The 57,671-nt window shown below is 34.9% G+C and carries 54 protein-coding genes (2 of these 54 running past the window's edge); 32 read left to right on the forward strand and 22 right to left on the reverse strand.

Going from position 1 to position 57,671, the window contains the following annotated elements:
• Both ISP73_02355 and ISP73_02360 read right to left on the reverse strand, forming a co-directional pair.
• Nucleotides 1-136 carry the 5' portion of a hypothetical protein gene (locus tag ISP73_02355; GenBank protein MBL6657427.1) on the reverse strand. 1,076 nt of this gene lie to the left of the window's left edge, so only the first 136 of its 1,212 coding nucleotides appear in the window; the start codon lies at nt 134-136; its stop codon lies off the left edge, out of view.
• Between the two features lie 137 nt (nt 137-273).
• Complete coding sequence (locus ISP73_02360) at nt 274-981, reverse strand: hypothetical protein (GenBank protein MBL6657428.1); 708 nt, start codon at nt 979-981, stop codon at nt 274-276.
• Nucleotides 982-1,052: 71 nt separating this feature from the next.
• Here ISP73_02360 and ISP73_02365 point away from each other — a divergent pair, with 71 nt between their 5' ends.
• Both ISP73_02365 and ISP73_02370 read left to right on the forward strand, forming a co-directional pair.
• Entirely contained in the window at nt 1,053-1,727 is a 675-nt protein-coding gene (locus ISP73_02365) for a response regulator transcription factor (protein ID MBL6657429.1), read from the forward strand.
• A complete protein-coding gene (locus tag ISP73_02370; protein MBL6657430.1) occupies nt 1,727-2,758 on the forward strand; it encodes a sensor histidine kinase in 1,032 nt (343 codons plus the stop codon). Before ISP73_02365 ends, ISP73_02370 begins: the two co-directional genes overlap by 1 nt.
• A gap of 12 nt (nt 2,759-2,770) precedes the next feature.
• Here ISP73_02370 and ISP73_02375 read toward each other — a convergent pair whose 3' ends face one another.
• On the reverse strand, nt 2,771-3,097 hold the full coding sequence (locus ISP73_02375) for a hypothetical protein (GenBank protein ID MBL6657431.1): 327 nt from the start codon (nt 3,095-3,097) through the stop codon (nt 2,771-2,773).
• A gap of 18 nt (nt 3,098-3,115) precedes the next feature.
• Nucleotides 3,116-4,165 carry a glycosyltransferase gene (locus ISP73_02380; GenBank protein ID MBL6657432.1) on the reverse strand — a complete coding sequence of 350 codons (1,050 nt, stop codon included), beginning with the start codon at nt 4,163-4,165 and terminating at the stop codon, nt 3,116-3,118.
• Nucleotides 4,166-4,215: 50 nt separating this feature from the next.
• Here ISP73_02380 and trmB point away from each other — a divergent pair, with 50 nt between their 5' ends.
• The 6 genes from trmB to ISP73_02410 are packed head-to-tail and all read left to right on the forward strand — an operon-like array spanning nt 4,216 to nt 9,480.
• Nucleotides 4,216-4,881 (forward strand): tRNA (guanosine(46)-N7)-methyltransferase TrmB, encoded by a 666-nt coding sequence (gene trmB, locus ISP73_02385; protein ID MBL6657433.1) that lies wholly within the window; start codon nt 4,216-4,218, stop codon nt 4,879-4,881.
• A 14-nt stretch (nt 4,882-4,895) separates the two neighbouring features.
• Nucleotides 4,896-5,222, forward strand: a complete 327-nt coding sequence (locus tag ISP73_02390; GenBank protein ID MBL6657434.1) for an MGMT family protein — start codon at nt 4,896-4,898, stop codon at nt 5,220-5,222.
• Nucleotides 5,223-5,265: 43 nt separating this feature from the next.
• Nucleotides 5,266-6,390 carry an Mrp/NBP35 family ATP-binding protein gene (locus tag ISP73_02395; GenBank protein MBL6657435.1) on the forward strand — a complete coding sequence of 375 codons (1,125 nt, stop codon included), beginning with the start codon at nt 5,266-5,268 and terminating at the stop codon, nt 6,388-6,390.
• A 1-nt stretch (nt 6,391) separates the two neighbouring features.
• Nucleotides 6,392-6,652, forward strand: a complete 261-nt coding sequence (locus ISP73_02400; GenBank protein MBL6657436.1) for a NifU family protein — start codon at nt 6,392-6,394, stop codon at nt 6,650-6,652.
• A 1-nt stretch (nt 6,653) separates the two neighbouring features.
• Nucleotides 6,654-8,489, forward strand: coding sequence for a 2-oxoacid:acceptor oxidoreductase subunit alpha (locus ISP73_02405; GenBank protein ID MBL6657437.1), 1,836 nt, complete (start codon nt 6,654-6,656; stop codon nt 8,487-8,489).
• Nucleotides 8,479-9,480: a 2-oxoacid:ferredoxin oxidoreductase subunit beta gene (locus tag ISP73_02410; GenBank protein ID MBL6657438.1), complete on the forward strand. Its 1,002-nt coding sequence runs from the start codon at nt 8,479-8,481 to the stop codon at nt 9,478-9,480. The genes ISP73_02405 and ISP73_02410 overlap by 11 nt, the downstream gene beginning before the upstream one ends.
• On the opposite strand, the gene ISP73_02415 is transcribed toward ISP73_02410, so the two are convergent.
• Nucleotides 9,477-12,023 (reverse strand): carboxypeptidase-like regulatory domain-containing protein, encoded by a 2,547-nt coding sequence (locus ISP73_02415; GenBank protein ID MBL6657439.1) that lies wholly within the window; start codon nt 12,021-12,023, stop codon nt 9,477-9,479. The genes ISP73_02410 and ISP73_02415 overlap by 4 nt on opposite strands.
• 34 nt (nt 12,024-12,057) lie before the next feature.
• Nucleotides 12,058-12,837, reverse strand: a complete 780-nt coding sequence (gene nadE / locus ISP73_02420) for an NAD(+) synthase (GenBank protein ID MBL6657440.1) — start codon at nt 12,835-12,837, stop codon at nt 12,058-12,060.
• A gap of 35 nt (nt 12,838-12,872) precedes the next feature.
• Between nadE and ISP73_02425 the strand changes: the two genes are divergently transcribed.
• Together ISP73_02425 and gldC are read left to right on the forward strand one after the other, a co-directional pair.
• Nucleotides 12,873-13,847 (forward strand): hypothetical protein, encoded by a 975-nt coding sequence (locus ISP73_02425; protein ID MBL6657441.1) that lies wholly within the window; start codon nt 12,873-12,875, stop codon nt 13,845-13,847.
• On the forward strand, nt 13,844-14,170 hold the full coding sequence (gene gldC / locus ISP73_02430) for a gliding motility protein GldC (GenBank protein MBL6657442.1): 327 nt from the start codon (nt 13,844-13,846) through the stop codon (nt 14,168-14,170). The genes ISP73_02425 and gldC overlap by 4 nt, the downstream gene beginning before the upstream one ends.
• On the opposite strand, the gene ISP73_02435 is transcribed toward gldC, so the two are convergent.
• A complete protein-coding gene (locus ISP73_02435) occupies nt 14,159-14,758 on the reverse strand; it encodes a YihA family ribosome biogenesis GTP-binding protein (GenBank protein ID MBL6657443.1) in 600 nt (199 codons plus the stop codon). The two genes, gldC and ISP73_02435, sit on opposite strands and share 12 nt — an antisense overlap.
• A gap of 3 nt (nt 14,759-14,761) precedes the next feature.
• Entirely contained in the window at nt 14,762-15,535 is a 774-nt protein-coding gene (locus ISP73_02440) for an alpha/beta hydrolase (protein MBL6657444.1), read from the reverse strand.
• A 164-nt stretch (nt 15,536-15,699) separates the two neighbouring features.
• Here ISP73_02440 and mraZ point away from each other — a divergent pair, with 164 nt between their 5' ends.
• From mraZ to ISP73_02510, 14 genes are read left to right on the forward strand one after another with little or no spacing between them, the layout of a single operon-like run.
• Nucleotides 15,700-16,161 carry a division/cell wall cluster transcriptional repressor MraZ gene (gene mraZ, locus ISP73_02445; protein MBL6657445.1) on the forward strand — a complete coding sequence of 154 codons (462 nt, stop codon included), beginning with the start codon at nt 15,700-15,702 and terminating at the stop codon, nt 16,159-16,161.
• On the forward strand, nt 16,161-17,060 hold the full coding sequence (gene rsmH, locus ISP73_02450; GenBank protein MBL6657446.1) for a 16S rRNA (cytosine(1402)-N(4))-methyltransferase RsmH: 900 nt from the start codon (nt 16,161-16,163) through the stop codon (nt 17,058-17,060). The genes mraZ and rsmH overlap by 1 nt, the downstream gene beginning before the upstream one ends.
• Nucleotides 17,057-17,401, forward strand: coding sequence for a hypothetical protein (locus tag ISP73_02455; protein ID MBL6657447.1), 345 nt, complete (start codon nt 17,057-17,059; stop codon nt 17,399-17,401). Before rsmH ends, ISP73_02455 begins: the two co-directional genes overlap by 4 nt.
• On the forward strand, nt 17,401-19,485 hold the full coding sequence (locus tag ISP73_02460; GenBank protein ID MBL6657448.1) for a transpeptidase family protein: 2,085 nt from the start codon (nt 17,401-17,403) through the stop codon (nt 19,483-19,485). The genes ISP73_02455 and ISP73_02460 overlap by 1 nt, the downstream gene beginning before the upstream one ends.
• Nucleotides 19,482-20,942: a UDP-N-acetylmuramoyl-L-alanyl-D-glutamate--2,6-diaminopimelate ligase gene (locus tag ISP73_02465; GenBank protein MBL6657449.1), complete on the forward strand. Its 1,461-nt coding sequence runs from the start codon at nt 19,482-19,484 to the stop codon at nt 20,940-20,942. Before ISP73_02460 ends, ISP73_02465 begins: the two co-directional genes overlap by 4 nt.
• Nucleotides 20,942-22,156, forward strand: a complete 1,215-nt coding sequence (locus ISP73_02470; protein MBL6657450.1) for a phospho-N-acetylmuramoyl-pentapeptide-transferase — start codon at nt 20,942-20,944, stop codon at nt 22,154-22,156. The genes ISP73_02465 and ISP73_02470 overlap by 1 nt, the downstream gene beginning before the upstream one ends.
• On the forward strand, nt 22,156-23,481 hold the full coding sequence (gene murD / locus ISP73_02475) for a UDP-N-acetylmuramoyl-L-alanine--D-glutamate ligase (GenBank protein ID MBL6657451.1): 1,326 nt from the start codon (nt 22,156-22,158) through the stop codon (nt 23,479-23,481). The genes ISP73_02470 and murD overlap by 1 nt, the downstream gene beginning before the upstream one ends.
• The gene (locus ISP73_02480) at nt 23,482-24,648 is read left to right on the forward strand and encodes an FtsW/RodA/SpoVE family cell cycle protein (GenBank protein MBL6657452.1); all 1,167 of its coding nucleotides are present in this window, start codon (nt 23,482-23,484) and stop codon (nt 24,646-24,648) included.
• Nucleotides 24,638-25,732: an undecaprenyldiphospho-muramoylpentapeptide beta-N-acetylglucosaminyltransferase gene (murG, locus tag ISP73_02485; GenBank protein ID MBL6657453.1), complete on the forward strand. Its 1,095-nt coding sequence runs from the start codon at nt 24,638-24,640 to the stop codon at nt 25,730-25,732. Before ISP73_02480 ends, murG begins: the two co-directional genes overlap by 11 nt.
• Nucleotides 25,733-27,136 (forward strand): UDP-N-acetylmuramate--L-alanine ligase, encoded by a 1,404-nt coding sequence (locus ISP73_02490; protein MBL6657454.1) that lies wholly within the window; start codon nt 25,733-25,735, stop codon nt 27,134-27,136.
• On the forward strand, nt 27,123-27,848 hold the full coding sequence (locus ISP73_02495) for a hypothetical protein (protein MBL6657455.1): 726 nt from the start codon (nt 27,123-27,125) through the stop codon (nt 27,846-27,848). Before ISP73_02490 ends, ISP73_02495 begins: the two co-directional genes overlap by 14 nt.
• 2 nt (nt 27,849-27,850) lie before the next feature.
• On the forward strand, nt 27,851-29,119 hold the full coding sequence (ftsA, locus tag ISP73_02500) for a cell division protein FtsA (protein MBL6657456.1): 1,269 nt from the start codon (nt 27,851-27,853) through the stop codon (nt 29,117-29,119).
• Between the two features lie 32 nt (nt 29,120-29,151).
• On the forward strand, nt 29,152-30,792 hold the full coding sequence (gene ftsZ, locus ISP73_02505) for a cell division protein FtsZ (protein ID MBL6657457.1): 1,641 nt from the start codon (nt 29,152-29,154) through the stop codon (nt 30,790-30,792).
• A gap of 2 nt (nt 30,793-30,794) precedes the next feature.
• Nucleotides 30,795-31,229 (forward strand): GatB/YqeY domain-containing protein, encoded by a 435-nt coding sequence (locus tag ISP73_02510; protein ID MBL6657458.1) that lies wholly within the window; start codon nt 30,795-30,797, stop codon nt 31,227-31,229.
• A gap of 56 nt (nt 31,230-31,285) precedes the next feature.
• Here ISP73_02510 and ISP73_02515 read toward each other — a convergent pair whose 3' ends face one another.
• From ISP73_02515 to mutY, 4 genes are all read right to left on the reverse strand, one after another.
• Complete coding sequence (locus ISP73_02515; GenBank protein MBL6657459.1) at nt 31,286-31,837, reverse strand: gliding motility lipoprotein GldD; 552 nt, start codon at nt 31,835-31,837, stop codon at nt 31,286-31,288.
• Nucleotides 31,830-33,077, reverse strand: coding sequence for a gliding motility-associated protein GldE (gene gldE / locus ISP73_02520; protein MBL6657460.1), 1,248 nt, complete (start codon nt 33,075-33,077; stop codon nt 31,830-31,832). The genes ISP73_02515 and gldE overlap by 8 nt, the downstream gene beginning before the upstream one ends.
• Before the next feature lie 85 nt (nt 33,078-33,162).
• Nucleotides 33,163-33,585 carry a single-stranded DNA-binding protein gene (gene ssb, locus ISP73_02525; GenBank protein MBL6657461.1) on the reverse strand — a complete coding sequence of 141 codons (423 nt, stop codon included), beginning with the start codon at nt 33,583-33,585 and terminating at the stop codon, nt 33,163-33,165.
• 57 nt (nt 33,586-33,642) lie between these two features.
• Entirely contained in the window at nt 33,643-34,677 is a 1,035-nt protein-coding gene (gene mutY / locus ISP73_02530) for an A/G-specific adenine glycosylase (protein MBL6657462.1), read from the reverse strand.
• Between the two features lie 114 nt (nt 34,678-34,791).
• Between mutY and ISP73_02535 the strand changes: the two genes are divergently transcribed.
• Nucleotides 34,792-35,079: an integration host factor subunit beta gene (locus tag ISP73_02535; protein ID MBL6657463.1), complete on the forward strand. Its 288-nt coding sequence runs from the start codon at nt 34,792-34,794 to the stop codon at nt 35,077-35,079.
• A gap of 214 nt (nt 35,080-35,293) precedes the next feature.
• Nucleotides 35,294-36,841, forward strand: a complete 1,548-nt coding sequence (locus ISP73_02540) for an Rne/Rng family ribonuclease (protein ID MBL6657464.1) — start codon at nt 35,294-35,296, stop codon at nt 36,839-36,841.
• Here ISP73_02540 and ISP73_02545 read toward each other — a convergent pair.
• Nucleotides 36,838-38,118, reverse strand: coding sequence for an MFS transporter (locus ISP73_02545; GenBank protein ID MBL6657465.1), 1,281 nt, complete (start codon nt 38,116-38,118; stop codon nt 36,838-36,840). The two genes, ISP73_02540 and ISP73_02545, sit on opposite strands and share 4 nt — an antisense overlap.
• A gap of 28 nt (nt 38,119-38,146) precedes the next feature.
• Here ISP73_02545 and ISP73_02550 point away from each other — a divergent pair, with 28 nt between their 5' ends.
• From ISP73_02550 to fumC, 4 genes are all read left to right on the forward strand, one after another.
• Nucleotides 38,147-38,611, forward strand: a complete 465-nt coding sequence (locus ISP73_02550; GenBank protein ID MBL6657466.1) for a RecX family transcriptional regulator — start codon at nt 38,147-38,149, stop codon at nt 38,609-38,611.
• A gap of 19 nt (nt 38,612-38,630) precedes the next feature.
• On the forward strand, nt 38,631-39,719 hold the full coding sequence (gene prfB / locus ISP73_02555) for a peptide chain release factor 2 (GenBank protein ID MBL6657467.1): 1,089 nt from the start codon (nt 38,631-38,633) through the stop codon (nt 39,717-39,719).
• Between the two features lie 5 nt (nt 39,720-39,724).
• Nucleotides 39,725-40,069 carry an arsenate reductase (glutaredoxin) gene (arsC, locus tag ISP73_02560; protein MBL6657468.1) on the forward strand — a complete coding sequence of 115 codons (345 nt, stop codon included), beginning with the start codon at nt 39,725-39,727 and terminating at the stop codon, nt 40,067-40,069.
• A gap of 209 nt (nt 40,070-40,278) precedes the next feature.
• On the forward strand, nt 40,279-41,676 hold the full coding sequence (fumC, locus tag ISP73_02565) for a class II fumarate hydratase (protein ID MBL6657469.1): 1,398 nt from the start codon (nt 40,279-40,281) through the stop codon (nt 41,674-41,676).
• 1 nt (nt 41,677) lies between these two features.
• On the opposite strand, the gene ISP73_02570 is transcribed toward fumC, so the two are convergent.
• The 4 genes from ISP73_02570 to ISP73_02585 are packed head-to-tail and all read right to left on the reverse strand — an operon-like array spanning nt 41,678 to nt 45,718.
• The gene (locus ISP73_02570; GenBank protein MBL6657470.1) at nt 41,678-42,766 is read right to left on the reverse strand and encodes a mannose-1-phosphate guanylyltransferase; all 1,089 of its coding nucleotides are present in this window, start codon (nt 42,764-42,766) and stop codon (nt 41,678-41,680) included.
• Between the two features lie 34 nt (nt 42,767-42,800).
• Entirely contained in the window at nt 42,801-43,376 is a 576-nt protein-coding gene (locus tag ISP73_02575; GenBank protein ID MBL6657471.1) for a SprT-like domain-containing protein, read from the reverse strand.
• Complete coding sequence (gene feoB, locus ISP73_02580; protein ID MBL6657472.1) at nt 43,376-45,469, reverse strand: ferrous iron transport protein B; 2,094 nt, start codon at nt 45,467-45,469, stop codon at nt 43,376-43,378. Before feoB ends, ISP73_02575 begins: the two co-directional genes overlap by 1 nt.
• A gap of 21 nt (nt 45,470-45,490) precedes the next feature.
• On the reverse strand, nt 45,491-45,718 hold the full coding sequence (locus ISP73_02585; protein ID MBL6657473.1) for a ferrous iron transport protein A: 228 nt from the start codon (nt 45,716-45,718) through the stop codon (nt 45,491-45,493).
• A 258-nt stretch (nt 45,719-45,976) separates the two neighbouring features.
• Between ISP73_02585 and ISP73_02590 the strand changes: the two genes are divergently transcribed.
• Together ISP73_02590 and ISP73_02595 are read left to right on the forward strand one after the other, a co-directional pair.
• Nucleotides 45,977-46,720, forward strand: coding sequence for an ABC transporter permease (locus ISP73_02590; protein ID MBL6657474.1), 744 nt, complete (start codon nt 45,977-45,979; stop codon nt 46,718-46,720).
• Nucleotides 46,717-47,463, forward strand: coding sequence for an ATP-binding cassette domain-containing protein (locus tag ISP73_02595; protein ID MBL6657475.1), 747 nt, complete (start codon nt 46,717-46,719; stop codon nt 47,461-47,463). The genes ISP73_02590 and ISP73_02595 overlap by 4 nt, the downstream gene beginning before the upstream one ends.
• Before the next feature lie 50 nt (nt 47,464-47,513).
• Here ISP73_02595 and ISP73_02600 read toward each other — a convergent pair whose 3' ends face one another.
• The 5 genes from ISP73_02600 to gcvP form a co-directional block, all read right to left on the reverse strand.
• Entirely contained in the window at nt 47,514-49,367 is a 1,854-nt protein-coding gene (locus tag ISP73_02600) for a T9SS type A sorting domain-containing protein (GenBank protein ID MBL6657476.1), read from the reverse strand.
• 67 nt (nt 49,368-49,434) lie between these two features.
• Nucleotides 49,435-51,333: a T9SS type A sorting domain-containing protein gene (locus ISP73_02605; protein ID MBL6657477.1), complete on the reverse strand. Its 1,899-nt coding sequence runs from the start codon at nt 51,331-51,333 to the stop codon at nt 49,435-49,437.
• Nucleotides 51,334-51,433: 100 nt separating this feature from the next.
• Nucleotides 51,434-53,314 (reverse strand): T9SS type A sorting domain-containing protein, encoded by a 1,881-nt coding sequence (locus ISP73_02610; GenBank protein ID MBL6657478.1) that lies wholly within the window; start codon nt 53,312-53,314, stop codon nt 51,434-51,436.
• A 69-nt stretch (nt 53,315-53,383) separates the two neighbouring features.
• Nucleotides 53,384-55,255: a T9SS type A sorting domain-containing protein gene (locus ISP73_02615; GenBank protein ID MBL6657479.1), complete on the reverse strand. Its 1,872-nt coding sequence runs from the start codon at nt 55,253-55,255 to the stop codon at nt 53,384-53,386.
• A 100-nt stretch (nt 55,256-55,355) separates the two neighbouring features.
• Nucleotides 55,356-57,671: the 3' portion of an aminomethyl-transferring glycine dehydrogenase gene (gcvP, locus tag ISP73_02620; protein ID MBL6657480.1), read on the reverse strand. Its footprint extends 567 nt past the window's final position; 2,316 of the gene's 2,883 nt are visible here — the last part of the coding sequence; its start codon lies beyond the right edge, outside the window — the gene reads right to left on this strand; its stop codon occupies nt 55,356-55,358.

Raw genomic sequence — 57,671 nt, forward strand, 5'->3', positions numbered from 1 at the left:
TTGTATTTTCTGTAATTACACCAGAGTATGTAGTTGTTACAGTAGGCTCTGGTGGAGTTGTACTATCGCTTCCTCCGCATGCAACTAAGACAGATAGAGCAAGAATTGATAAAAAGTTTAAATAGTTCTTTTTCATTTTTTTTTGATTAGGTTAAAAATTTTTATGCAAACAAATACATTTTAAATTAACATAGCGTTTACTGAATATTATATAAAAAACAACTATACATTAAGTGAATGTTAAAATAAATTGTTAGCAGCCAAAAGATTTAACTATTCAATAATAAATGATCTTGATGAAGGGTTGAATGGAGTTTTTATTATTTCACCATTGGCGTCCAAAAGCTCAAGTTTAACTGATATTTCACCTTTTTCTAATCCATTAATTAAATATGGACGCCATTCATATAAAATAAACTCTTGATTTTGAATTGTTGCTCTAACTTTATTGCCATTTTTTGAAATACTAGTATTCACTAGATAAAAGTCTAATAAAATCTCTTTTGAATCTTCTAATTTATAGATTCCCTTAGGTCTACTGTAAAACAGAAATTCATTATTTAAGTCGTATTGATCTCCAGTTTGGGTTAAAATAAATGCATTTTCATTTTTAACAGACTCGTGATATGATCTTGATAAAAAAGCAAGAATTACATTATTGTTTGAGTCTAATTTATGTTCAAAACTTGCTGAATACTTAGCAAAATATGGATCGTTATTTAATATCAGGTGAATATGTTGACCTTTTTTAGAATTAGCTAATTTAAATGCATTTTCATTATCTGTCTGAATTCCTAATCCAAAATTTTGAATATCAAAATTAAAACTATAATTGTTATCCTCTTTTTTTGTTAATTCTATTAAATTTAATTTAGCTTCTTCTAATCTGTCTGATTTTTCAAGTTTTGTTAATGATATTTGAGATTGATTTGAGCATGATATCAACAAAAAGAATATGTAAAAATATTTTATAACCTTCATTTTTTTTTGTAAAATTAATTATTTAGATGTAATATCTTTATATTTATTATAAATTTGAAAATTATTTATATATGAAACCAAAAGTTTTAGTTGTTGATGATGAAGATGATATTCTTGAATTTATTAGCTATAATCTTGTCAAAGAAGGATTTGAGGTTAAATTGGCAAACAACGGAATTGAAGCTATTGAAATAGCAAAAAAGTTCCTTCCAGACTTAATTATCTTAGATGTTATGATGCCAGACATGGATGGCATTACTACATGTCATAGAATTAAATCTATTAAAGATCTTTCTGAAACAATTATTACTTTTCTTTCTGCCAGATCAGAAGACTACACTCAAATAGCTGGACTTGATTCCGGAGCGGACGACTATATTACAAAGCCAATTCGACCCCGCCTATTAATAAGTCGTGTAAATGCTTTGCTAAGAAGAAAATCAGAATTTAATAATCAAAATCAAATAGTTAATATTGGAGACCTTTCTTTAGACTCTGAAAAATTTATTTTAAAATACAAAAATAATCTAGTTGACATTACAAAAAAAGAGTTTGCACTTTATGAATTACTTCTGTCAAAGCCCGGGAAGGTTTTTAAAAGACAAGAAATATTAGAAAAAGTATGGGGTAATGATATAATAATTGGAGATAGAACGATTGATGTTCACATAAGAAAAATTAGATCCAAAACTAATCCAAATTATATTAAAACAATTAAAGGGGTAGGGTATAAATTTGAATGCTAATGATAAAATTTAATAATCCAAAAACAATTTCATTTTATTCATCACTTTTATTAGCGATTTTAACATCATTACTATTTTTATTAATTACTTACGCTAGAGGAAATTTCGACCTTACGAATCCTATAATAATTTTTTTATTGGTTTTAGGTTTATGCTACTTTACTAATAATTTAATATTAACCAATTTCATAAGTGAAAAAGTAAAAGTCATATATAAAACCATTCTTAGTCAAAAAGGAATTTCTGAAAAAATTGAGACAGATTTAGAAAAAGTAAATAATGATGTTTTTATTTTTTTGAATCGTAATAAATCTGAATTAGATGAATTAAAAAAAATGGAAACCTTCAGAAGAGAATTCATTGGAAATATATCTCATGAACTAAAAACTCCTGTTTTTAATATGCAGGGTTTTATCCATACTCTTATAGATGGCGCTATATATGATGATAATGTAAATATTAAATATCTAGATCGTGCTTCAAAGTCAATAGATAGAATGATAACTATGCTAAATGATTTAGATGTAATCACAAGTATTGAGTCTAATAATTATAGCATTGATTTTTCTGATTGGAACCTTAATTTATTAATTGAAGAAATAATTGGACAACTCGAGATTAAAACCAAATCAAAAAATATTTCAATTAGCTTAGATTATGAAAATAAGTCGCAAACACTAGTTCACGCTGATAGAGACTTAATTCATCATGTAATTACAAATTTACTCGTCAACTCAATTAATTATGGTAATCTTAATGGCAAAACAGAAGTTAGATTGTTTGATATGGGAGATAGTATCTTAATTGAAGTTGCTGATAACGGTATTGGTATTTCTCAAAAACATTTACCACGCTTATTCGAGCGTTTTTACAGAGTTGATAAATCGAGATCAAGGAAAGATGGTGGAAGTGGATTGGGGTTATCTATAGTAAAACATATTATAGAAAGTCATGGACAAACAATAAACGTGAGAAGTACAGAAGGTGTTGGGACAACATTTGGCTTTACTCTAAAAAAAAGTGAAATATAAATAAGTTTAAAATTATTTATCCATTTGATCGTCTCTAGGAACTTTTATTTCAATTTTTGCTTTAGGATGTCTTTGTGACATAAACTGTGCAATTTTTTTAGTCATTTCATCATACACTGCAGAATATTGTATTAAACTAACCTCTAAAATAAAATTTCCAGCAGAGTATTCGTATTCCATTGGACCCATTTTAGCAACAGCATTGTTGTTATAAAAAACTTCGTTAGCTTTAACCGTAAATTTTTCATATTCATCAGTAGGCAGGTATGTAAAAGAATTACATGAGGCAACCAATAGTACAATAACAAGCAGACTTAAATATTTGTAAAAATGTTTCATTCTGCTAATTTAGAAATATTATTTAAAGATATCAAAAATATTTTTCCAATCAGGGTTAAAATTTGTATATACAAATCCATTAAATTCTGAACTTCTATTTAGAGCATTTTTTAAATTAAATTCTTTTTGATGCATAGCAAAAGCAATATTTTTATCGTAAAAGTATTTGGCTAAATAAAGCTGTTCTGTTTGCCCTGGAGTTGGCACAAAAATGGCTTTTTTATGCAGTTTGGCAATATCCATTACTGTAGAATAACCAGAGCGGCTAATAACAAGATTGGCATTAACCATAGCTTGATTGAGTTCAGTTGATTTTAGATGACTAACTATTTTTAAATTGTCAATACTTTCCTCTAAATCCTCTTCAGTTTTTCCCAATACCAAAATTGCTTTTTTCTTAGAGCTAAGAAGTTGTTTTCTGAGAATTTTTTCAAAAATACTTCGCTGAGGTTCTGGGCCAGAAATCACTGCTAGAATATCCAAATCTTCAGTTTTTTCCATAGGCTCAAAACGCGATAAACTACCCACAAAATGGCAGTTGACTTGCGGTAAATTGGAGCATGTTAAATCTCCACTTAGTAAATGTTCCTCGGAATCGGGAATCCAACAAGCATCGAAATTCTCAATATATCTGAAGTTGATGTTTTGAATAAAACTTGAAAAAATAGGGGATTGAATATTCAACTGATGCGTAATAAATACGCAGGGCACTTTTCTGGAGTACATACCAAAGCGGTTATCTGAAATTACGCCATCAATATTATAATCCTCAATGATTTGGGTTAAAGCTTTTTTCTCTTTGCGAATCCCTTTCCAAATTTTCAAGCTTTGGCGAATCATACTCCAAGCCATGTTTCCATTTTTTGGGTACAGGATGTTATAGCTTTCTACTTTTATGAAATCTCTATTCGGAAACTCACTCATAAGTAAGTCTAGCGGACGACCACTAGCCGCAAAAACAACTTCAAAGCCTTCCACTTCTAAAGCTCGTGCAATGGGAATACACCGACTTGCGTGTCCCAATCCCCAATCCAAAGGGGCTATCAGTATTCTTTTTTTAGAATTCACGCTTCGAAAGTACTTAAAAATTGAGCTATTATTGCATAAAATTTTTAGCGTTGGCAAAGAATAAACTCCGTAAATTTTCACAAATGGCAGAATACTCAAATGTATTTCAGCCTACTTTTGAAGAATTAAAGACTGGCTTTAAGAACAAAGGACAGTGGAAGAAAGATGTTTTTAAAAATGACAATCCACTCATTGTGGAGTTGGGTTGTGGCAAGGGAGAGTATTCGGTGGGCTTGGCAAAGAAATATCCTAACAAAAACTTTTTAGGTGTGGATGTAAAAGGAGCACGGATGTGGAAAGGCGCCACCGATGCTAATGAAGAAAATATATCCAACGTTGCGTTTTTACGAACTCGCATAGAGTTTATAGAATACTGTTTTGCGAATAATGAAGTGGACGAGATTTGGATAACTTTTCCTGACCCGCAGATAAAAAAGAAAAGAGCTAAAAATAGACTCACTCATCCGGTTTTTTTAGAACGGTACTCTAGAATTTTAAAAAAAGACGGTTTGATACACCTCAAAACAGATTCTCAATTTTTACACGGTTACACTTTGGGGATTATTGAAGGTAATCAACGTGTTTTAGAAGATGCCGAGCACGATATCTACAACGCTCAACTTCAACGTCCAGATATGAGTATCAAAACACACTACGAGAACTTATTTTTAGATAAAGATATGCCCATAACTTATCTGAGGTTTAGACTTCAATAACACGTTTACTAAGCATGCCAGAGAAGTCATTTTTTCAGAAAGTATATGAGGTTGCAGCTCAAATTCCTGAAGGAAAAGTAAGTACTTATGGTGCAATTGCAAAATACATAAGTAGTGCAAATGCCTCGAGAATGGTGGGTTGGGCATTGAATAAAGCCGATACGCTTGAAGTTCCGGCACATCGTGTGGTTAACCGAATAGGAATGTTGAGCGGAAAGTATCATTTTGATGGAGTTACCCTAATGCAACAATTGTTGGAAAATGAGGGAGTGAGAGTTATTGATAATCAAGTTCAAGATTTAGAAAATGTGTTTTGGGACCCTAGTAAAGAATTGATTTGAATTAGTTTATTTAAAAAGGCAATTGCGTATCTTTGCACCTACAATGAAGATAACAAAAGATCAGATATTAAAAGCCTTAGCTAGTTTTACTTTACCCAATGGCGGTAAAGATTTAGTTTCAGCAAAAGCCGTACGTAACATTCAAATCTTTGGCACGGAAGTATTACTCGATATAGAAATCAATAATCCAACACTTCAATACAAAAAGAAGGTTGAGGTAGATTGCATAAAAGCCATTCATGATTTTGTTTATGAAAAAGCAGACGTAAAGGTGAATTTAATCATCAAAGCACCTGAAAAACAAGCTAACATTATTCGAGGAAATGAAATCCCTGGTGTCAAAAATATAATTGCCATAGCTTCAGGAAAAGGTGGAGTAGGAAAGTCTACCGTCTCTGCAAATTTAGCTGTAGCACTAGCCGATAAAGGATACAAAGTTGGCCTAGTAGACGCCGATATTTATGGACCTTCAATGCCAATAATGTTCGATGTAGTTAACGCAAAACCACAAGGGAAAGAGGTAGGTGGCAAGCGAAAAATATTACCTGTTGAAAGCTATGGAGTGAAGCTGTTATCCATTGGTTTTTTTGCAAATACTGATCAAGCAGTTGTATGGAGAGGAGCCATGGCATCGAAAGCTTTGAATCAAATGTTGTGGGATACTGATTGGGGCGATTTGGATTTTATGTTAATCGATTTACCACCAGGAACAGGAGATATTCACTTGTCTTTAGTGCAGTCGATACCAGTAGGTGCCGCCATTGTAGTAAGTACGCCTCAGAATATAGCCTTAGCAGATGCTCGTAAAGGTGTGGCAATGTTTCAAATGGACTCTATTAATGTGCCTGTTTTGGGCTTAGTTGAAAACATGTCTTACTTTTCACCAGAAGAATTGCCAAATAATAAATATTATATATTTGGGAAAGAAGGCGCAAAGGCTTTATCCGAGCGATTGAATTTACCGCTACTAGCAGAAATACCACTTGTCCAGAGTATTAGAGAAGCGGCAGACATAGGTCGTCCAGCAGTTTTACAAGGTGCTACTCCAGCCGCAATGGCGTATATGGATTTGGCCGATAAAACAGTTGTAGAAATGAATAAAAGAAATGCTTTAGAGCCTACTAAAAAAGTAGAAATAACAAATATGAACGGTTGTTCAACAAAATAAGATGGGGATAATTACAGATTCAGCAATAATTGATAAGATTGAAGAGGCTTTAGCACAAGTGCGTCCTTTTCTCGAATCAGATGGTGGAGACATTAGACTAATTGAAGTTACTGATGATTATGTAGTAAAAGTTAAACTTCTAGGCGCGTGTAGCGATTGTCATGTTAGTATGATGACGCTAAAAGCAGGCGTTGAACAAACCATCAAAAAGGAATTGCCAGAAGTAAAAGAAGTAGTTGATATTGATAAAATAGACAGTTAAAATGACTCAAGAAACGGTCGAAAAAGTAGTCATATTTTTTGCTGGAGATTCTGGAGATGGTATTCAGTTAACAGGTTCACAATTCACCAATACAGCAGCTCTGTATGGGAATGACCTAAGCACCTTCCCTGACTTTCCCGCTGAAATTAGAGCCCCTCAAGGCACATTAGCCGGTGTTTCTGGTTTCCAATTATCGTTTGGAAGTACAGAAATTTTCACCCCAGGAGACGAATGCGACGTGTTAGTTGTAATGAATGTAGCGGCTTTAAAAGCCAATATCAAGCGACTAAAAAAAGGAGGTGCTATAATTGTCAACACGGACGGTTTTGATAAAAGAAACCTTAGACTTGCTGGGTATGATGATGGTGAAAATCCCCTTTCAGACAATTCGCTTTCTGACTACAGAGTTAGTGAAATGAATGTTACTAAACTAACGCGAGAATGTTTAGTTGATATCACTCTTGGAATAAAGGAAAAAGACCGTTGCAAAAATATGTTTGTTCTTGGTTTTGTCTATTGGATGTATAACAGAACTCTAAATCATACCATTGACTCTTTAACCCAAAAGTTCAAGTCTAAGCCAGAGGTGTTAGAAGCTAATATAAAGGTACTAAAAGCGGGGTATAACTTTGCTGATACTTGTGAAATTTCGTCGAGTCGATTTGAAGTGAAGCCTGCAAAAATGAGTGCCGGTACTTACCGAAATATTATGGGTAACCAAGCAACAGCAATGGGACTAATTGCCGCCTCTCAACAGTCCGGCTTAGAACTCTTTTATGGGACTTACCCCATTACCCCTGCTTCGGATATTTTACATGAGTTAGCTAAGCACAAGAATTTTGGTGTGAAGTCGTTTCAAGCTGAAGATGAAATTGCTGCAGTTAGTGCTGCAATAGGAGCGTCATTTGGTGGGTCTTTGGGCGTTACGGCAACTTCAGGCCCTGGTGTTGCCTTAAAAGGTGAAGCCATTGGATTAGCATTTATGTTGGAATTGCCATTGGTAATTGTCAATGTTCAAAGAGGTGGGCCTTCAACAGGATTGCCAACAAAAACCGAGCAAGCGGATTTATTGCAAGCCATGTATGGAAGAAATGGAGAAGCCCCAATTCCAGTAGTATCTGCAAGTACACCATCCGATTGTTTTGAAGCTTCTTTAGAAGCGTGCCGAATTGCTATTGAACACATGACACCAGTTTTCTTTTTGTCAGATGGATACATAGCCAATGGTGCTGAACCTTGGATGTTTCCTCAGTCAAAAGACTTGAAAGAAATTAAAGTGCCAATGACCACTAAGACTGAAGATTATTTGCCATACAAGCGCGATGAAAAACTCGTGCGCGAGTGGGCAATTCCTGGTATGCCTGGTCTTGAACACCGTCTTGGTGGATTGGAAAAAGAGAACGAAACAGGCAACGTATCATACGACTCTGATAACCATGAATTTATGGTGAAAACTAGAGCTGAAAAAGTAGAACGAATAGCTGACTTTATACCCCTTCAAGGAATCGATTCTGGGGCTGACAAAGGCAAGGTTTTAGTATTGGCTTGGGGCTCAACTTATGGTGCTGTAAAAACTGCTGTCAAAGAATTACTTGTAGAAGGCTATTCAGTTTCACATGCTCATTTAAGGTATATTAATCCTTTGCCTAAAAATCTTGGCCAACTATTAAACGGCTTTGATAGCGTATTGATTCCTGAAATAAATGATGGTCAATTGATAAAAATTATCAGAGATAAATATTTGATTGACGCTATTCCTTTTAACAAGATCAAAGGAACGCCTTTTGAGGCAAGAGAAATAAAGAACAGAATAATTGAATTGCACGATGGAAAATAAAGGATACACTGCTAAAGATTTTTCTTCTGATCAAGAAGTGCGTTGGTGTCCAGGTTGTGGAGACTATTCCATTCTTAAGCAGGTTCAATCTGTAATGCCAGAAATAGGTGTTGACAAGGAAGATATAGTTTTTATCTCTGGGATTGGCTGTTCATCTAGATTCCCATATTACATGAATACTTTTGGTATGCACTCTATTCACGGTAGAGCTACAGCTATTGCTAGTGGATTGAAAGCCGCACGTCCCGATTTAAGTGTTTGGATAATTACAGGTGATGGCGATTCCTTATCGATTGGAGGAAATCACCTTATACATTTGCTTCGTAGAAATTTTGACACAAATATATTGCTGTTCAATAATCAAATTTATGGACTAACTAAAGGGCAATATTCACCAACCTCTGAAAAAGGGAAAAAGACAAAATCTACCCCAATGGGTTCTATAGATCATCCGTTTAATCCTTTGGCATTGTGTATGGGAGCAGACGCGACTTTCATTGCACGAACAATGGATAGAGACCCAAAACACATGAGGGAAATGCTAAAGCGTTCTAACGATCACAAAGGCTCATCATTATTGGAAATTTATCAAAACTGTAACGTCTTTAACGATGGGGCTTTCTTTGGCATGACCGATAAGGAAACCAAAATGAATCAGACTCTGTTTTTGGAAGATGGTCAGCCTTTACTCTTTGGCGAAAACAAATCAAAAGGAATAAAATTAGATGGGTTTAAGCCAGTAGTTGTATCAATGGAAGATACTTCAGCTGACGATCTTTGGATACACGATGAAAAAGACCGCGTAAAAGCTGGTTTGCTGACTCGGTTTTTTGACGATGAAATGCCACGACCATTTGGCGTGTTTTACTCAGAAGACAGAATGCTATATGAAGAAGCATTAGTTGGTCAAATAGAAGAAGCTAAAAACCTAAAAGGACAAGGTAATTTAGACGAATTGCTGAAAGGCTCGAATACTTGGTCAATAGACTAAAAGTCGAATTTTGCGCTAAATTTTATTCCCATACCCCTTACTCCGAATGCACTACTGATTTGGTATTTATCATGTAGATAACTTATCCGTTTTATAATATCAATTCGTATAAATTTAAATACGTTTGTAATTCCAGCACTTACTTCAATGTAAGGTGTACGATTCATTAAATGTGTTGTTTTTTCTCCATTACTATTTTCAGGAAATTGTAGTAATTCAGGATGTAGATTAGGGTTGTTTTTGTCGCTTAAGCTACCAACGAGGGCTTTCAGCCCGATAACCTCTCGTACTTTTAACTTTTTTATCAAAGGTAACTTATTGAAAATAGCTCCTTTAGAGAAATGATTCCATTGAATGGTTATGTATTCATCGTTTATGAATTCTAGATAGTTCATAAGGTTGAAGGACTTAAACTGATAACCTAGGGACTGGTTTGCAATAGGGATTTGTAAAATAGGAAAAGGCGCTGTGCCCCAAAATTTACCAACTTCAACCTCAATATCTGAATATCCCAAAAGGGGAATGTATGACCGTTTGCCTAGTTCCAAACTACTTTTTGAAAAATTATACTCCCCATTAAAAAAGCCTGTAAAACCTTGAGTATGATTTATGCTCACTATAGTATGTTTGTTTTTTAGAATTCGTCTTTGATTTTTTGTCTGATAAAACTGCTGTTTAGGGGCGTATCTAAGCTTTAGACTTACCTCATCAGTATTTATATGTTTATCGTATTTCCCAAGCCCATCGATAAAAATTAATTCGCCTAAGGGTATTAGTCGATTGTTATCGAAAAGAATATTAAAAGAAAACCCAGACTGAAATTCTTTTAAGTAGTCAAAATGAAAGTTATGTTTTAATATCATTTTATCAGAAGCGTTACTATTAAAAGAGTGAAGAAAATTATCGTTATCTAAACTCTGAGAGTATTGCCCAGGGAATTGCGTGGCTCTCGAAATGGAAGTGTAAATTCTATTCTGCGGAAATCTTAAAAAATCCTCATTAAAAGAATAATTAAAGCCTGATAAATATTTTATTCTTAAATCTCCCAAGCCCATAGCAATGTGTCCACTGATTTGATATTTTGGGTTAAATACAGTTGTAGTTCTACCACCCAATCTTAATTTAAGTCCTTCGATTTTGTTCCAACTAACAAATGTGGCAACAGTACCTAGTTCATACCAATTGCAATTGATCCAGCCTGAAGTTAGTATTGATGAAGTCTCATTAATAATTTTAAATGTTTTAGTATTTTGTATGCTATCAATCATGGTATAAATACCTTCCTCATTTTCATTTAACTCTTCGTGTCTATTTTCTTGCCAGAAGTCAGTGCTTTTATATTGGTCTGATTTTATAACATCACCTCTTGAACTATATATAGAATCAACGGCTTCTTTATTTATCACAAAGTCTTTAAAGGAGGTGTTCTTTTTGCCTACAATTCCAGTTTGTCTTTCGCCAAAGCTATAGTCAATGAAAATTGTATTACTGCTTTGCATCCATATTTCATTATTAACTTTCTTGAAATTTTGTTCGATTTTCAAATCATTAACAAAGTTGAGGTTAATGTTTTTATTTATCCCCATTTCCAATTTTCTCACGGCATATGAGCTGTCATTTACTACAAACATATTTCCGCTGAAAGCAAAATCGGTTTTTGAGCGAGGAGAAAATCCTAAATTAATGCATGAAATACCTTCTACATTTACAGTGTCGATGATAAAATACTTATAAATAACAGGTCCAACATCGTTTATTGGACTAGGGAATTGATTGCCAAACAGTTCGATTTGGTTTTGATAAATGTCAATTTCAGAATATAACTTTTGCATAATGTGACCTATGCCGTCGTTGTCCATTCTATTTAGACTGCCACTCATTTTAGTGCCATGAAGAATTTCTTTTTTAGTTTCTGGATTTTTTCTGAAGAATACTTTTGATAGGGTTTCTCTTATAAAAAATGGGATAAAAGGTTTGCCATTAACTTCAGAGGTGTCTACATAATTTTCAAAGACGAATTGAAAATTTTTCATAATTTTCTTTTCGGCTATTTTTTCGGAGAAATTATTTAAGTCGAACTCTTCTTTTTCATACTTGCTGTATTCGTAATAATCGAGTTTATGTTTCTGATTTATGTCTTTATTTTTAATGACCATTCGTGCTAGGTCTACAGCAGGATTTCCTTTGTTTTTATACTTCAGTTTTTTCTTTTCAACAATATTTACTGCAGCCAATTTTATTGATGTTGATTGCAGTTTAAAGTTTATGGTCTGAGGTTTGTTGTATTCTATAGTTTTTGTTGAGGTTGTATATCCTATGAAAGAAGCGCTCAAATTATCTGTTGCCCATTTTGTCTCAAGAGAATATTTGCCATCAAAATCGGTGATGGTTCCGACATTTGAGTTTTTGAATTTAATATTTACAAAGGGCATAGGCTCGTTGTTTTCATTAACAACTTTACCTTTTACTCTGGTAGTTTGCGCCTTAGAAAAATGAAAAACAGTAGCAAATAAAAGCAGAAAAAGAAGACTATTTTTTTTCATCAAGTGGGCTTAAATTATAGCAACGAATGTACTATTATTTTAAGTCATTTGGAATTTTACATACAGGAATTGGAATCATTTTGTGCGTGTTGGCAGCGTTCAATCTAGTGTAGATGTCCAGAACGTTTTGTTGTCTTTCGTTCAGTTCAGAAGACAAGCCGTCAAATGACATAGCCCATTCTAATTCGGCATAAGTTGCCCCAATTTGATCTTCATCACTTCTATTGTCGCCCCAAAGTCCGTCGGTTGGTGCTGCAGTTAAAATATCATCATTAACACCAAGTTCTTTGCCTAATGCGAATACTTCAGTTTTGAGTAAGTCTGCTATAGGACTAATGTCCACGCCTCCGTCTCCGTATTTAGTATAAAATCCGATGCCAAAATCCTCAACTTTATTGCCTGTACCAACAACTAAATACGAATGTAATTGGGCGTAATAATATAAAGTAGTCATTCTTATTCTAGCGCGTGAATTGACTAATGAAATCATATGATTTTCAAGGCTTTCATCAATGCTAACGGTTTCAACAAACTGGTCATAAATACCGCTTAAATCTACACAAGCTGAACTAACATTTGGATACGTTGATTTTAGCCAGTTTATGTGCTGATTAGCTCTAGTTTCTTGTTCTTTTTGTTGATGAATAGGCATTTCCAAACATAAAACAGGGACGCCAGTTTTTGCCGCTAAAGTTGATGTGACTGCGGAGTCGATTCCTCCAGAAACACCAATTACAAAACCTTTAGATTTTGACGTGTTAAGGTAGCTTGACAGCCAATTGCAAATGTATTCTGTACATTCTTTTGTTCGCATAGTCTGGCAAAGTTAATAAATCGTAATTTTACAACATGAAAAAGTTAGGATTAAGTTTGTGTTTTTTCTTGCTAGTTATTCAGTTTTCGTGTGATAATTCTAGGCATTACTATTCAGATTTAGAAGTTTTACGTTTGGATAGCCTATATGTTGTTGATGTAGAAAACACTTCTTTTAATACATATGCAAAAGATTATGGATACTTCTGGGAGTTGTATACCCAGGAAGTGATTCCATTACCTGAGGAAAATTTTAAAGATTCGCTCCTTAATTTTCAAGAAGAAGAAGATTTTCAAAAACCTTACAAGCAATTAAGTAAACAATTTGCAGATTTTTCAACTTACGAAAAAGAGTTTGCCGAGGCTTTTTATTATTACAATCAGTCGTTTCCAACTAAAGTAGTACCTAAAATAGTAACCTTCTTTGGCGGATTTAATTATATCGCTATTGCTACTGATAGTACACTCGGTATAGGGCTAGAAATGTTTTTAGGAAATGATGCTGAATACTACCAGAAAATAATTCAAAAATTCCCGGCCTATATGCATTACCGCTTTCAGCCAAGTCATATGGTAGCTCTTTCTGTTGATGGTTGGTTAGAGTCTGAATTTCCACTTATTCATGCAGATTTTCTATCACAAATGATTCATTATGGGAAGTTAAAATACGCTTTGAGTCAGTTCATGAAAAACACCCCAAGTCATATTATTATGGGGTATTCCAAAGAGCAACTAGACTGGTGTGAAAATAGCGAGTTTTCAATTTGGAAATTTTTAATTGAAGAAGGATTATTATACAGTACAGACCAATTTTTAATTAGCAAATACATTATGTCAGCGCCTTATTCCAAAGGTATGCCTATAGAATCGCCTGGACAGGTAGCCGTATGGGTTGGGTGGAATATCGTCAAAGAATTTATGAGTAATCATCCTGAAATCAGTATCAATGAGCTTTTTCAGATTAACGATGCTCAGTATATTTTAAACGAATCAAAATATAAACCAAGATGACAAAAAAACAATCAGAAATAAAAATCAATATAGATTTAGATAGTAATAATGTTCCAGAACGAATGCAGTGGGAGGCTTCTGATGGAGGGCAAAATCTTTCAGATTGTAAAGCTGCTTTCCTTTCATTTTGGGATACAAAATCAAAAGAAACGTTACGAATTGATCTTTGGACTAAAGAGATGAGAACCGATGAAATGAAACATTTTTTTCATCAAACTTTAGTGTCAATGGCGGATACCTTAGAGAGGGCAACTTCGGAGGATAAAATGGCGGCTGATATGCGCGATTTTTGCCATCACTTTGCTGAAAAGCTACTCAAATAAGGCATTCGTCTTTTCTACGAAAGCAAGTATTTCATCCTTTCCATTTTTGTTAACGGACGAGCTTAAAAATATTTGAGGTAATTCTTCCCAGCTTTTTAACATTTCTTTTTTGTAATGGGCTAAATTTTTTGCGCTTTCTGTTTTAGACAGTTTATCTTGTTTAGTAAAGCAAATAACAAAAGGAATGTTATTTTCCCCTAGCCATTGCATAAATTCGATATCAATTTCTTGAGGTTTTAATCGAGAGTCGAGCAAAACACATAAGCACATCAAGTTTTCTCTTTTTAATAGGTACTTTTTGATGAATTGAGAAAATTCTAGTCGTTTGGTTTTAGATACTCCAGCGTATCCATAACCTGGCAAATCGACTAAGTACCAATTTTTATTTATGAGGAAGTGATTGATGAGTTGTGTTTTTCCTGGCCTTCCAGAAACTTTAGCCAAACTTTTTCGTTCAGTAAGCATATTGATTAATGAGGATTTACCCACATTAGATCGGCCAATAAAAGCGTATTCTGGTAAATTAGGAGCGGGGCATTTTTTAATATCAGTATTACTGATTATAAACTCAGCATTTTTGATTTGCATCGTTTACTTTTTAATGTTCGCGTCTAGCCATTTCGAAAGAATTTCTAGAAACTGTTTAGGGTGCTCCCACATTGGAGAATGCCCACACTTGTCGATCCAAAATAATTCTGAGCGACTAAAAAGCCTATGAAATTCTTCAGCTACATGCGGAGGCGTAACGCCATCTTGCTTACCCCAAATTAAACAAACTGGAAAATCTAGCTCAGGGATGTCTTTGCTCATGTTATGCCGTATAGCAGATTTTGCCATGGCAAGAAGTCGAATGACTGAGTTGCGGTTATTAGCAATTTCGAATACATTGTCGACTAATTTCTTAGTTGCCATTTTTGGGTCATAAAACACCTCTTCAGTTTTTGTTTTGATATAATTATAATCGCCTCTTCTTGGGAAAGTATCTCCCATAGAATTTTCATAGAGTCCTGAACTGCCCGTTAATACCAGAGAATGGACCATTTCAGCAAAATCTTTTGCAAAAGCCAAGGCAATATGACCTCCTAAAGAATTACCAAGTAAGGTGACTTTTTCAGCTTTCTTAAACTCAAGAAAATCATGAATAAAATGCTTGAAATTATTAATGTTTGTCTTAATTAAAGGCTTGTCAAATAAAGGTAAAATAGGCCCCAAAACTTTATAGCCAGAGTCCACAAGTCCAGGGATAATACTCTCAAAATTTTCTAACCCGCCCATCAAGCCATGAAGCAGTATAATAGTTGGTCCTTCCCCAACCTCTATGTACTCATAACCGTTCTCGTTAATTATGTCGAAGTCTTCAATCATATCAGGGGCAAAAATACATAAAATAAGTTGTCAAATCACATGATGAAATTTATATCACAATTGAGGTTTTTGGAAAAATATGTGAAATGTTATCAACAATGTGGTAAAAAGTGGTAAAAAGTGGAGCGAAATTATATATATTTACAACTTGTATCTATAAACGAATGATAAACCTAATAGGAACATACGAATGCAAGATTGATGCTAAGGGTAGATTGATGCTCCCTTCAGTATTGAAAAAGCAATTGGCTCCAGTTATCGCAGAAGGGTTTGTGCTCAAGCGCTCTGTATTTAGCAGTTGTCTTGAGATACATCCAGTGAGCGAGTGGAATGTTCTTATGGGAGAAGTGAATAAATTGAATCGTTTTGTAAAGAAAAATAACGATTTCATTAGGTTATTCACTGCTGGCGTGAAAATGTTAGAAGTGGATTCTAATGCACGTCTACAAGTGCCAAAAGATTTAATTTCTTTCGCCTCAATTTCAAAAAATATTGTTCTCTCTTGCTCCTTAAACATGATTGAAATTTGGGATAAAGACCAATATGAGCAAGTTCTAAAAGATGCAACTTCCGATTTCGCAGACTTGGCAGAAGAAGTAATGGGTTCAATTCAAAACGAGGACTAATGGGGTATCACGAGGCAGTATTACTAAAAGAATCTATTGCTGGCCTTCGTATTGACCCTAACGGCACCTATGTTGATGTCACTTTTGGTGGCGGAGGACATTCAAAATCTATACTTGAAAAACTAGATAAAGGAATATTGTTTGCGTTTGATCAAGATGCTGATGCACAAAAAAATTCAATCGATGATAACCGTTTCGTGCTTATCAATCAGAATTTCAGATTTATGCAGAAGTTTTTGAGGCTAGAAGGGGTATTGAAAGTAGACGGTATACTAGCAGATTTGGGTGTTTCATCATATCAATTTGACACGGCCGACAGAGGTTTCTCAATACGAGAAGAAGGAGAGCTAGATATGCGAATGAATACCACTCAAGAGTTGTCCGCAAAGCAAGTGGTGAATGAATATGAACTTGATGATTTATGCCGAATATTTAGAGAGTATGGCGAATTGAAAAATGCGTTCTCAATTTCAAAATCAATTCTATTAGCTAGAGAAGAAGATGAAATTCTTACAACCGAAGACCTCAAAAATGCGGTAAAAAAACACATCCCACCACACAAGAGCAATAAGATTTTAGCTCAGCTATTTCAAGCCATTAGAATTGAAGTTAACGATGAGCTAAAAGCGCTGAAAGAGATGCTCTTACAGTCTGTTGATTTATTAAAAACGGGGGGGAGACTATCCGTGATTTCATACCACTCTTTGGAAGATAGACTCGTTAAAAACCTAATTAAATCAGGCAATTTTAAGGGTGATATTGAGAAAGACTTTTATGGCGTTCCAAACCTAATTCTAAAAGCGATTAGCAAAAAACCCATAACAGCTTCGCAAGAAGAGTTAGAAAGCAATCCAAGATCAAGAAGTGCAAAACTAAGAGTAAGCGAAAAGTTAGCATGAAAGATTTAAAGCAAACATATGAACCTAAAAAAGGATTTCAGAGTAATTTTTCTGATGTATTGAGCGGAAAAATTTTAGAAAAAGGACTTTTTGAACTGCTTCCTTTTTCATTATACATCTGTTTGTTACTAGTGTTTTACATAAACAATTCGTACAGAGCTGAAACTAGCGTTCGAACCATTTCATCTCTTGAGCGAGAGCTAAAAGATTTGAGATCAGAATACATCACTACCAAGTCGTTACTAATGTACCAAAGCAAACAGACTGAAGTACAATCGCTAGTGGCTGACCACGGGATAGTAAAAAGCAATCAGCAACCATTTATAATTCGTGCTAAATAATGAATCATCCTAAAAACATAAAAAGGCGAGCTGTTGCTATTTATCTTTTTATGATTTTAATGGCACTTGCCATAATAATACAGCCTTTATACACGCAATTTTTTGAGTCTCATTTATGGAATACCGACAAGTTTAACGTTACGCGAACCGTAAATGTAGCAGCAGCTCGAGGGAACATTTATTCAGACGATTTATCATTACTAGCAACATCCATTCCTGAATATGAAATTAGATGGGATGCCAAACAAGTAGATAAAGAGCTTTTAGAAGAAAACATAAATGAATTAGCCAAACAGCTATCTATTCTTTTCAAGGATAAAACATCTTCTGATTACGTTTCTTTACTTAGAAAAAGCTGGAATCAAAAGAAACGCTATGCTTTAATCAGAAGGAACGTTAACTATAACGAGTTGAAATCTCTAAAGCGTTTTCCAATATTCAAAGAAGGGCGCTACAAGGGAGGTTTCAGATACATTCAGTTAAATAATAGGCAACAGCCTTTTCAAGAAATTGCAAGCAGAACCATTGGTTATCACAAGCAACACTCTAAGTCGGTAGGTATCGAAGGGGCTTTTAATTTTGATCTGAAGGGTAGAGATGGCGAACGACTAGAGCAACGACTTGCAGGTAACGAGTGGATGCCAGTTCGAGAAAGAGAATCTTTTCCAGGAAAAGATGTCATTACTACCATTGATATTCGTTTTCAAGATGTCGCTCACAAAGCATTAGAAGATAGATTGCGTTTTCATGATGCCGACTTTGGAACCACCGTATTAATGGAAGTTTCAACAGGTGCAGTTAAAGCTATTGTAAACCTAAAGAAAAACGACAACGGAAGTTATGTTGAGCGTTACAATTATGCCATTGGCCAAAGTGTTGAGCCTGGTTCAACATTCAAACTAGCTTCAGTAATCGCAGCACTTGAAGATGGTTATCTTGATGAGAATGATTCCGTTAACACAACAGGAGGTAGTCATCAGTTTTACGATAGAGTCATGCGTGATTCGCGTGAAGGAGGATATGGTACCATTTCTTTAGAAAGGTCATTTACTAAATCATCAAATGTCGGAATTTCAAAGCTAATTAATAAACACTATAAATCAAATCCTTCACAGTTTGTAGACAGAATTTACAGCATGGGTCTAAATGAAGCTTTAGGTATTTCTTTATCTGGTGAAGTAAAGCCAGATATTAGACACCCCAAGCAAACTAAAAACTGGTCCGGAACTACCTTACCATGGATGTCCATTGGTTATGGTATCAAGCTTACGCCAATTCAAATATTGAGTTTTTATTCCTCAATTGCCAATGACGGACAGCAAATAAAACCCTATTTCGTCAAATCAATCATGAATAATGGTATGGTCGAGAAAAACTTTTCGCCAGAAGTTCTAAATCCTTCAATTTGTTCGATGACTAGCATTAAAAAAGTAAAGAAAATGTTAGAGAATGTTGTAGAAGATGGAACCGCAAGCAACATTCGTTCAAAGCAGTACAAAATTGCTGGTAAAACAGGCACTACTCAGCTAATTATTGATGGTAAATATACCAATGAAAGACACTTAGCATCATTTGTAGGTTACTTTCCTGCTGATTACCCCAAATACGCTTGTATAGTGATGATTAATGACCCCATGCAAAACGGTAGTTATGGTGGAGATGTTGCTGCACCAGTTTTCAGAGTTATTTCTGATTATGTGTATAACACAGACTTATCCTTACAGAAGCCAGATACCGTTTTTTACGCCCAATCACCAGTTTCTAAAGATGGCAATAAATCGGATTTAACGAATGTACTAAATGAATTGTCAGTAGAAATATCAGATGACAACCCCCTTTCTGAGTGGGTGCTCACAAACGCTAAAAAAGATGCAGTAGAGTTTAGCACGAGAAACATTCATAAAGATCTTGAAAATAATACCATGCCAAATATAAAAGGTATGGGTTTGAGTGATGTGCTATTTCTGTTAGAGAATTACGGTTTGAAGGTAAATTACAGTGGTAGAGGGAGTATAAAATCACAATCAATTGACAAAGGACAACAAATTCGAAAAGGACAACAAATTAATATAATACTATCGTGAAGTTATTACAAGACATATTATATAAGATTGAATTACTTGAGTGTGCTGGTTCAACTCACATTGCCATTCCTCAGATATGTTTTGATTCTAGAAACATAGTCAAAGATTGCTTATTTGTTGCTGTTAAGGGGACTCAAGTCGATGGGCATAAATACATTGAACAAGCTATACAAAACGGCGCTGTGGCTATTTTGGCTGAAGAACTTCCACTTAGTAAGCCCGAGGGCGTAACTTATATTAGAGTAAAAAATAGTTCAGAGTCCTTGGGTATTCTTGCCGCTAATTTTTATGATAATCCTTCAGAAAAATTAAATGTTGTTGCCATTACTGGAACAAACGGAAAAACTTCGGTAGCAACCTTGTTACATCAGTATTATCAATCGATTGGTGAGAAGTCAGGATTATTATCCACCATTACAAATAAAATAGGTCATAATACTTTGCCATCTACACATACTACGCCAGATGCTCTCAGCATAAACCTCTTACTATCAAAAATGGTCAATGAGGGCTGTAAATACTGTTTCATGGAAGCAAGTTCTCATGCTATTCACCAAAACAGAATATTTGGGTTATCCTTAAAAGGGGCGGTATTTATGAATATTAGTCATGATCATTTGGACTACCACCAAACATTTGACGATTATATTTTAGCAAAAAAAGCATTGTTTGATAATCTTCCAGAATCTGCTTTTGCACTGGTTAACAAAGACGACAGACATGGTTTAAATATGTTACATCATTGTGCTGCCAAAGGATACGCATTTGCTCAAAAATCTTCAGCGGATTTCAAGGTCAAAATTTTAGAAAGTCGTTTTGATGGCACCTTACTAAACTGCAATGGAAAAGAAGTATGGACGAGATTGATAGGGCAATTCAATGCCTATAATCTTTTAGCCATTTATTCGACAGCCATATTATTAGGTCAAGATGAGACACAAGCCCTCACTACAATTAGCGCATTAAATAGTGCGGAAGGGCGATTTGAAATTAGCCGATCTGAGGATGGAAAAGTAGGTATTATAGATTATGCACATACACCAGACGCTCTGTTTAATGTGATTAATACTATAAATGAAATTAAACAAAATCAACAGTTAATTACAGTATTTGGTTGCGGTGGCGATAGAGATAAAAGCAAGCGTTCTAAGATGGGAAAAATCGCTTCTGAACTAAGTGAAAAAGTCATCGTTACTAGCGACAACCCTCGGTCTGAAAACCCCGATGCTATCATTGAAGAAATCCTTTCAGGCGTAGATGCTAAAAACCTCAAAAAAGTTATTGCTATTAGTGATAGGAAGGCAGCTATAAAAACAGCTTGTTCATTAGCTCAGCAAGGTGATGTTATTCTCATTGCTGGAAAAGGACATGAAAAATACCAAGAAATAAAGGGTGAGAAACTCCCCTTTGACGATAAAGAAGAATTGAAATACACATTTAACCTATTACAAGACTAATGCTATATTATCTATTTGAATATCTCGACTCTACTTACCATCTTCCTGGAGCTGGAGTATTTCAATATATTTCTTTTAGAGCAGCGATGGCAGTAATTACATCTTTATTGGTGTCTATGGTCTTTGGTGGGCGTATTATAAATTTCATAAGAAATAAACAGATTGGTGAAGAAGTTAGAGAACTTGGTTTGCAAGGTGAAGAACAAAAGAAGGGAACGCCAACTATGGGTGGACTCATCATCATTGCAGCGATTTTATTACCTACAATATTATTCGCAAAGCTTTCCAATATTTACATCATTCTAATGATAATATCTACAATATGGTTAGGTATTATTGGCTTTATAGATGACTACATCAAAGTATTCAAAAAAGACAAAGAAGGATTAGCAGGACGATTCAAAATTATTGGACAAGTTGGTCTAGGAATCATAATAGGGTTCACAATCTACTTCAATGATGGTATAACTATTAAAGAGGAAATTAGAGGAGATGCAGTAGTTAATCAAGAAGAAGTATTTGGAGAAGAAATAAAATCTATAAAAACCACAATTCCATTTGTAAAAAACAATGAATTTGATTACTCAAGATTAGTCTCCTGGATGGGTGATGATGCCGCTTCATATGCCTGGATAGTCTTTGTTTTAATTGTCATTTTTATTGTTACAGCAGTAAGTAATGGTGCAAATATGACTGACGGACTGGATGGCTTAGCAACTGGTACTTCAGCAATTATTGGAACAACTTTAGGAATACTAGCCTATGTTTCTGGTAATGTATTTTTTGCAGATTATCTGAACATTATGTACTTGCCAAACTCGGGTGAACTAGTGATTTATATGGCATCCTTTGTTGGTGCTTGCGTAGGCTTTCTTTGGTATAATTCTTTTCCAGCACAAGTCTTTATGGGCGATACCGGAAGTTTAGCATTAGGAGGAATAATAGCCGTATTCGCCATAGCAATAAGAAAAGAATTATTAATACCAGTATTATGTGGAATATTCTTAGTAGAGAATCTTTCAGTAATGATGCAGGTATCCTATTTCAAGTATACCAAAAAGAAATATGGTGAGGGAAGACGCATATTTAAAATGGCTCCCTTACACCACCATTTTCAAAAACTAGGTATACATGAAAGCAAAATAGTAACACGATTTTGGATTGTGGGAGTAATGTTAGCGATACTAACTATTGTCACACTTAAACTAAGATAATGGAAAAAGTAGTTGTGCTAGGCGGAGGAGAAAGCGGTTGTGGAACAGCTGTTTTAGCACAACAAAAAGGATTTAATGTATTTCTATCTGATAATGGAAAGATAAAGGAGAAATACAAAAATGTTCTTACACATAATGAGATTGAATGGGAAGAGGAAAAACATACCGATTTACGTTTTTTTGAAGCTGATATTATTGTAAAAAGTCCAGGAATACCAGACACTATTCCATTAATAATGGATTTGAAACAAGCGGGAATACCAGTTATTTCAGAAATAGAGTTTGCAGTTCAATATACGGATGCAAAAATTATTGGAATAACAGGTAGTAACGGGAAAACTACGACAACACTATTAATAGGTCATATGCTAAAAAAAGCAGGACTTAATGTAGGAGTCGCAGGAAATATTGGTGAGAGTTTTGCCTTACAAGTTGCTACTGAAAATTATGACTATTACGTTCTGGAGCTCAGTAGCTTTCAACTCGATGGAATCCGTTCCTTCAAACCCCATATAGCAATTCTGTTAAACATCACTGCAGACCATATGGATAGGTATGCAAATAATATTCAGAATTACATTCAATCGAAACTAAGAATTACAATGAATCAGGACAGTAGTGACTATTTAATCTACTGCGATGACGACAGTAACATAACTGAACATTTAACAACACAAGCACAGTGCTTACCTTTTTCTATAAAGAAGACGCAAAAACAAGGTGCTTATTTAGATAGGGATGAAATAAAATTAAACATTAATGATAAGTCATTTATTATGAATATTCAACAACTAGCCCTTCAGGGCAAACACAACATCTACAATTCTATGGCGGCATCTATTGCTTCCAGGATTTTAGAATTAAAGAAAGATATAATTCGAGAAAGTCTAATTGACTTCAAAAACGTAGAACATCGACTTGAAAGAGTGATAAAAGTTCACGGCATTGAGTTTATCAATGACTCCAAAGCAACAAATGTTAACTCTACTTGGTATGCCTTAGAAAGCATGACTAAAAAAACCATTTGGATAGTTGGCGGAATTGATAAGGGCAACGACTATTCCTCACTTATACCACTTGTAAAAGAAAAAGTCAAAACTATTATTTGCTTAGGCGAAAATATTGATTCTATAAAGAACTCTTTTGAGAATACTGGAGTTGAAATGCTTTACGCTTCGGATATGAAAGAAGCAGTAAACCTATCATACGGTAGTGCATTGAAAGGAGATGCAGTATTATTATCTCCAGCATGTGCAAGTTTTGACTTGTTTGAAAACTATGAGCACAGAGGGTATGAATTTAAATCTATGGTCAGAACACTATAAATGGGTCTATTTAAAAAATATATCAATCTAGAAGGGGACACCAGAATTTGGGCGGTGATATTCTTCTTGGTATTCGTTTCCATTGTAGTGGTGTATAGTGCAACAGGTGGTTTAGCCTATACGTCATATGGAGGTAATACTTGGTATTTATTTTTTAAACACTGTAGATTTCTCATAATAGGACTATTATTTATTTATTTCATCCATAAAATTCCGCATAAATATTATTCCAGACTTGGTCAGTTAGGCTTCATCATTGCCATCCCGATACTAATTTACACAGTAGCTTTTGGTACATCATTAAATGATGCAAGCCGTTGGATTACTATCGGAGATATGCCAATTAATACATTTGAGATTGGAAAAATTGCTATCACAGTATTTTTGGCACGTCAGTTAGTTAAAATTCAAGACAATATCACCGATTTTAAAAGTGTAGCATGGAAATTATTTGCTCCCCTTCTTTTAGTCTGTGCTATCATTTTTCCAGCTAACTTTTCTACAGCTGCCATGATATTTGCTGCAAACCTTATGCTATTATACTTAGGCGGTGTGCCATTCAGGTTTTTGTCGCTATTGCTAGTTGGAATTATTGGATTAGGAGCTATTGTCATAAGCCTATCACTTACCATCCCTTCACTACAAAAAACATTCCCAAGAGCTCAAACTTGGGTAAATAGAGTAAAGAATTTTTCACAAGATGAATCTGTAAGCAGCGACGCCAATTATCAAGTAACACATGCGAAAATAGCCATAGTAAATGGTGGTATAAAGGGAAGAGGACCAGGAAAGAGTACGCAGAGAAATGTGTTGCCATTGCCAAACTCCGATTATGTTTATGCTATACTTATCGAAGAATGGGGTGTTTTGGGAGGTATAGCCGTTGTCTTTGCGTACATTATTTTACTGCTTCGAGGTAAACGTATTTTTAATTTAGCACCTGACCCATTAGCAGCATATCTAGGGGTAGGACTTAGTATATCATTAGTGTTTCAAGCCTTTATAAATATGGCTGTTGCGGTAGATTTATTCCCAGTAACAGGGCAAACCTTACCTATGATAAGCATGGGTGGAGTATCAGTAATATTTACATGTATTTCACTTGGAATTATCCTAAGTGCAAGCAAAGGAATTAACGTATCAAAAATCAGTACCAATGTCAGTTAAAGTAATTATAAGTGGTGGCGGTACTGGAGGGCATATCTTTCCAGCAATTTCAATTGCAAACGAATTGAAGTCAAGAATAAAAGACATTGATATTCTATTTGTAGGAGCAAAAGGTCGAATGGAAATGGAGAAAGTCCCCAAAGCTGGATATCCAATAAAAGGCTTAAGTATAAATGGTTTTCAAAGAAATTGGCGAGATACAAGAAACCTTTCTTTCCCATTTAAGCTGCTATTTAGCTTGTTGAAATCCTATTTCATTGTTAGGAAATTTAAACCGGAAGTGGTTGTTGGGACGGGTGGTTATGCCAGTGGACCTTTATTATTTGTCGCTTCAAAGTTATCCATACCCGCTCTTATTCAAGAACAAAATTCTTATCCAGGAATTACTAATAAATTACTATCAAAATCAGTGCAAAAGATTTGTGTTGCTTATGAAAATATGCAGCGATTCTTTCCAGAGGATAAGCTTTTACTATTGGGTAATCCTATTAGAAAAGATTTGATTGGTTGTGCATCCAAAAAAGCACAAGGGATAAAGCATTTTGAGTTGGATGAAATAAAGCCTGTTGTGCTAGTCATAGGTGGGAGTTTAGGAGCAAGAACAATTAATGAATCTATGGCAGCTTTAATTGATGATTTAGAATCTGGGGACATTCAATTGATATGGCAAACAGGGGTGTCGTTTGAAAAACAAGCTTTAGAGTTAACAAAAGACAAAAAGAATATTCAAGCCAGTGCATTTATTTACGAGATGGACTTAGCTTATAGTGTAGCGGATGTTATTATTTCAAGAGCTGGAGCAAGCACGATTTCAGAGTTATGTCTTATAGGAAAGCCAGCAATACTTGTTCCTTCGCCAAATGTTGCTGAAGACCATCAGACTAAAAATGCTATGGCTCTAGTGGATAAAAGTGCAGCATTAATGGTAAAAGATAATGAAGCAAAAAAGGAATTAGGAAAAACATTAAGTGAACTACTTAATAACAATGAAAAACAAAAGAAATTAGCTAAAAACATAAAAAAACTAGCAATAGCTGATTCCTCGAAATTAATAGTGGATGAAGTATTAAAGTTAATAGACTAAATGAATATTAAATTATTTGAAAAACTTTATTTTATTGGTGTTGGCGGTATAGGTATGTCAGCACTAGCACGCTATTTCAATTCAAAAGGGTTGGAGGTTTGTGGGTATGACAAAACACCTTCAGAACTTACAGCTCAACTTCAAGAAGAAGGAATTGATATTCATTTTGACGATAATCATATTCCAGAACACATTAAGACTGCTAATCATCATTCACTATTGGTAGTATATACACCAGCAGTGAGTTTGGAAAGCTATCAACTTCAATATTTTGAATCCAAAAAGTGGAATGTCTTGAAGAGAGCGGAGCTATTAGGTCTAATTACTCAGGAGGCCTATACCATAGCTGTTTCAGGAACTCATGGTAAAACTACAACCTCATGCATTTTAGCTCATATACTTAAGAGTTGCAATATAGAATGCACAGCCTTTTTAGGAGGTATAAGCACTAATCTTAATTCTAATTTACTCTTATCCAAAAAAGGTAATATCGTAGTTGTTGAAGCCGATGAGTATGATAAATCATTCCTAAAACTCAATCCCGATATAATTGTGATAACCTCTGTAGATGCAGATCATTTAGATGTTTACAAAGATGAGAATGAAATAAAAAATACATTCAAAGCATTTGTTCGAAACCTCAAGCCAGAGGGCATGCTGTTAGTCAACAAATCCATTGCTATAGACTTTAAGACAAACGATGATACCTTACAACTTAGCTACTCATCATCAGTAAAGGCAGATAATTATGCGTCGAATTTGAGAATAGAAAATACAAATCAAATTTTTGATGCCCAGTTTATTGACATCTTACCAGGCCAAGTATACGAACACCAGCTTAAAGATATCGTGCTAAAATTGCCAGGAAAACATAATGTGGAGAATGCACTTGCAGCAACAGTTGTAGCTTCATATCTAGGAGCAAATTCAGCAGACATTAAATCGGCTATTGCTTCATTTAGAGGAGTGAAAAGAAGGTATGAATTTCATGCCAATGGCAAGTACGTGTATATTGATGATTATGCCCATCATCCAGAAGAGGTAAAAGCAACATTGGAAGCAACCAAGCAGTTGTTCCCTAACAAGAAAATAACAGCAGTATTTCAGCCTCATTTATTCAGCAGAACTCGTGATTTCGCTGATGAATTCGGAGAATCATTATCCTTAGCCGATGAGGTGTTGCTATTGGAAATATACCCTGCCCGAGAGTTGCCAATAGAAGGCGTTAACTCAAAGATGTTGTTGGAAAAGATTTCTAAAAGTGAAAAAAACATTATTGCTAAAGAATTATTAGTACAAGAGTTAACCCATCCCAAAAGAGAAGTATTACTGACTATGGGAGCAGGAGATATTGATAGGTTTATTGAACCACTAACACAATGTTATCAAGATGAAGTGGATTAGTATCATATCACATACCGTTCTCTTTGCTGGCTTGGTAGTTTTATTAGGCTTTACATCTATGCGTCATGAAGATAAAAAATGTACTGACTATCGCATTGATCTTGGCGCTGCTGAAGGCTCACTAATTACTCAAGGAGAAGTGATATTACTTATGGAGTCAGTATCTGATAGTTTAGTCGGACAGTCGGTAACACAATTACCACTCTATGAAATTGAAAATAAAATAGAACAGCAAAAAAATGTTGAAAATGCTGAGGTATATGTAACTCTTGATGGGCGACTAAAAATTGATGTACAACAAAAAGACCCAATAGTACGTGTGAAGTCAGCAAATAAACAAGAGTTTTATATGGATGAAGGAGGGACGATTTTTGAACTCTCATCAAACTATACCAAACGCTTATTAGTTGCTAACGGCAACATCAAAGACAGCATTGATTTATCCATGATACATACTTTAGCAAAATATGTTAATTCTGACTCCTTTTTAAAATCTCAAATCATTCAGATTTATGTAAAAGAAAATAAAGAAATAGAATTAATACCAAGAGTTGGAAATCATAATATACTATTAGGAAATATTAATGGATATAAAGAAAAATTTAAAAAATTAAAGTTGTTCTACTCTGAAGGCGTAAAGCAAACAGGCTGGAATAACCATAAAGAAATAAATCTGAAGTTTAAAGATCAAATTGTTTGTGTAAAAAAATAAATATGGATAGTCTCACAAAAATAGCCGTTGGTTTAGATATCGGTACAACTAAAATTACTGTTATTATTGGTCGAAAAAACGAACACGGTAAAATAGAAATTCTTGGTATGGGTAAGGCACCATCAACAGGTGTTATGCGTGGTATTGTGTCTAATATTGATAAAACCACTCAATCCATTCAAAAAGCCTTGGAAGAAGCCATTGATTCTTCAGGATTAGAACTTAAAAATGTGAATGTTGGTATTGCAGGTCAGCACATAAAAAGTTTACAACACAGAGGCCAACTCGTCAGAGAAAATCTAGAAACGGAGATTAATGATGCCGACATCAACAAGCTAATGCAAAACATGTACAAACTAGTGATGGTGCCAGGCGAAGAAATCATACACGTTATACCTCAAGAATATATTGTTGATAAGCAAGATAATTTCCCAGACCCAAGAGGAATGGTCGGCGTTCAGATAGAAGCTAACTTTCATATTATAACCGGTCAGACAGCCGCTATCTCTAATATTAAAAAGTGTGTAAATAATGCTGGTCTTGCCATGACTGACCTTACCCTTGAGCCTTTAGCATCTGCCACTTCTGTACTAGATGTTCAAGAATTAGAAGCTGGAGTTGCACTTGTAGATATCGGAGGAGGAACTACTGATGTTGCTATTTTTAAAGACGGAATAATACGACATACTGCAGTAATTCCCTTTGGAGGAAACATTATAACACAAGATATTAAAGAAGGCTGTTCCATATTAGAAAATCAAGCAGAACTCTTAAAAGTAAAATTTGGCTCTGCCCTTGCAAGTCAGAATAAAGAAAATGAGATTGTGTCAATTCCAGGATTAAGAGGAAGAGAACCAAAAGAAATCTCACTCAAAAACTTAGCCAATATTATTCAAGCTAGAGTAGAAGAAATCATTGAGTTAGTACACCATCAGATTAAAAACTCAGGTTATGAAAGAAAACTAATTACAGGAATTGTGCTTACAGGTGGTGGCAGCCAACTTAAACACATTGGACAATTAGTAGAATTCCACACCGGAATAGAATGTAGAATAGGCTATCCAAACGAGCATTTATCATCCAATTCACCGATAGATGTAAGTAGCCCAATGTATGCTACAGGTGTAGGGTTAGTAATGAAATTTTTAGAAGAAGATAATGGCGATGAGCTAAGTACAAACTCTAGTAAAACAACAAATAATGGAGGAATGGGCGACTTCTTTAAGAAGATGCTCGATAAAATTGATAATTTTTTAACAAACGACGAATAAACTAAACTATTAACAAATTAATAACTAAGACAATGACAAACGAAAGTGTATTAGCATTTGACTTACCAAAAAACCAATCATCGGTCATCAAAGTGATAGGTGTTGGCGGAGGTGGTAGCAATGCTGTGAACTACATGTATGAACATGGAATCGAAGGGGTTGACTTTGCTGTTTGCAATACAGACTTGCAAGCATTAGAAGCTAGTCCAATCACAACCAAAATTCAGATTGGTGCAGAAATAACCGAAGGGTTAGGAGCTGGAGCTAATCCTGAAATTGGTAGAAAAGCAGCAGAAGAAAGTATTGACCGTATTGAAGAACTACTCGAAAGCAATACAAAAATGCTTTTCATTACTGCTGGAATGGGTGGTGGTACCGGTACAGGTGCTGCCCCAGTAATTGCTCGTGTAGCAAGAGAAAAAGAAATCCTTACAGTAGCTGTAGTAACCGTTCCTTTTTGGACTGAAGGTGGCTACAGAAAACAGTATGCCGAGCAAGGACTTGAAGAATTAAGAGCAAACGTAGATACACTTTTAGTTATCAATAACGATAGACTAATTGAAGTATATGGAGATTTAACACTGAGTAGAGCCTTTGCTAAAGCTAACGAAGTGTTAAATACTGCTACAAAAGGAATTGCTGAAGTTATTTCACAAACATTAATGGTTAACATTGACCTTAATGATGCCAAGCGAGTATTAAAAGACAGCGGTAGTGCCGTAATGGGACAAGCGTATGCATCAGGTGAAAACCGTGCTATTGAATCTATTGAAGCGGCACTAGATTCACCACTTTTGCACGATAACAATATTAAAGGAGCACAGCAAGTACTTCTTAAGATTGTAACCGGCCCAGGTGAAAAAGAAATTAGAATGACCGAATTATTCAACATTAAAAAACATATTCAAGATGTCGCTGGTTCAGATGTAAATATCATTGAAGGGATTGGCGTAGAAGAAGGAATGGATGATGAAATTAGTGTAACTGTTATCGCAACAGGCTTTAAAGTCAATAAAAACTTAGGTCCTGCCAAACCACAAACGCCAAAAGTTTATGACCTAGAAAATGATGAAACAGAAGCCGATGTTATAATAGATGAAGATGTTAACGATTCTACAACAGAACTTGATGCTGACGAAACGCCACAAGGGACATTAAACTTTGAGTTAGACGCTGAAGCACCTACGATTAATTTCTCATTAGAAGAGGAGCCTTCAGAAGAAAGTCCAATAGATTTCCCAATTCAAACTGAAAACACTCAGCCACAAAAAGAAATCATTTCAGAAGTAGTAGAAGAAGATAATATCGACGAAAATGAAGTAATAGTTCATACTCTAGAAATGGAGGAAGAGGCTGAAGAAGTAATCACAGAATTAAAAGATGAAGTTGAGAAAGATGAGTTTACTCAAATTAATCATGGTATTTCAGCCGAGCAAATGGCACTAAGAAGTCGTCAGAGAATGGACAGACTTAGAGAAATAACCATGAAGCTTCGCACCCCATCAGGACTTACAGACTTAGAGAGTGAGCCAGCATATAAGCGACGTGAAGTAGAGCTTGATGATGTTACACACTCATCAGAATCTGAAGCGCCAAACTATGTTCTTGGAGAAGACGACGATAAAAATATTGGAATAAAGCCCAATAATTTCTTACACGATAACGTTGACTAATCATGGATATTAATAAACACATTAAAGAAGCCATGTTGGCTAAAGATTCGGTAAGGCTTTCATCATTGCGAGCAATTAAATCTGCTTTTTTAATGGCACAAACTGAAAAGGGTGCAGGAGAACTAGATGATGCTGCCAAGCAAAAAATCATACAAAAACAAGTTAAGCAAAGAAAAGATGCAGCAGCTATATATCTTGAGCAAAACCGTCAGGATTTAGCAGATGATGAATTAGCTCAAGTATCAATCTTAGAAGAGTTTTTGCCAGAAAAGCTAAGTGAGGATGAAATCCGTGAAACGGTATCTTCAGTAGTCAACCAAATGGGGGCTACAAGCATGGCAGATATGGGTAAAGTAATGGGCGCTGCTAATAAGCAATTAGCTGGAAGAGCAGATGGCAAACTCATTGCTCAAATTGTAAAATCAATATTGTCGTAGTTAATAAAGTTTAGTTCAGTTGAAGAAAAGTCCTTGCCGTTTGGTAAGGGCTTTTTTTATTCCCATTTCCAGCTTTCAATGATTTTGTAAATATCATCTTTAATGAAATTACTGATAGGAATAATAGAATCATTTACAGCCGTATTGAAATACAATGCCCCTCTAACAAAATGCTTTGTGCTATCAGTTAAAAAGAACTGTAATGGAGTGGCCGTATTACCTTGAAAAGTATATACCATTCCATAGACCCCAAGAGAATCATTCAGGAATTGTTGTTCGCTGATGGCTTCAGCCTTTTGTGCGTGCTTATAAGCCAATTCCCTACTGTCTTCAGTAAAATTATACAAGTTATTATTCAAAGGCTTGTAGCTCATATGAAGAGTTCCGTTTAGAGATGTAAACTCTAAATCAAACCAAAACTTATTTTCATCATGAAAATTTAGAGCAGTATACGATGGTTGTTGAAAGCTAAATGGACAATGATTCTGTACTAAAAAGGTAGACTTTTGAGGGAAATCAATTCTAGGGTAGCCACTTGGTTTTGGAGTATAACTATCGTTACAGGCGAAAACAGTCAAGGCAAGACATATCAGTAAAAACCTATTCATCAATAGTGATTTTAATACGTTTAACTCTTGTTCTATCAACAGATTCAACCGTAAAGGTGTATTGCTTAAATACAAGTCGTTCTTCATGCTTAGGGATGTCGCCCTTCATTTCAAGAATTAAGCCAGCAAGAGTGTCTGATTCACCTTTTATATCATCAAAAAAATCAATTTCCCCATCAATTGTTTTAAGCACATCGTTTAAAGATGTTTTACCTTCAAAAATAAAATTAGCATTATCTAATTTAGAAAATTGTATTCCATCGTCATCAAATTCATCATTAATATCACCTACAATTTCTTCGATAATATCTTCAAGAGTAACAATTCCCGAAGTCCCACCATATTCATCAACCACTACAGCAAGATGAGTCTTTTTTTCTTGGAATTCTTTCATTAAGTCATCAATCATCTTTCCTTCCGGAACAAAGAAAGGAGTTCTAATAAGTTTAACCCAATCGAAGGCGTCCTTTTCCAGGAAGGGCAGTAAATCTTTGATGTATAGAATACCCAAAATGGTGTCAAAATTTTCTTTAAAAACAGGAATTCTTGAATATCCACAAGAGATAACCGTTTTTCTAACCTCATTGAAGTCGGTATTCTGTTCAATAGCTGTAACATCAACTCTTGACTTCATAATTTCTTTTACCTGAATATTGCCGAACTCCACAATACTTCTAAGAATTCGTTTTTCTTCTTCTTTGGTGTCGTTTTCTCCTGCTAAATCAAGAGCAGAAGATAAATCATCTACTGAAATTTTATAACCTTTCGATCTAAATCTTTTTTCAATAATCGAGGTTGAAGAAACTAGTAATTGACTTAAGGGTTTGAAAAAATTTGAAAGAATACTAAGAGGTGTGCTCATCATTTTAGCAAAGGCTAATGTATTTTGGTTAGCATAAACTTTTGGGATTACCTCGCCTAAGAGTAATAAAGCAAATGTTACTACTACTACTTGAATAATAAAGCTCAAAATTGGAAAATTGGTAAAATCAAATAATCGATTAGTTATGAATGTAGATAGCATAACTATAGCAACATTTATAAAATTATTTGAGATTAAAATTGTTGCCAATAAGTGATTAGGCTTCTGCATGAGTTTTTTAATCTGGCTAATAGAATCTATATCCTTGGTATCAAGCTTTGATGAATCTAACGAGAAAAAAGCTACTTCAGAACCTGAAATTAAAGCCGAAAAAATTAGCAAAAGTAATATGCTGAACACAGCAAATACTAAGCTCATGTCAAAGCTTTGGTTAGCAATAGTTAATAAAAAGGTGATGATCTGTTCAGGGTCTTCGTCCAAAAGTTATCTTTTAAGTTAAAATTTAGAATGGTAAATCGTCGTCAGGTGCATCTTGAACGGGAGGAGTTGCACTACTGTAGGCATCAACAATACTTTCAGAGTTGTCAGATTTTTTACCAAGCATTTCTAAGTTGTCACACATTATTTCAGTTGTATACCTTGTCACGCCATCTTTATCTTCCCAGGATCGGGTTCTCAGTTTGCCTTCTATGTATACACTATTTCCTTTTTTGAGGTAAGGCTCCACTACTTTTGCAGCTAATCCGCCTCTAGCTACAATGGTATGCCATTCAGTTTGTGTCACTTTTTCGTTAGTGTCTTTTTTAGTATAAGTTTCGGAAGTTGCTATTGGGAAACGGGCTAAAGAGCCGCCGTTTTCAAAATGCCTTACTTCAGGGTCTTTTCCTAGATTTCCAACTAGAATTACTTTGTTTACGCTAGCCATTTTTTATGATTTAAGGGTTTCACATTCATATCCAAATATAATTAAAAAATAAATGAGTTAATTTATTAAGTTAAGGTATTTTTCAACTAGCCTCGGAATGGCAAGCATATTCAAATCCGCAATTTTAATAGTTTTAAATGAATGATTTTGAAGTTGATTATTACAATTTATTTCCCAAAAACGAGCATGTATTACCCTATGACTTAAAATGTGTTTTATTTCTTTAACAGAGGCAACTTCAATGCTAGAATTTTTAGTCCATTTCTGAAATGTGTCATTTTTCAAAATGCGTTTCTCTATTTTTTTCTCAGTATTTACAATTAACGGAAATTCAAATAAATTCATCCATAGGCCTTTTTCAATACGTTTATTTACCAATGTGTTATCGTTAAACTTGAAGAAGAAGTAGTCAAAATATAGCGTTTTCGACTCACTCTTCTTTATCTTTACAGGAAAGGATTCAATAGAATTAGTATTAAAGGCAATACATTCATCACTTAATGGGCATTGCTCGCAATTTGGATTTTTAGGTCTACACATCAAAGCACCAAACTCCATAATAGCTTGGTTATGTATGTCTGGACGCTTAACATCTAAAAGCGTGTTAGCTAGTTTTGTGAAATGGTTTTTTCCTCCAGAACTATTTATCGCTAAATCTATTCCGTAAAACCTTGAAAGTAATCTGAATACATTTCCGTCAACAACTGCGTGAGGCAGTTTGTAAGCAAATGAAGAAATAGCAGCAGCAGTATATTCACCAACACCTTTGAGGCTCAAAATATCTTTGTAATTTTTTGGAAAAGCACCCATAAGAACGATTTGTTTTGCAGCAAAGTGTAGATTTCTTGCTCTGGAATAATACCCCAGTCCTTGCCAAAGTTTAAGTACCTCTTCTTCATCAGCATTAGCCAGATGTTCTACACTTGGAAAATGACCTATAAACTTTTCGTAATACGGTAAACCTTGTTTTACTTGAGTTTGTTGTAAGATGATTTCTGATAGCCAAATATTGTAGGGGTTTGTCGTGTTTCGCCAAGGCAAGTCTCTTTTAAATTCTAAGTACCAGCTTATAATTTGAGGTGAAAATTGCATTAAGTCGTTGAGTATAAGGTGTTAAAAGTACTGCTAAGTATCAAAATTTAAATAAAAAGTGAGTATATTTGCAGCAAATTTAAAACATTTAAGCATCTTTTTAAGATTGAGGTTATGACAAAGTTAGAAATTGTAAACTCCATTTCAGACAAAATTGGTGTAGAAAGAGTTGATGTTCAGGCGGTTATAGAAGCATTTATGCATGAAGTCAAAGGCTCTCTTTCCAATGGTGAAGATGTGTTTTTGAGAGGTTTTGGATCATTTATTGTGAAGAAAAGAGCGGAAAAAACAGGAAGAGATATTTCGAAAAACACAACAATTATCATTCCTGCCCATAATATTCCAGCATTTAAGCCCTCAAAAGAATTTGTTAATAAAGTAAAGACTAACGTTCAACTTTAAATTTTTCTGAACGTAAAAGGAATTAAAAAAACATAAAAAAACATTTGGTTATGCCGAACGGAAAAAAAAGAAAAAGACATAAGATGGCTACTCATAAACGTAAAAAGCGTTTAAGAAAGAATAGACACAAGAAAAAGTAGAATATCTCTACTAGTATCAATCTAGGGATACATCCTATCTTGTGTAGGAATGTATTCCTGTATGCCACTTTATTTTGAAATATGAATTGCTAGTAGATTCTAGACCTAACGAGGTTGTTATTGCTTTACTTCGTGATAAGCAATTACTAGAACTACACAAAGAACCAGTAGGAACAAAATTCTCAGTTGGTGATATTTTTTTAGCAAAAGTCAAAAAGATTATTACCGGTTTAAATGCCACTTTCGTTGACGTAGGTTACGAAAAGGATGGCTTTTTACACTACCTTGACCTAGGAGTTAAGTTCAAAACTTTCCAAAAATTTACTGAAAAAAACATCGGAGGAAAGCTAAATACAGCTTCTCTCAGAAACTTCAAGCATGAGCCTGAGATAGACAAGACTGGCTCAATTAACGATGTTTTAAAATCAGGAAATCATATCCTTGTACAAGTTGCTAAGGAGCCAATATCAACAAAAGGTCCACGACTTACTACCGAGATAACCATAGCCGGTCGCTACATGGTGTTAGTCCCCTTTTCAAACAAGGTTTCTATTTCACAAAAAATAGAATCAAACGAAGAAAAGAAAAGATTAAAAAAATTAGTCCAAAGTATAAAGCCTGCTGGTTTCGGAGTAATTATTAGAACTGTAGCTGAAGGCAAAATGGTTGCTGAACTTGATTCAGATTTAAAGTTTCTGTATAAGAAGTGGCAACAAATGTCCAAACATATAAAGAAGGTTAATCCGCCAGCTAAAGTATTAGGTGAATTAGGCAGAACAGCCTCTTTATTACGTGATGTCTTAAATGATGACTTTCTTTCTATATTAGTGAATGACGAAAAACTTCACTCAGAAATTAAAGACTATATCACTACAATTTCTCCAGATCAGGCGAAAATTGTCAGATTATACAAAGGCAATGTGCCATTATTTCAAAAATTCCAGATCGAACGTCAAATTAAATCATCCTTTGGAAAAACTGTAACCATGCGCAAGAGTACCTACCTTGTAATTGAGCATACAGAAGCTATGCATGTTATAGATGTAAACAGTGGTAAACGTGTAAACTCAAAGCAAGACCAAGAAGCAAATGCTTTAGAAGTAAATCTAATTGCTGCAGAGGAAGTTGCAAGGCAACTGCGTTTACGTGATATGGGTGGTATCATAGTGGTTGATTTTATTGACATGTACAATAGTGAAAACAGAAAAAAACTATTCGAATCATTAGTTGGTTTTATGGAAGATGATAAGGCAAAACATCACATTCTTCCACCTTCAAGATTTGGCTTAGTAGAAATTACTAGGCAAAGAGTAAGACCAGTTTTAGATATTGAAACTAAAGAAGGCTGTCCATCTTGTAAAGGTACTGGCAAAATCGAAGCAAGTATTTTGCTCATTGACGAAATTGGTCAGAAACTAGCCAAAGCTGTTGATAAAAGTGACGATGTTATTCTTAAAACGCACCCATTTGTTGCCAGTTACATTAATAAAGGATGGTTCAAAAATCAACGCCGAACATGGGCTAGTGACTACGGTTGTAAGCTTAGAGTTGAAGAAGATACTAGATATCACTTATTACAATACCGTTTCTTTAACAAAGATAGAAAAGTAATAAACGTTTAGGGGGAAACAGTTTCCAACCCTTTCAATTTATCGCGATTTTTTACAAGCGGAATAAGTGCAATAACTAGAAAGGCTGCACCAACCAAGTACCCATACCTAATATTTTCTGAGGATGCAAAGAATGGCATTGAGAAAAGTATTATCATAATTGTTCTGATAATAATACTGATAGAATTAAATACGCTACCACTCCTACCAATGATATCGTTTGACACCTTTTCAAAAATATAGGTGATTCTTAGTATTCGTGTACCTGCATTACACAATCCAATCAGTAAACTCATTGCAAATAATATGGCTACACTTTTAGTGAATGTTAATAGTATGCACGAGATAATAGTTAATACCATTAAAATGATGATACTAGTGACGATATCAGTTCTTTTGGTAATTGCACGTATTCCAAAACCTGCAAATAATGCACCAATAGAGTAGTATACCTCAGAAGAGGCAAAGACATCAGCACTCTCTTTAAGGTAATGACTTACATAAGCTGGGACTAGCACAAATATCTCTACAATTAAAAAGGTAAAAATGGCATATGAACAAACTCCAAAAACAAATAATAAAGGATTTTCTTTAAGGAATTTAAACCCTTTGTAAAGGCGAGTGAACATACTTCCTGTGTCAATTTCTTTTTTAACTAAGGGAACGTGTTTAATAAATAAAATAATTATGAATGCACACATGTATGTAAGAGCATCCATCAAGAAAATTTCATGAATTTCCCAAGCTACAAAACTAAATGGTAAGGGGATGTTCAAGCCTAAAAGATTCAATGTGCCATCAGTAGTCCCCGTCAATAATATAGCAGCAAAACCACCCGCCAATATGCTTGTTGACTGGCCTTGTATTTCAATGTAGGCATTAAGTTTAGCGTAATTTTTAGGCTCAGTTATTTCTTGACCAAAAGCGTATAAATTCGGATAGTGAATATTATAATGTAGCATAGTAGTGCCAAAGACAGCAAGGGCTAGAAACCATGGGGTAGAGCCATTAATTATTCCGTAGGATGCAATAGTTCCTATGATAATTGCACAAAATAGGTTAGAAAAAAGGAATAGTTTTTTCCTAGAGTATTTGTCTATTAAGGTGCCAGAATATAGTCCCCAGAATAAACTAAAAAAGGTAAGTAGAGCATAACCCTTTGCATAGGTGCCACTCATCCCTAAAATATCTGCAAAATACCAAGGAATGGCAATCATACTAATTCCTTGAGCGAAGCCAGAGATGATGTTTGCAAGAAATAATAAGCCTATTGCTTTTTTATTTTTCATTGGGTACAAAAATACTACCTTTGAAAGGATGGGGGATAAAATATATGATATAAAAGTTGCCAAAGAAAAAATCCAACATTATTGTGCGGTTATGGATCGCTGTCAATTTCAAGTCATAACAAAACTCAAAAGCTATGGATTAAGCCCATCATTATCAGAAGACATTTTGGTTGAGCTCATTCAAAATAAATTTGTCGATGAAGAGCGATTTGCAAGAGCGTTTTGTAGTGGTAAGTTCAAAATTAAAAAATGGGGAAGACGAAAAATAGCATTTGAACTTTCTAAATTAAAAGTTCCTAAAAGTTGTATTTCAATAGGGATGCAAGAAATAGACGAAGATGATTATCTAGAAACCATAACGCAATTAGTGGACAAAAAATACGCTATGTTAAAGGATAAAAACCCCTTTGTAAGAAAGAAAAAAGTAGTTGACTATATCCTTAGAAAAGGCTTTGAGTCTGAACTTATTTGGGAATGTGTGCGCAAACTTTAAAACATTAAATTTGTAGTCAATGGTTGGTGAAGAACAAATCGAAAATATAAAAACTAGAATCTCTGAATTAGAAGGGTTTTTGTCTATTTCAGATAAAAAGAGTTTTGTTGAGGAGCAGGAGTTACAGGCCCAAGCTCCAGATTTTTGGGATGACCCTAAAAAGGCTGAACAACATTTAAAAAACATTAATAAGCAAAAAGTATGGGTCACCGCTTTTAATGAACTACAAAAAAGCTTTGATGACTTATCAGTTTTATTTGAGTTTTTTGCTGAAGGTGATGTCGAAGAATCAGAATTGAATCAGCAATACGAACTGTGTTTACAAAAGCTTTCCGATTTAGAATTTAAAAATATGCTTAGTAAGGAGGAGGATAATCTTCCTGCTATAATGACAATAAACCCTGGTGCTGGAGGTACAGAAAGTCAAGATTGGGCAGAGATGCTAATGCGTATGTATATCATGTGGGGCGAAAAAAACAAATTCAAAGTCAAAGAGCTCGATTTTCAGTCTGGAGATGCTGCTGGAATAAAATCCGTTACCTTACAATTTGAAGGCGACTTTGCTTTTGGAAACCTCAAAGGAGAAAACGGTGTGCATAGGTTAGTACGTATTTCCCCTTTTGATTCAAATGCAAAACGACACACTTCTTTTTCATCTGTATTTGTATATCCACTTGCCGATGATTCTATAAAGATTGAAATAAACCCATCAGAAATAAGCTGGGATACTTTCAGAGCCGGCGGTGCTGGTGGTCAAGGAGTTAATAAAATTGAGACTGCAGTTAGATTAAAGCATGCACCAACTGGAATAATTATTGAAAATTCAGAAACACGTTCTCAATTAGAAAACAAAGACAAAGCCCTACAGCTTTTGAAATCTCAATTATACGAGATAGAACTCAGAAAAAGACAAGCAGAAAAAGATAAAATTGAGGGCTCAAAGAAAAAAATAGAATGGGGTTCGCAGATTAGAAATTATGTTTTACATCCTTATAAAATGGTAAAGGATTTAAGGACCGAGCACGAAACCTCAAACACTCAGGCAGTCCTTGATGGTGAAATCAACGATTTTATAAAAGCTTATTTAATGGAATTTGGACAAAATTAAATATTATGGAAGTTACAATTTATCATAACCCTAGATGTAGTAAAAGCAGACAGGCATTATCTTTATTAGAAAGCAAAGGCTGTAAGACTACGGTGGTAGAATACTTAAAAAAACCATTGACAGTTGAACAATTATCGCGGATAATCAATGATTTAAATATTAAACCTATTGACTTAGTTCGTAAAAATGAATCTGTTTGGAAAGAAAATTATAAAGGAAAAGAGCTGAGTGATGGTGAGCTGATTGATGCAATGATTAGTAACCCTAAACTCATTGAGCGACCAATAGTTCTTAGCAGTAAGGGAGCGGTAGTTGGAAGACCACTAGAAAATATATTGAATGTATTGTAAGACTATTCTAGTTCTTCAACCAAGTCTTTATTTTTATAAGACTCGATAAACCAAGCGCCAATCCAGTAAGGCAAAAAGCCAATAATGAAAGTAAGTAACCAGAACGCCATAATTGCGATAACTAAAAAGAGTAGAAAACCAATAAACATATCTTATATTTTGAATTAACTTTGTGCAAAAGTAAGCGTTAATTATCTAATAAAAAAATCATGAGCTATAGAATTGAAAAAGATACAATGGGAGAAGTAAAAGTACCTACAGACAAGTATTGGGGTGCTCAAACTGAACGTTCAAGAAACAATTTCAAAATAGGTCATTCCTCCAGTATGCCATTAGAAATTATCTATGGTTTTGCTTACTTAAAAAAAGCTGCAGCACATGCTAACTGTGAATTAGGTGTGCTTTCTACTGAAAAAAGAGATTTGATTTCTCAAGTTTGTGATGAAATTCTCGATGGTCAGCTAGATGATCAATTTCCATTAGTGATTTGGCAAACAGGTTCTGGTACACAGTCAAATATGAATACCAATGAGGTTATAGCCAACAGAGGTCACTTTATTAATGGAGGTAGTCTTTCCGACACAGATAAATTTATTCATCCAAATGATGATGTAAACAAATCACAGTCTTCCAATGATACTTTTCCAACAGGAATGCATATTGCAGCATACAAAATGATTGTGGAAACCACTATTCCAGCAGTCGAGTTATTACGAAACACATTGGCTATGAAGTCTAAAGACTTTATGAAAGTGGTCAAAATTGGAAGAACACACTTGATGGATGCTACCCCATTAACACTTGGGCAAGAGTTTTCTGGCTATGTGTCTCAGCTAGATCATGGTTTGAAAGCACTAAATAATACGTTAAGTCACCTTTCTGAATTAGCACTAGGTGGAACCGCTGTAGGAACGGGGATTAATACCCCTGATGGATATGCAGAATTAGTAGCACAAAAGATTGCTGAGTTTACTGGCTTTCCTTTTGTTAGTGCCGAAAACAAGTTTGAAGCTTTAGCCGCTCATGATGCCATTGTGGAGTCACATGGGGCATTAAAGCAATTGGCTATTTCTTTAAATAAAATTGCAAATGACATTAGATTGCTAGCTTCAGGACCTAGAAGTGGCATTGGAGAAATTACTATACCATCAAACGAGCCAGGCTCATCAATAATGCCTGGAAAAGTTAACCCAACTCAATGTGAAGCATTAACTATGGTTTGTGCCCAGGTAATGGGAAATGATGTGGCAATTGGAGTAGGTGGTTTGCAAGGACATTATGAGCTTAATGTGTTTAAACCAATGATGGCAGCAAACATTTTACAGTCTGCACGATTAATTGCGGATGCTTGTGTATCTTTTAATAATAACTGTGCCGTAGGTATTGAGCCAAATCATCAGAATTTGAAGAAAAACTTAGATAATTCATTGATGCTAGTGACGGCTCTGAATACTAAAATCGGTTATGAAAAAGCAGCTAAAATTGCCAAAACTGCTCATAAAAATGGCACTACTTTAAAAGAAGAGTCTGTAAACTTAGGCTACCTCACTGCTGAAGAATTTGATGAATGGGTTAAACCTGAAGATATGTGTGGAAGTTTGAAATAAATCAGACGTAATCCTCTCCTTTATTTCGTTTTACATCACTAACAAACTGCTTGATTTGTTGCTCGTTTTCTTTCTTACAGATTAATAGGGTGTTGTCATTGTCAATTACAATATAGTCTTCTAATCCTTCAACCACTACTACTTTGTTGTTCGGAGCATAAATGATGTTATTCTTGGAGTCATAAAGCATAACACCATTACCAATAATACCGTTATTATTTTCATCTAAATCTAGATGATTGTGTAATGACCCCCAAGTTCCTAAATCGCTCCATCCAAAATCAGAAGGATACACACACACATTATCGGCCTTTTCCATTAGTCCATAATCAATAGAAATACTCTTACAACCCGGGAAAACTCTATTTATGAATTCTTCCTCTTGGTCAGTGTTGAAGTAGTCAATCCCATCATGGAAAGTGTCGTATAAATCCCTTAAGTGTTTTCTTAGACCAAGCGTAATAGACTTAGCGCTCCAAATAAAAATACCAGAATTCCACAAGAAATCGCCACTTTCAAGAAATTGATTGGCAAGCTCAAGGGTAGGTTTTTCAGTAAATGTTTTTACCGAATGTATATGTTGGCTAAACTCTGATTTTTCCTCATTAAACTGAATATATCCATAGCCTGTATCAGGTCTTGAAGGTTTAATCCCTAGAGTTAATAAATAGCTGTTTTTTGAACAAACTTCAAAGCACTCATTCACGATTCTTGTAAATTCATTCTCATTAGTAATGAGGTGGTCAGAAGGGGCGACAATTATATTTGCTTCAGGGTTTATGTTGTGGATTTTAAAAGAAGCATATGCGATGCAAGGTGCCGTATTTCTCATGGCAGGTTCACATAAAATATTACTCTCTTTTATATCCTTTAATTGTTCAACACAGAGGTCTTTATAATTTACATTTGTAACGACCAGTATATTTTCTGTAGGACAAAAGTTATTTAATCTTCTAAAGGTTTGTTGAATTAGGGTTTCTCCTGTTCCGAGTATATCTAAAAATTGCTTAGGAAATGTACTTCTACTCATAGGCCAAAATCGAGAGCCTATACCGCCAGCCATTATTACAGCAAAATTATTAGTATTCATATGCTTCTGAAGTTTGAGTTGTAAAAGTACGAAATCAAATTTTAACCTCTGCTAATGGGTTAAATAGGTACCTTTTGTTATTAGAAAGGGATTTGCACTGATACCGTTTTTTTATTTTTTTTTCTTTTATATATTTCTTTCCATTTGAGGTTTCAAAAACACTTCCATCGGCTATATCAGAAATAGTTAGAATAGGTTTTTCATCAAATTGCCTCAAGGCTTTTACAAGCTCATAATCTGAACTTGTGGATGCTTTTGGATTTTTTAAATGAGCAGCAAGCCGTTTTTGTATTACTTCTGGAAAAATAGGTAAGAAGGGAATCATAAGCTTCTGAAAGGTCATTTTCCATTCTTTACCATGAGGAAGAACTCTAGGTGAATACTCTTCTTTTACCAACATATGAGCAATCTCATGAGTTAAGGTAATGAGAAAAGAATAGGAGTTTAGGTCATTATTAATTGAAATATGGTGTTGACCTTTGTAAAAACGATAATCACCTAATTTAGTAGCTCTCGATTTTTTGATTGATAATTGGCAATTATAATCTGTTAACCACTTTTTTATAGTATCAACAGATTCTTCAGGAAGAAATGAGTCTAGCTTTTGCATTAACTCAATATTTGGTAAGCTGCAAAGCTAGCTAGATATGCTAAGAGACTCATGTATACAAATTGTATTATGGGCCATTTCCAGCTATTTGTTTCTCTAAAAACAATAGCTAATGTGCTCATGCACTGCATTGCAAAGGCATAAAAGAGCATAAGTGATAGTGCTACTGCCGGCGTAAAGAATGCTTCTCCAGTTTTTGGGTTCTTATGGGACATTAATTTTTCCCTTATAGATTTGGTGTTATCGGCATCGCCAACACTATAAATAGTTGACATTGTTCCGACAAAAACTTCTCTAGCAGCAAAAGAAGTAATGAGTGAAATTCCAATTCTCCAATCAAAACCAAGAGGTCTAATTACCGGCTCAATACTTTTTCCAATTATACCTGCGTATGAAGCTTCTAATTTTTCACTAGCTATTTCTACTTCAGCATTTTCAGAATATTGGTATTTCTCTTCTATTTTCTGGAATTTATCTGAAGGACCATAGGAGGAAAGCCCCCAAAGAACGATAGATATAGCGACAATAATTTTTCCAGCATCAATCAAAAATACTTTTACCTTTTCAAATATTGTTAAGCCAACAGTTTTCCAGTCAGGGACTTTGTAAGTTGGCATTTCCATTACAAAATAGCCTCTTTCTTTGGACTCTAAAATATACTTCATCATCCAAGCTATAGAAATTGCCGATACAAAGCCTATTAGGTAGAAGCCCATCATAGTAAGTCCTTGAAGGTTAAAGATCAACCATTTTTGCTCGGCAGGAATCATCATGGAAATGAGCAAGGTGTAAACAGGCAGTCTTGCAGCACAGCTCATAAGAGGAACGACCATAATTGTAATTATTCTTTCCTTCCAGTTAGGAATAGTACGTGCCGACATTACGGCAGGAATAGCACATGCAGCACCGCTTAGTAATGGTATAATAGAACGCCCACTAAGTCCAAAGCCTCTAAGTAATTTGTCGGTTATGAAGCTTACTCTTGACATATAGCCAGTATCTTCAAGTATGGCAATAAATGCAAAAAGAAAGGCGATTTGAGGAACAAAAATTACGATACCTCCAAGTCCAGCAATAATACCATCAACAATTAAACTATTGAGGGCTCCATCTGGCAATGAGTTTGCAACAAATTGTGAGAGTTGAGCAAACGCATTATCAATAAGTTCCATGGGGTATTCTGACCAAGAGAATACCGCCTGAAAAATGAGAAATAAAACAGCTAGGAAAATCCCAAAGCCTAAAATTGGATGAGTAAGTATATTATCTAACTTCTGAGTGAGGCTATTGTTTTTGCTAAACTCAGGATATTTTATACATAACTCAATAAGTTTATCAATGGCTTTATACCGTCTTACCGTTTCCGTGGCTTGTGACCTTTTCGGATTGAATTTTAACTCTTTAGAAAGTTCTTCAAAGTGTGTTTTTTCTTTTTCAGAAATGCCAGTAATGGTTTTATAATTACATGCGATTTGAAAAGCGTTGTAATCACTTTTGAGAGTTAACTTGTTTTGAATCTTACCAATGAGTTCGGGTGCTAGGTTTTTAATATCAACAAAGCTTTTGGGTGTTTCAAAATCGTTTATGACTTTGATGATTGCCTGCTTTAGGTTACCTATACCGATCTTTTTTCTTGCATTAATTGGGACTACAGGAATTCCAAGTTGCTCACTAAGTAAACTTATATCAATTTCGACACCATCGGCAATAGTTAAATCCATCATGCTAAGAGCCAAAATGCAAGGCGTATTAAGGTCAATAACTTGAGTGGCTAAACACAAAGAACGTTTAAGGTTTGATGCGTCAGCAATGATGATATTTACATCAGGATGGTGTTCGTTCTTAGAGTCACAAAGAATCTGAAATGATACACTTTCATCAACAGATTTTGGGTAAAGACTATACGTTCCTGGCAGGTCAATAAATTCAGTATCGACTTTATTTTTACTTGCTAATTGTGAAATTTGACAGGCACCGACTTTTTTGTCAACTGTTATACCTGGAAAGTTTGCCACTTTTTGATTTAAACCAGTGAGGGCATTAAATAAGGTTGTTTTTCCGCTATTCGGATTTCCAACTAAGGCTACTTTAATTTTTTGAGAAAGCGTCAACGATTATTTGATTTCGTTTACAAATATGGTTTCAGCTTCTGATTTTCTCATACTCAACAAATATCCTGAAATGGAAACAGCTATGGGATCACCTAATGGAGCTTTACGCTCAATGCAAATTCGTTCACCTGGAAGGCATCCCATTTCCATGAGTTTTAGTGCCAACTCCTTATCAGAAAAAGAATCTATGACAGCTTTTTCTCCAGGTTCTAAATTACTTAGGTTTTTCATGCCGCTAAGTTACTTATTTAGAATTAATCTAAAGGAAAATTAAGTATGTTTTTCTACCTCTTCTACTGTATTCGAAAAGCTTGGGCAGTCGCAGTCTTCTTTTAAAATTCCGCAGGAAGATAAGCTGAGCAGAAAACAAGAAAAAAACAGAAAGAAAAATATTTTTTTTGCTTTATTCATAGTTGAATATAATACTATTTTCAAAAATACTATATGGTTTTAAGATTGAGGCAATAAATATTATTATTTTTGAAGAATATGATACATGGTCTTAAAATGTTTGGTAAGTACCTTTCCTTATTGGGGAATGTGTTTAGTAGACCTGAAAATAGAAAGGTATATTTAAGTAGGATTTTAGATGAAATGGTAAAGTTGGGGGTAAATTCTCTTACCATTGTAGCTATCATTTCCTTGTTTATGGGTGCTGTTGTTACCATTCAAACAGGTTTACAATTAAGCAATCCTTTCATTCCAAAATATTTAATTGGATTTGCCACACGAGAGTCTTTGGTTCTTGAATTTTCACCTACCATGATAGCCTTAATTTTAGCTGGTAAAGTAGGCTCAAGTATTGCTTCTGAAATAGGTACGATGAGGGTTTCTGAGCAAATAGATGCTCTAGAGATTATGGGAATCAATTCTTCTGCTTTCATCATACAACCCAAAATCATTGCTTCAGTTTTATTTTTCCCCATTTTAGTAATTATCAGTATGGCAATTGGAATGTTTGGCGGCTTTTTAGCTGCAACATTAGGTGGAATTATTAGTAAAGCAGAATTTTTACAGGGTTTACTCTATTGGTTTCAGCCATTCTACATTTTTTATGCATTAGTGAAAACCGTATTTTTTGCCTTTGCAATATCATCCATATCCTCTTTCTTTGGATATTATACCGACGGCGGAGCTATTGCTGTTGGTAAGTCAAGCACAAAAGCAGTAGTATTCAGTTGTATTGTGATTTTGATTATCAATTTTGTAATCACTCAACTTATGCTAGCATGATAAAAGTTGAAAAAATAAACAAGTCCTTTGGCGACAAACACGTTTTACAAGACGTTTCTTTTTCATTTGAAGCGGGTAAAACTAATTTGGTTATTGGTGCTAGCGGCTCTGGAAAAACTACATTGATTAAGTGTATGGTAGGGCTACATACCCCTGATTCTGGTAATATTATTTTTGACGGTGCTTCATTTGAAGAGTTAGATAAAAAAGACAAGAGAGAGCTTAGACAACAAATTGGCATGCTGTTTCAAGGCGGAGCTTTATTTGATTATCTAACTGTTGAGCAAAATATTGCATTTCCTCTAAATATGTTTACTGGCATGAGCGAGGAGGAGAAGAGAGATAGAGTAAATTTTTGTTTAAACAGAGTAAACCTTAATAATGTAAACAATCTTTTTCCAGCAGAGTTAAGTGGGGGAATGATTAAACGTGTGGCTATTGCTCGGGCAATTTCTATGAATCCTAAGTATTTATTTTGCGATGAGCCTAATTCAGGATTAGACCCTCAAACATCTATCATAATTGATAATCTTATTCATGAAATCACACAAGAATATAATATTACTACTGTGGTAAATACTCACGATATGAATTCAGTTGTTGAAATAGGCGATAATATTGCCTTTATCAATAAGGGGAAATTAGCTTGGCATGGCGATAAAGACTCAATCATTACTTCAGATAGTCCTGAGTTGAATGATTTTGTTTTTGCTTCTCAACTTTTCAAAAAATTAAAGCAATAAAAAAAGAGAGACTGTAAAGCCTCTCTTCTTAAATATTACATCTTTTAGTATTATTTGATAATAATTTTTCCTGTATTTGAGATGGAATTGTTTTCCAATAAGTCAACGATATATACGCCTTTTTTCAAGTGTTGAAGATTTAAATCTATACTTCCAGAAGAATTAGAATTTATATAATCTTGATGCACTATTTGCCCAAGAACATTTTTGATAACTACATCTAGATTATTTGCCGGTTGATTCTTTAAAGAAATATTAAACATACCATTATTAGGATTCGGATATATTGAAAACTCAAACTTATCTTCTTCCTCTATTCCAATAGGCCCTGCTACATTTGGATCTAAATTCATTCTAACCATTGGTATTGATAGATAAATACCATCACTTGGAGGTGTACTACCAGTTCCCGAATATCCATTATAAATTCTCCAGCCATAACTTCCGTTTATTGAGCTTGAAGCACCAATTCGAGTAGTGTCTGAGAGCGTACCATCACCTCCAACTGTTACTAGGTATTCATTTCCAGCATCAAGAGAAACTGGATTGGCAAACTTTACACTTTGCCAACTATCTAACGAGGGGATGCTTAGTCTATTTGATTCTGCAATAAAGTTAGCTGTTCCATTATCTACTAAGTAAACTTTGGCTTGAATTTTACCATTAGGGTCGCTATTCTGTGAAATAAAAACATCAACCGCATAGAGTGTTGTGTTTTCTTTGATACTAAAAGTATTTCCATGTTCGATAGTGGGTTGACCACCAGTAGCAGAGACAAGACTGAAAATTATACTTTCTTCATCAATATCTCTAGCGAAAATATAATCTGTAATTTTAAAATCTAAGGTTTGAGCATCTGTTGTCGTACTATCAGATTCTGAGGTAAAACTAATTTGATAATCACCTATAGATGTTGCATTAAAGTAGTTGTTTCCAAAAAATGTATCTCTTTCTAGAGAAGAAAGGTTTTTTGCCCAACTTTGCGTTTCGAATTGTTCTGATAAAATCTCAACTTTAAGTCTAGTTGAATCTTGTTGGTTATTACCTATATTTCTAATAATCTGTCTAAAGTAAAAACCATTACCTTGTTGTGACAAAGGTATTTGTGAGTATGTTGAAGCGTAAGTGTTACCTTCAATATATTGATTTATTGTCTGTAATGATAATTCATTATCTTTTAATTCACCAACAACAATATTGTCTATGGCAAATCCAGTCGCCCATTTGTTATCATCTGACCAAACAAAACGAATCGATACAGAATCGGTATTATTTAAAGCAGATAGACTAAAAATACCTTCTTGCCATGCGTCTCCATCCGGCAAGTTTCCAGAGATGTTTGTCCAACTTCCTGAACCTATTTTATACTCAACGTAAGCATCTCCACCACCATAATTTTTATCGTGATAATAATCAAATATTAGAAAGACATCATTCTGATTCGTGAAGTCTAAAAGAGGCAATTCCAATACTTCGAAACTCAAATCACAATTATTGTTTGCATTAGGCGTAGTGCCATTTGGTTTACAAGCATCATCATTTGTCATTGCAAATTGCGTATGTCCAGTAACTGGCCAATAGCCACCAACGTTTGCATCATCACTGTCACCGGTATAAAATCCGCTGACTTGTTGATTTGTTGAATTAACATTTACGTTATAGCCTGTTTCCAGTGATGATGTCGTAATATTCGACGGCAAGGCAGGTGAGCTAACAGATTCAAAGTCTTCGCAATACAGGTAAGTTGTATCTGAACAATCAATTTCTGATTGACTTATTGATTTAGCAATTTTAATAATATGTTTGTTTAAATCATTTTTGGTTTCTTGATTAAACCGAAGTTGATTTTGAGCAACTAATAAGTAGCTAGAAAAGACAAATAATAATAGTAGTGTTTTTTTCATGAGATTTAAGATTAAAAAAAAAGACCTGACTATTTTCATCAGTCAGGTCTTTTAGAATTAAAATGATTTATTTGATGACGATTTTATGGCTGTTACTTTTTCCATTTTTACCCTCGAGGTTTACAAAATAGAGTCCCTTTTCGTAGTTACTTAAGTTAATTTCTTTATTAAGTGAACTCACTTCTGAAAGTTGCTCTTTGTAAATAGACTGCCCAAGGATATTGGTAATGTTTAAGTTGATATCAGTAGATTGTTCTGTTTGTATACTGATATTGAAAATTCCAGAGTTAGGATTTGGAAATACATTAATGTTTGCAAATCTATCTTTTTCATTGATACCAACACCGCCTATTCCGGTTGCATTAGCGTCAAAATTTAAACGAATACAAGGTGCAGTTGTGGTGTATAACCACGTTCCTGGGTCGATTCCTTCTTGTACACCATCAATATCTTGAATAAGAGATTCACTATTAACGTAGTTTACACCAGAAGTGCTAATCCATAAAGTGTCATTATTTGCTGAAGCTGCTTCAGAATAAATGGCAGGAAGGATTACTTGCCCTGCACTTAACTCAATAGGTGGATTCATCATAATATTAACCCAACTTCCTGTTTGATTCCCAAGATCAAAAACTTCTGTCTCAGAAAGATAATTTATAGATCCAGAGCTAACATCAATAGTATTAATTAGAACTTTAGCTTTTGCATTGGCACCAGTTCTACTGTCTAGTTGAATTCTTATAGCGTATAAAGTAGCGTTTGCATAGATATCAAATACATTACCAAATTGATGTGTCCCTTCATCATTTAATGGATAGCTTCCTAAACCTGTCGCATTATCGGCATTGTCTCTAGCGTAAATGTTCTCAGAAATAGTAAAGCTTCTCTTCAAAGTGTCTGTGCTAGTATTGTTAGCATCGTCTTTAGCAAAAATATTTGAGGTATAATCTCCAGTTGCGGGAGGAGTAAAACCATTAGCAGTAACTAGTGTATCTCGACCACTTGAAAGAATGTTAGCACCATAACTTTGACCATTATATGAACTATTACCCTCTACAGTTGCAATAATTCTCGCACTATCAAGAGTGTTGTAACCTGTATTGTCAATATACCCTAGGAAGAAAACACCAGTAGCATCAGATTGTACTTTAGGCATAATTCTATAGCCTGTTCCTCCTAAATAATTACTAGGGGTTCTATGGAATGCATTAACTAATGCTGCTGAAAAGGGTTTGGTTTTAATGATTTTAACATCATCTATTTGCCAGAAATAGTGAGAAGCTGTTTGGGCACCATCTGCCCAGTCAAAGCGAATTCGTACACTATCTTTAAGTGCAGCAATGTCTGTAATAATTATTTCTTTTTTAACTGTTCCAGATAGAACGTTTACACTTTCTTCGTTGATGGTAAAACTGGTAGAACTCCATCCATCAGCTGTACCTATATATACTTTTAGTTTATGGTTTGAATTACAGCAGTATCTGTACGCATGCTCGAAGGATAAAGTAACATTAGAATCGTTAGACAAATCGATGTAAGGAGATATTAGTTGACCCTGCCTTTCTTGATGACCTGATGAAGGACCAGGGTTAGATTTATCAGCATCAAAAATCATCCAGCCATTTTCTTTTGTTTCGGAATCAATGGTGAAAGGTTCAGAAGCTGCATAGGTTCCGTTTGACCCATCCGTATCGTGTTCCCAAACAGATCCATCGGGCCCAGCTACCGTCCAAGCCTGATTAGTAGAGGTGTTATTACCAGTTAAACCATTAGCAAAATCATCTGACCAAATAATATCATCGGCAGCATTTGATGAATAGGAAATACTACTCTCATCTACATTTATCGATGATTTTTTTTGATGTATTTGATTAGGTTCTGGTTGAAATTTCGCAGGAGCGTAATTGAATTGGGAAAATACTTGGTAGGATAAAAATATACCCAACAATGTAAGAGCGTGTCTCATGGTTTTAAGTTTTAAGAATTGATATGCGAAGTTAAACAAAAATTTTGAGCAAAAAAAACAGACTTATTAAAGCCTGTTTTTTTTTAGAAACTGTAAAAATTTACTGAATTGTAATCTTTTTAGTTGATGAAGAGTTTAAGTCATCCGTTATTGAAATAAAATAAACGCCTTTTTTGAGGTGACTTAAATCAAGTGACTTATTAATCATGCCTGCATTGTTTATTTGTTCACTATACACAGATTGCCCTAATATACTTTTTACTTCAAGTACAATATAACCAGTATCATGCAAGTCTAATTGCACTTTAAATACACCCTTATTTGGATTCGGATAAATTGCAAATTTCAGATTATTTCCTTGCTCATTTACATCTGTGTTTATACCAATCACACTTGGGTCAAAATTTAGCCTTAAGCATGGGGCAAAGGTAGTGTATAGCCATGTACCAGGGTCAATACCTTCTTGAATACCATCAATATCCTGTACAAGGCTTTCACCATTATTAGGGTTGCTTCCAGAGGTACTCATGTACACAGTATCTGTACTATTGTATTCGGCATATAAAGTTGGAAGAACCACCTGGCCAGCATCTAAAAGTACTGGAGGATCTAAAACTACATCAAACCACTCTTCGGTTTGAGAACCTAAGTCTAATACTTCAGTTTCAGTTAGGTAACTCACTTCTCCAGAATTTGGGTCAACGGTATTAATAACGATTTTTCCTGTAGCTGTAGAAGTAGTTCGTTCACTCAATCTTAACGTTATGGCATATACTGTTGCTGTATTATAGATATCAAAAACATTTCCAAATTGTCTATTTCCATCTCCATTTAGTGCATATCTTCCAAAATTCACCACATTATTACCGTTATCTCTGGCGTAAACATATTCTGTAACTTGAAATCTTTGTGTTAGAGTGTCTGTTGTAATATAGTAATTGTCGTCTTTTCCTGTAATTGAACCAAAATAAACACCCGTATCTGAAGGAGTAAAACCATCATTAACAAACATAGTATCTCTACTTCCAGACTCAATAGTGTAACCGTAGCTTTCAGCATTAAACCCTTCTGACTCAATAGAAGCGTCAATTCTTATACTATCAATAACATTAAAGCCTACATTTTCTAAAATTCCACCGAAAAAGTAAGACGTTTGTGAGATTTGCTCTAGTGGCATTACCCTATAGGAAGTTCCTCCAAAATATGAACTTGGCACTCTGTTGTAGCTAGTCAAAATATTTGACGAATAGGGTTGGGTTTTGATGATTTTAACATCATCAATCATCCAAAAATAGTGTGAAGCAGTTTCAGCATCATTAGCCCAGTCGAAACGAATTTGAACACTGTCATTCAGTGCAGCCATTTCAGTAATTATAATTTCAACTTTTACGGTTCCTGATAAAACATTTACCGAGCCTAAATCATTCACTTGAAAACTGTTGGCAGCTAACCAACCGCTACCATTATTAATAAAGACGGTAAGTTCATGAGATCCAGAGCAGCACCATCTATATGCATGCTCAAATGACAGCGTTACGTTTGAGTCGTTTGACAAATCTATATAAGGTGATGTCAATGAACCTTTACGGTTTGAGTATGCAGCGGTTGGCAGTCCAGCATTGGAGCCATCTGCATCAAAAATCATCCATCCATTATCCGCAGATTCAGATTCTAATAAGTAAGGTTCATCTCCTGCATAATCGCCATTAGATCCGTCTAAATCGTATTCCCAAACGGCACCGTCAGAACCTTGAGTAGTCCAACTTGGATCTATGGAGTTATTATTTCCGTCAAGACCTTCTCTAAAATCTTCATACCATATCACATCAGCGCTATCCGCTACAGTATTTGCTGCAGATTCTTCTAACTGATTGAAATTATTGACTTTTTTTGGAGTGTTAACTATACTATTTATTTTATGCTGAGAGTATGCCGACAAACAGAAAGTTGTTGTTACAAAAAACAGTAAAATTCGCTTCATAATTCTTTGATTTAATTAAAAAAAGCAGAGGTTAGTCTGCTTTTTTTGTTGTTAAGGTTAAGTATATAATTATTGAATAATTATCTTTTTAGAAGAGCTTAATCCAGTTTCGTTTGTTAATGAAATTGTATAAACCCCTTTTTCGTAGTTTGATAAGTCAATTTGAGTACTTCCATTATTGATAGTTTGGCTGTACACTACTTGACCTAATACGTTTTGAACTTCAATTTCTTGCTTATCATTAGATGAAGCAGAGATATTAAATATTCCATTGTTTGGATTAGGGTAAACGTTGAATTTGATAACATTTTCCTCATTAACAGATGCAGGAGGAGTTAATGTTGGATCAAAGTTTAATCTTACCATGGCTGTTGAAGTAGTATAATACCACTCGCCTGGATCGCCACTCACACCATCAATATCTTGTAAGAGAGTTTCGCCTGGTTGAGAGTTACCAGTTTGTGCAATAACTAAAGTGTCAACAGCATCGTAATTAGCGTAGATTGTTGGTAATACAACATCTCCAGCCATTAATTGAACTGGCACATCAAAAACAAAATTCATCCAGTCGTCAGTCATTGAACCAACGTTCATTTCAGCTGTTTCAGTTAAGTAAGAAACGTTTCCTGTTTCAATATCCACCATATTCAGAACACCTTTAGCCATACATCCAGGCGATGTCGCAGGGTGAATTCTTACTTTAATACCATATACCATTGCCTCTTTGTATATGTCATAAATGTTGCCTCTTTGCTCTGTACCATCATTGTTTACAAATGAACCGCCACTGTATCCGCCATTGAAATCAGCGTCATCTCTAGCGTATTCGTAATCAGATACATTGAACTGAACAGTTTTTGTTTCTGTTTGAGTACCGTTAGCATCTGAAGCATAAATTTCAGCTTCGTAAGTGCCGTTAGCCGTAGCAGTAAATACATCGTTACAGTAAAATGAATCTACTAATAATGAAGTTGTATTTTCAGCAAAACTTTGAGAAGTAAAGCCTTCTGAAGAAATAGACGAATATAACCTTGCACTATCTAAGGTATTAAGACCCATATTTTTTACATATCCTGCAAAATTATACGCTGTTGCACTTGCTTGTTCAAGTGGTACTGTTTGGTAAGTCGTTCCTCCAAAATATGCACTTGGGAAAAGCTGTAGATGCTCGTTAAGTTTCATAGCATACTCAGGTAGAGGATTTACTATGATGTCATCAATTGCAAGACCACTTGCCCAGCTTCCGTTGTCAGACCAAGTGAATCGAAGAACTACATTTGTATCTGCATAGTATTCGCTTAAATTATAAGCAGCAGATTGCCACGCTTGAGTTTCTGGTAGAGGACCGCTTAAATCTGAGAAGTTAACTCCACCGTCAGTGCTGATTTCAACGTATGCATCACCACCCCCCCAGTTTTTGTCATGATAAAATTCAAATTGTAGCCACATTCCTGAATCACCTTCTGCAAAGTTTAGTGAAGGAAGCTCAAGAACTTCTAATGTAAGGTCGCAATTGTTGTTTTCTCCTGGAGTAGCTCCACCTGGTAGACATGCATCATCGTTAGTCATTGCAAAAGTAGTGTGGTCGTCTACATATGTCCAGTAGCCACCAGCACCAGCATCTTGGCTGTTACCTGTGTAAAATCCTTGAACTTGAACATTACTGCCATCAACAGGAACATAATAGTTTTCTTCGAGGCTTGAAGTGCTCATATCAGCAGGTAAGCTTGGAATACTTACATCTTCAAAATTTTCACAATAAAAATAAGCTGGATTACAGTCTAAAGATGATCTAAGCTGTATGGTATTAGAAAATACTTTTGGGATAGTAGAATCAATTACTTTTTTTGGTGCTATTTTCAATTCTTGTGAGTTAACGCCTTGGGCAAAAACGCTACCAACAATTAAAAATGAGCATAATACTGAATAAAATGTTTTCATTTGTACTTGTTAATTTTCGGTTAAGTGTTAGCGAATTTACAGCCTTTTTAGAAAAAATCCTAACTTAATTTACAAGTATTTTAGATTATTTTATAGTATTTTAAACGTAATTTTCAATTGAAACGCATGAGCAAACAAGATTTCTATCGCCATAAGCATCGTCAACTCTACTTACGCTAGGCCAAAATTTATTTTTTGAAACATAATCTACTGGGAAAGCAGCAGCTTGTCTTGAATAAGGTTTTGTCCAGTTGTCAGAAGCAATTAAATTGATGGTGTGAGGCGCATTTTTTAGAAGATTATCAGTCTCATCAAAATCACCATTAGCTATAGCATTTATCTCATTTCTAATGGACGTCATAGCTAGAATAAAACGATTTAGTTCCTCTACACTTTCACTTTCAGTTGGCTCTACCATTAAAGTTCCTGCAACAGGAAAAGAAACTGTAGGTGCGTGAAAGCCGTAATCCATCAGTCGTTTAGCAATATCTGTAACTTCAATTCCAATCTCTTTGAATGGCCTACAGTCCAAAATCATTTCATGAGCAACTCTGCCTTTTTCATTGGCGTACAGAATGGTGTAATGTTCTTTTAATTGTTCCTTTATGTAGTTGGCATTTAGTATTGCCACTTTTGTTGATTTTGTTAAACCTTCTTCACCTAACATTTTAATGTATGCATAAGAGATACACAGCACCAAAGAAGACCCCCATGGAGCTGCTGAAATAGAGGTGATGGCTTGTTCGCCACCCGTTTGAATTAAAGGATTGCTTGGCAAAAAGGGTTTGAGGTGTTCCACAACACCAATAGGACCCATGCCTGGCCCACCACCACCATGAGGAATGGCAAAGGTTTTGTGTAAATTTAGATGGCATACATCGGCTCCAATTTTTGCTGGATTTGTTAAGCCTACTTGTGCATTCATATTAGCTCCATCCATATATACTTGACCGCCATGCTTATGAATAATCTCTGTAACTTCCATTACATTTTCCTCAAATACACCATGTGTGGAAGGATAAGTAATCATCAGAGCTGCTAGATTTTCACTATAGGTTTCTGCTTTCTCTTTTAAATCATCAAGGTCAATATTTCCCATTTCGTCACATTTGGTCACAACAACTTTCATGCCTGCCATAGTAGCAGAAGCGGGGTTTGTACCGTGTGCAGATGAGGGTATCAAGCATATGTTTCTATGTGATTCGTTTCTGCTATTGTGATATGCTCGAATTACCATTAGTCCAGCATATTCTCCTTGAGCTCCAGAATTTGGTTGTAAGGACATTCCTGCAAAGCCAGTTATTTCACATAAAGATTCTTCTAATTCGTGAAACATGATGTGGTAACCTCTTGCTTGGTTGATTGGTGCAAAAGGGTGTATGTTACTAAATTCTACCCAACTTAGCGGAAAGAGTTCTGATGCGGCATTTAACTTCATAGTACATGAACCCAAAGGAATCATAGAATGATTAAGGGCTAAGTCTTTATTTTCTAAACGCTTGATGTATCGCATCATCTCTGTTTCACTGTGAAAGGAATTGAAGACTTCATGTTGAAGGAAGTCACTTTCTCTGTAAAGTTCAGTAGGGATAAATGCATTGGCATCGGTATAGTTGCCATTTAACACTTTGTTAATCAATTCACTTGGGTCGGAATGGTTACAGCTTTTTGCGAATACACTTAGAATGTCATTTATATTTTTTAGACTATCTTTTTCGTCAATAGAAATGGAAAGGTGTTTGTCGTCTATATAGTTGAAATTCATTTTGGCATCTTCAGCAAACACTTTTAAGGTTTCCATAGATACATTTTGAATATCAACCAACAAGGTATCGAAATAGTTTTTGTTGAGCTGTTTATAACCTAAGTCGGTAAGTCCATAAGAAAGAATACAACTTAAATGGTGTATTTTTCGAGCAATATTTTTCAATCGTTTTGGTCCATGATAGACGCCATACATTCCAGCCATTACTGAAAGTAAAACTTGAGCCGTGCAAATATTTGATGTTGCACGTTCTCTTTTGATGTGTTGTTCTCTTGTTTGAAGAGCCATTCTCAAAGCTCTATTCCCTTCAGCATCTATTGTTACTCCAATAATTCTTCCAGGAATATTTCTTTTATATTTTTCTTTTGTGGCGAAGTATGCCGCGTGAGGACCTCCATAGCCCATTGGTATTCCAAAACGTTGTGTAGTCCCAACCACGACGTCAGCATCCCATTCTCCCGGAGGGGTTAGAAGGGTCAGACTCAATAAGTCAGCTGCAACTGCTACACCCACCTCATTGTTTTTCGCATCTTTTGCTAGAACTTTATAATTTTCAATATTTCCATGCTTACAAGGGTATTGAACAAGCATACCAAATACATCTTCTCTTGAAAAATCAAATTCACTGTGATCAGCAATAATAAGCTCAAT

Source organism: Flavobacteriales bacterium (assembly GCA_016779935.1).
GTDB lineage: Bacteria > Bacteroidota > Bacteroidia > Flavobacteriales > UBA7312.

Bases quoted from the DNA above. Each gene is read 5' to 3' on its own strand.
- ISP73_02360 (MBL6657428.1), bottom strand. From the start codon at position 981: ATGAAGGTTATAAAATATTTTTACATATTCTTTTTGTTGATATCATGC.
- ISP73_02365 (MBL6657429.1), top strand. From the start codon at position 1,053: ATGAAACCAAAAGTTTTAGTTGTTGATGATGAAGATGATATTCTTGAA.
- ISP73_02370 (MBL6657430.1), top strand. From the start codon at position 1,727: ATGATAAAATTTAATAATCCAAAAACAATTTCATTTTATTCATCACTT.
- ISP73_02375 (MBL6657431.1), bottom strand. From the start codon at position 3,097: ATGAAACATTTTTACAAATATTTAAGTCTGCTTGTTATTGTACTATTG.
- ISP73_02390 (MBL6657434.1), top strand. From the start codon at position 4,896: ATGCCAGAGAAGTCATTTTTTCAGAAAGTATATGAGGTTGCAGCTCAA.
- ISP73_02395 (MBL6657435.1), top strand. From the start codon at position 5,266: ATGAAGATAACAAAAGATCAGATATTAAAAGCCTTAGCTAGTTTTACT.
- ISP73_02400 (MBL6657436.1), top strand. From the start codon at position 6,392: ATGGGGATAATTACAGATTCAGCAATAATTGATAAGATTGAAGAGGCT.
- ISP73_02405 (MBL6657437.1), top strand. From the start codon at position 6,654: ATGACTCAAGAAACGGTCGAAAAAGTAGTCATATTTTTTGCTGGAGAT.
- ISP73_02410 (MBL6657438.1), top strand. From the start codon at position 8,479: ATGGAAAATAAAGGATACACTGCTAAAGATTTTTCTTCTGATCAAGAA.
- ISP73_02415 (MBL6657439.1), bottom strand. From the start codon at position 12,023: ATGAAAAAAAATAGTCTTCTTTTTCTGCTTTTATTTGCTACTGTTTTT.
- nadE (MBL6657440.1), bottom strand. From the start codon at position 12,837: ATGCGAACAAAAGAATGTACAGAATACATTTGCAATTGGCTGTCAAGC.
- ISP73_02425 (MBL6657441.1), top strand. From the start codon at position 12,873: ATGAAAAAGTTAGGATTAAGTTTGTGTTTTTTCTTGCTAGTTATTCAG.
- gldC (MBL6657442.1), top strand. From the start codon at position 13,844: ATGACAAAAAAACAATCAGAAATAAAAATCAATATAGATTTAGATAGT.
- ISP73_02435 (MBL6657443.1), bottom strand. From the start codon at position 14,758: ATGCAAATCAAAAATGCTGAGTTTATAATCAGTAATACTGATATTAAA.
- ISP73_02440 (MBL6657444.1), bottom strand. From the start codon at position 15,535: ATGATTGAAGACTTCGACATAATTAACGAGAACGGTTATGAGTACATA.
- mraZ (MBL6657445.1), top strand. From the start codon at position 15,700: ATGATAAACCTAATAGGAACATACGAATGCAAGATTGATGCTAAGGGT.
- rsmH (MBL6657446.1), top strand. From the start codon at position 16,161: ATGGGGTATCACGAGGCAGTATTACTAAAAGAATCTATTGCTGGCCTT.
- ISP73_02455 (MBL6657447.1), top strand. From the start codon at position 17,057: ATGAAAGATTTAAAGCAAACATATGAACCTAAAAAAGGATTTCAGAGT.
- ISP73_02460 (MBL6657448.1), top strand. From the start codon at position 17,401: ATGAATCATCCTAAAAACATAAAAAGGCGAGCTGTTGCTATTTATCTT.
- ISP73_02470 (MBL6657450.1), top strand. From the start codon at position 20,942: ATGCTATATTATCTATTTGAATATCTCGACTCTACTTACCATCTTCCT.
- murD (MBL6657451.1), top strand. From the start codon at position 22,156: ATGGAAAAAGTAGTTGTGCTAGGCGGAGGAGAAAGCGGTTGTGGAACA.
- ISP73_02480 (MBL6657452.1), top strand. From the start codon at position 23,482: ATGGGTCTATTTAAAAAATATATCAATCTAGAAGGGGACACCAGAATT.
- murG (MBL6657453.1), top strand. From the start codon at position 24,638: ATGTCAGTTAAAGTAATTATAAGTGGTGGCGGTACTGGAGGGCATATC.
- ISP73_02490 (MBL6657454.1), top strand. From the start codon at position 25,733: ATGAATATTAAATTATTTGAAAAACTTTATTTTATTGGTGTTGGCGGT.
- ISP73_02495 (MBL6657455.1), top strand. From the start codon at position 27,123: ATGAAGTGGATTAGTATCATATCACATACCGTTCTCTTTGCTGGCTTG.
- ftsA (MBL6657456.1), top strand. From the start codon at position 27,851: ATGGATAGTCTCACAAAAATAGCCGTTGGTTTAGATATCGGTACAACT.
- ftsZ (MBL6657457.1), top strand. From the start codon at position 29,152: ATGACAAACGAAAGTGTATTAGCATTTGACTTACCAAAAAACCAATCA.
- ISP73_02510 (MBL6657458.1), top strand. From the start codon at position 30,795: ATGGATATTAATAAACACATTAAAGAAGCCATGTTGGCTAAAGATTCG.
- ISP73_02515 (MBL6657459.1), bottom strand. From the start codon at position 31,837: ATGAATAGGTTTTTACTGATATGTCTTGCCTTGACTGTTTTCGCCTGT.
- gldE (MBL6657460.1), bottom strand. From the start codon at position 33,077: ATGAGCTTAGTATTTGCTGTGTTCAGCATATTACTTTTGCTAATTTTT.
- ssb (MBL6657461.1), bottom strand. From the start codon at position 33,585: ATGGCTAGCGTAAACAAAGTAATTCTAGTTGGAAATCTAGGAAAAGAC.
- mutY (MBL6657462.1), bottom strand. From the start codon at position 34,677: ATGCAATTTTCACCTCAAATTATAAGCTGGTACTTAGAATTTAAAAGA.
- ISP73_02535 (MBL6657463.1), top strand. From the start codon at position 34,792: ATGACAAAGTTAGAAATTGTAAACTCCATTTCAGACAAAATTGGTGTA.
- ISP73_02545 (MBL6657465.1), bottom strand. From the start codon at position 38,118: ATGAAAAATAAAAAAGCAATAGGCTTATTATTTCTTGCAAACATCATC.
- ISP73_02550 (MBL6657466.1), top strand. From the start codon at position 38,147: ATGGGGGATAAAATATATGATATAAAAGTTGCCAAAGAAAAAATCCAA.
- prfB (MBL6657467.1), top strand. From the start codon at position 38,631: ATGGTTGGTGAAGAACAAATCGAAAATATAAAAACTAGAATCTCTGAA.
- arsC (MBL6657468.1), top strand. From the start codon at position 39,725: ATGGAAGTTACAATTTATCATAACCCTAGATGTAGTAAAAGCAGACAG.
- fumC (MBL6657469.1), top strand. From the start codon at position 40,279: ATGAGCTATAGAATTGAAAAAGATACAATGGGAGAAGTAAAAGTACCT.
- ISP73_02570 (MBL6657470.1), bottom strand. From the start codon at position 42,766: ATGAATACTAATAATTTTGCTGTAATAATGGCTGGCGGTATAGGCTCT.
- ISP73_02575 (MBL6657471.1), bottom strand. From the start codon at position 43,376: ATGCAAAAGCTAGACTCATTTCTTCCTGAAGAATCTGTTGATACTATA.
- ISP73_02585 (MBL6657473.1), bottom strand. From the start codon at position 45,718: ATGAAAAACCTAAGTAATTTAGAACCTGGAGAAAAAGCTGTCATAGAT.
- ISP73_02590 (MBL6657474.1), top strand. From the start codon at position 45,977: ATGATACATGGTCTTAAAATGTTTGGTAAGTACCTTTCCTTATTGGGG.
- ISP73_02595 (MBL6657475.1), top strand. From the start codon at position 46,717: ATGATAAAAGTTGAAAAAATAAACAAGTCCTTTGGCGACAAACACGTT.
- ISP73_02600 (MBL6657476.1), bottom strand. From the start codon at position 49,367: ATGAAAAAAACACTACTATTATTATTTGTCTTTTCTAGCTACTTATTA.
- ISP73_02605 (MBL6657477.1), bottom strand. From the start codon at position 51,333: ATGAGACACGCTCTTACATTGTTGGGTATATTTTTATCCTACCAAGTA.
- ISP73_02610 (MBL6657478.1), bottom strand. From the start codon at position 53,314: ATGAAGCGAATTTTACTGTTTTTTGTAACAACAACTTTCTGTTTGTCG.
- ISP73_02615 (MBL6657479.1), bottom strand. From the start codon at position 55,255: ATGAAAACATTTTATTCAGTATTATGCTCATTTTTAATTGTTGGTAGC.